Annotated in this window: 58 protein-coding genes (2 of these 58 cut by a window edge); 23 read left to right on the top strand and 35 right to left on the bottom strand. The window is 57.5% G+C overall.

The window, feature by feature from the left end; translation table 11 throughout:
* Window positions 1-290 carry the final stretch of an FAD:protein FMN transferase gene (locus ACKLKD_RS07760; protein ID WP_080897420.1) on the top strand. Its footprint begins 661 nt before the window's first position, so only the last 290 of its 951 coding nucleotides appear in the window; its start codon lies off the left edge, out of view; the stop codon is at window positions 288-290.
* Here ACKLKD_RS07760 and dcuR read toward each other — a convergent pair.
* Both dcuR and ACKLKD_RS07750 read right to left on the bottom strand, forming a co-directional pair.
* Window positions 271-990 carry a two-component system response regulator DcuR gene (gene dcuR / locus ACKLKD_RS07755; RefSeq protein ID WP_004176303.1) on the bottom strand — a complete coding sequence of 240 codons (720 nt, stop codon included), beginning with the start codon at window positions 988-990 and terminating at the stop codon, window positions 271-273. The genes ACKLKD_RS07760 and dcuR overlap by 20 nt on opposite strands.
* Window positions 987-2,603 (bottom strand): sensor histidine kinase, encoded by a 1,617-nt coding sequence (locus ACKLKD_RS07750; RefSeq protein WP_080897419.1) that lies wholly within the window; start codon window positions 2,601-2,603, stop codon window positions 987-989. The genes dcuR and ACKLKD_RS07750 overlap by 4 nt, the downstream gene beginning before the upstream one ends.
* A 372-nt stretch (window positions 2,604-2,975) precedes the next feature.
* On the opposite strand from ACKLKD_RS07750, the gene ACKLKD_RS07745 reads away from it, so the two are divergent.
* The 4 genes from ACKLKD_RS07745 (at window position 2,976) to ACKLKD_RS07730 (ending at window position 8,287) form a co-directional block, all read left to right on the top strand.
* Window positions 2,976-3,896: an N-acetylmuramic acid 6-phosphate etherase gene (locus ACKLKD_RS07745; protein WP_087805585.1), complete on the top strand. Its 921-nt coding sequence runs from the start codon at window positions 2,976-2,978 to the stop codon at window positions 3,894-3,896.
* A 308-nt stretch (window positions 3,897-4,204) separates the two neighbouring features.
* Window positions 4,205-5,815 (top strand): malate dehydrogenase (quinone), encoded by a 1,611-nt coding sequence (gene mqo / locus ACKLKD_RS07740; RefSeq protein ID WP_250099020.1) that lies wholly within the window; start codon window positions 4,205-4,207, stop codon window positions 5,813-5,815.
* Window positions 5,816-6,079: 264 nt separating this feature from the next.
* Window positions 6,080-7,273, top strand: a complete 1,194-nt coding sequence (locus tag ACKLKD_RS07735; RefSeq protein WP_087805587.1) for a multidrug effflux MFS transporter — start codon at window positions 6,080-6,082, stop codon at window positions 7,271-7,273.
* An 87-nt stretch (window positions 7,274-7,360) separates the two neighbouring features.
* Window positions 7,361-8,287: a LysR substrate-binding domain-containing protein gene (locus tag ACKLKD_RS07730; protein ID WP_025712894.1), complete on the top strand. Its 927-nt coding sequence runs from the start codon at window positions 7,361-7,363 to the stop codon at window positions 8,285-8,287.
* Here ACKLKD_RS07730 and mdcH read toward each other — a convergent pair.
* The 9 genes from mdcH to ACKLKD_RS07685 form a co-directional block, all read right to left on the bottom strand.
* Window positions 8,277-9,179, bottom strand: coding sequence for a malonate decarboxylase subunit epsilon (gene mdcH, locus ACKLKD_RS07725; RefSeq protein ID WP_080897416.1), 903 nt, complete (start codon window positions 9,177-9,179; stop codon window positions 8,277-8,279). The genes ACKLKD_RS07730 and mdcH overlap by 11 nt on opposite strands.
* Window positions 9,179-9,796: a malonate decarboxylase holo-ACP synthase gene (locus tag ACKLKD_RS07720; protein ID WP_080897415.1), complete on the bottom strand. Its 618-nt coding sequence runs from the start codon at window positions 9,794-9,796 to the stop codon at window positions 9,179-9,181. Before ACKLKD_RS07720 ends, mdcH begins: the two co-directional genes overlap by 1 nt.
* Before the next feature lie 3 nt (window positions 9,797-9,799).
* Window positions 9,800-10,759 (bottom strand): AEC family transporter, encoded by a 960-nt coding sequence (locus ACKLKD_RS07715; RefSeq protein ID WP_080897414.1) that lies wholly within the window; start codon window positions 10,757-10,759, stop codon window positions 9,800-9,802.
* 136 nt (window positions 10,760-10,895) lie between these two features.
* Window positions 10,896-11,696: a biotin-independent malonate decarboxylase subunit gamma gene (gene mdcE, locus ACKLKD_RS07710; protein ID WP_012968318.1), complete on the bottom strand. Its 801-nt coding sequence runs from the start codon at window positions 11,694-11,696 to the stop codon at window positions 10,896-10,898.
* A complete protein-coding gene (locus ACKLKD_RS07705) occupies window positions 11,696-12,529 on the bottom strand; it encodes a biotin-independent malonate decarboxylase subunit beta (protein ID WP_087805589.1) in 834 nt (277 codons plus the stop codon). Before ACKLKD_RS07705 ends, mdcE begins: the two co-directional genes overlap by 1 nt.
* A complete protein-coding gene (gene mdcC, locus ACKLKD_RS07700; protein WP_012541865.1) occupies window positions 12,522-12,821 on the bottom strand; it encodes a malonate decarboxylase acyl carrier protein in 300 nt (99 codons plus the stop codon). Before mdcC ends, ACKLKD_RS07705 begins: the two co-directional genes overlap by 8 nt.
* A gap of 17 nt (window positions 12,822-12,838) precedes the next feature.
* Window positions 12,839-13,681 carry a triphosphoribosyl-dephospho-CoA synthase gene (locus ACKLKD_RS07695; RefSeq protein WP_087805591.1) on the bottom strand — a complete coding sequence of 281 codons (843 nt, stop codon included), beginning with the start codon at window positions 13,679-13,681 and terminating at the stop codon, window positions 12,839-12,841.
* Window positions 13,681-15,336: a malonate decarboxylase subunit alpha gene (gene mdcA / locus ACKLKD_RS07690; RefSeq protein ID WP_087805593.1), complete on the bottom strand. Its 1,656-nt coding sequence runs from the start codon at window positions 15,334-15,336 to the stop codon at window positions 13,681-13,683. Before mdcA ends, ACKLKD_RS07695 begins: the two co-directional genes overlap by 1 nt.
* 225 nt (window positions 15,337-15,561) lie before the next feature.
* On the bottom strand, window positions 15,562-16,596 hold the full coding sequence (locus tag ACKLKD_RS07685; protein WP_087805595.1) for an AI-2E family transporter: 1,035 nt from the start codon (window positions 16,594-16,596) through the stop codon (window positions 15,562-15,564).
* 443 nt (window positions 16,597-17,039) lie between these two features.
* On the opposite strand from ACKLKD_RS07685, the gene kpnE reads away from it, so the two are divergent.
* Window positions 17,040-17,402 carry a multidrug efflux SMR transporter subunit KpnE gene (kpnE, locus tag ACKLKD_RS07680; protein WP_087805597.1) on the top strand — a complete coding sequence of 121 codons (363 nt, stop codon included), beginning with the start codon at window positions 17,040-17,042 and terminating at the stop codon, window positions 17,400-17,402.
* The gene (kpnF, locus tag ACKLKD_RS07675) at window positions 17,389-17,718 is read left to right on the top strand and encodes a multidrug efflux SMR transporter subunit KpnF (protein WP_025712278.1); all 330 of its coding nucleotides are present in this window, start codon (window positions 17,389-17,391) and stop codon (window positions 17,716-17,718) included. The genes kpnE and kpnF overlap by 14 nt, the downstream gene beginning before the upstream one ends.
* A 62-nt stretch (window positions 17,719-17,780) precedes the next feature.
* Here kpnF and ACKLKD_RS07670 read toward each other — a convergent pair whose 3' ends face one another.
* From ACKLKD_RS07670 to ACKLKD_RS07655, 4 genes are all read right to left on the bottom strand, one after another.
* Window positions 17,781-17,867 carry a hypothetical protein gene (locus ACKLKD_RS07670; RefSeq protein ID WP_370511765.1) on the bottom strand — a complete coding sequence of 29 codons (87 nt, stop codon included), beginning with the start codon at window positions 17,865-17,867 and terminating at the stop codon, window positions 17,781-17,783.
* Between the two features lie 21 nt (window positions 17,868-17,888).
* On the bottom strand, window positions 17,889-18,701 hold the full coding sequence (locus ACKLKD_RS07665) for a trypsin-like serine peptidase (protein ID WP_165931800.1): 813 nt from the start codon (window positions 18,699-18,701) through the stop codon (window positions 17,889-17,891).
* Window positions 18,702-19,639: 938 nt separating this feature from the next.
* Window positions 19,640-20,002 (bottom strand): acid resistance repetitive basic protein Asr, encoded by a 363-nt coding sequence (gene asr, locus ACKLKD_RS07660; RefSeq protein WP_087805599.1) that lies wholly within the window; start codon window positions 20,000-20,002, stop codon window positions 19,640-19,642.
* A 163-nt stretch (window positions 20,003-20,165) separates the two neighbouring features.
* Window positions 20,166-21,653, bottom strand: a complete 1,488-nt coding sequence (locus ACKLKD_RS07655; RefSeq protein ID WP_087805600.1) for a carboxypeptidase M32 — start codon at window positions 21,651-21,653, stop codon at window positions 20,166-20,168.
* 216 nt (window positions 21,654-21,869) lie between these two features.
* Between ACKLKD_RS07655 and ACKLKD_RS07650 the strand changes: the two genes are divergently transcribed.
* The gene (locus ACKLKD_RS07650) at window positions 21,870-21,962 is read left to right on the top strand and encodes a KPN_01571 family protein (RefSeq protein WP_210235180.1); all 93 of its coding nucleotides are present in this window, start codon (window positions 21,870-21,872) and stop codon (window positions 21,960-21,962) included.
* 30 nt (window positions 21,963-21,992) lie between these two features.
* On the opposite strand, the gene ACKLKD_RS07645 is transcribed toward ACKLKD_RS07650, so the two are convergent.
* Window positions 21,993-23,243, bottom strand: coding sequence for an MFS transporter (locus ACKLKD_RS07645; protein ID WP_087805602.1), 1,251 nt, complete (start codon window positions 23,241-23,243; stop codon window positions 21,993-21,995).
* 130 nt (window positions 23,244-23,373) lie between these two features.
* On the opposite strand from ACKLKD_RS07645, the gene ACKLKD_RS07640 reads away from it, so the two are divergent.
* The 3 genes from ACKLKD_RS07640 to bioD all read left to right on the top strand — a co-directional run bounded on the left by ACKLKD_RS07640 (window position 23,374) and on the right by bioD (window position 26,443).
* Window positions 23,374-24,276, top strand: a complete 903-nt coding sequence (locus ACKLKD_RS07640; RefSeq protein ID WP_080924577.1) for a LysR family transcriptional regulator — start codon at window positions 23,374-23,376, stop codon at window positions 24,274-24,276.
* A 123-nt stretch (window positions 24,277-24,399) separates the two neighbouring features.
* Window positions 24,400-25,620: a sugar metabolism global transcriptional regulator Mlc gene (mlc, locus tag ACKLKD_RS07635; RefSeq protein WP_025712270.1), complete on the top strand. Its 1,221-nt coding sequence runs from the start codon at window positions 24,400-24,402 to the stop codon at window positions 25,618-25,620.
* Window positions 25,621-25,747: 127 nt separating this feature from the next.
* On the top strand, window positions 25,748-26,443 hold the full coding sequence (gene bioD / locus ACKLKD_RS07630) for a dethiobiotin synthase (RefSeq protein WP_087805604.1): 696 nt from the start codon (window positions 25,748-25,750) through the stop codon (window positions 26,441-26,443).
* Here bioD and clcB read toward each other — a convergent pair.
* The 6 genes from clcB to ACKLKD_RS07600 all read right to left on the bottom strand — a co-directional run bounded on the left by clcB (window position 26,396) and on the right by ACKLKD_RS07600 (window position 32,818).
* Window positions 26,396-27,691 carry a voltage-gated ClC-type chloride channel ClcB gene (gene clcB / locus ACKLKD_RS07625; RefSeq protein WP_080897405.1) on the bottom strand — a complete coding sequence of 432 codons (1,296 nt, stop codon included), beginning with the start codon at window positions 27,689-27,691 and terminating at the stop codon, window positions 26,396-26,398. The two genes, bioD and clcB, sit on opposite strands and share 48 nt — an antisense overlap.
* A 134-nt stretch (window positions 27,692-27,825) precedes the next feature.
* Window positions 27,826-28,434, bottom strand: a complete 609-nt coding sequence (gene dmsD, locus ACKLKD_RS07620; protein ID WP_025712266.1) for a Tat proofreading chaperone DmsD — start codon at window positions 28,432-28,434, stop codon at window positions 27,826-27,828.
* Window positions 28,435-28,474: 40 nt separating this feature from the next.
* A complete protein-coding gene (locus tag ACKLKD_RS07615; RefSeq protein ID WP_025712265.1) occupies window positions 28,475-29,332 on the bottom strand; it encodes a DmsC/YnfH family molybdoenzyme membrane anchor subunit in 858 nt (285 codons plus the stop codon).
* Window position 29,333: 1 nt separating this feature from the next.
* Entirely contained in the window at window positions 29,334-29,951 is a 618-nt protein-coding gene (locus ACKLKD_RS07610; protein WP_080897404.1) for a DMSO/selenate family reductase complex B subunit, read from the bottom strand.
* Window positions 29,952-29,961: 10 nt separating this feature from the next.
* Entirely contained in the window at window positions 29,962-32,397 is a 2,436-nt protein-coding gene (gene ynfE, locus ACKLKD_RS07605; RefSeq protein ID WP_087805606.1) for a selenate/tellurate reductase subunit YnfE, read from the bottom strand.
* A 151-nt stretch (window positions 32,398-32,548) separates the two neighbouring features.
* On the bottom strand, window positions 32,549-32,818 hold the full coding sequence (locus ACKLKD_RS07600; protein WP_080924579.1) for a DUF1161 domain-containing protein: 270 nt from the start codon (window positions 32,816-32,818) through the stop codon (window positions 32,549-32,551).
* Between the two features lie 101 nt (window positions 32,819-32,919).
* Between ACKLKD_RS07600 and ACKLKD_RS07595 the strand changes: the two genes are divergently transcribed.
* Window positions 32,920-33,630 carry a YnfC family lipoprotein gene (locus tag ACKLKD_RS07595; protein WP_087805608.1) on the top strand — a complete coding sequence of 237 codons (711 nt, stop codon included), beginning with the start codon at window positions 32,920-32,922 and terminating at the stop codon, window positions 33,628-33,630.
* On the opposite strand, the gene speG is transcribed toward ACKLKD_RS07595, so the two are convergent.
* Window positions 33,624-34,184 carry a spermidine N1-acetyltransferase gene (gene speG / locus ACKLKD_RS07590; RefSeq protein WP_025712260.1) on the bottom strand — a complete coding sequence of 187 codons (561 nt, stop codon included), beginning with the start codon at window positions 34,182-34,184 and terminating at the stop codon, window positions 33,624-33,626. The two genes, ACKLKD_RS07595 and speG, sit on opposite strands and share 7 nt — an antisense overlap.
* A 78-nt stretch (window positions 34,185-34,262) precedes the next feature.
* Complete coding sequence (locus ACKLKD_RS07585) at window positions 34,263-34,604, bottom strand: DUF1283 family protein (protein WP_004206035.1); 342 nt, start codon at window positions 34,602-34,604, stop codon at window positions 34,263-34,265.
* Between the two features lie 108 nt (window positions 34,605-34,712).
* Between ACKLKD_RS07585 and ACKLKD_RS07580 the strand changes: the two genes are divergently transcribed.
* From ACKLKD_RS07580 to ACKLKD_RS07565, 4 genes are all read left to right on the top strand, one after another.
* Entirely contained in the window at window positions 34,713-35,075 is a 363-nt protein-coding gene (locus ACKLKD_RS07580; RefSeq protein ID WP_165931871.1) for a YnfA family protein, read from the top strand.
* Window positions 35,076-35,187: 112 nt separating this feature from the next.
* Complete coding sequence (locus ACKLKD_RS07575; RefSeq protein WP_080924580.1) at window positions 35,188-36,471, top strand: MFS transporter; 1,284 nt, start codon at window positions 35,188-35,190, stop codon at window positions 36,469-36,471.
* 267 nt (window positions 36,472-36,738) lie between these two features.
* The gene (locus ACKLKD_RS07570; RefSeq protein WP_087805612.1) at window positions 36,739-38,202 is read left to right on the top strand and encodes a mannitol dehydrogenase family protein; all 1,464 of its coding nucleotides are present in this window, start codon (window positions 36,739-36,741) and stop codon (window positions 38,200-38,202) included.
* 266 nt (window positions 38,203-38,468) lie between these two features.
* On the top strand, window positions 38,469-38,900 hold the full coding sequence (locus tag ACKLKD_RS07565) for a universal stress protein (RefSeq protein WP_008805007.1): 432 nt from the start codon (window positions 38,469-38,471) through the stop codon (window positions 38,898-38,900).
* Window positions 38,901-38,948: 48 nt separating this feature from the next.
* On the opposite strand, the gene ACKLKD_RS07560 is transcribed toward ACKLKD_RS07565, so the two are convergent.
* Window positions 38,949-39,635, bottom strand: a complete 687-nt coding sequence (locus ACKLKD_RS07560) for a GntR family transcriptional regulator (protein ID WP_025712255.1) — start codon at window positions 39,633-39,635, stop codon at window positions 38,949-38,951.
* Window positions 39,636-39,726: 91 nt separating this feature from the next.
* Window positions 39,727-40,476 (bottom strand): bifunctional NADP-dependent 3-hydroxy acid dehydrogenase/3-hydroxypropionate dehydrogenase YdfG, encoded by a 750-nt coding sequence (gene ydfG, locus ACKLKD_RS07555; protein WP_025712254.1) that lies wholly within the window; start codon window positions 40,474-40,476, stop codon window positions 39,727-39,729.
* Between the two features lie 130 nt (window positions 40,477-40,606).
* On the opposite strand from ydfG, the gene dcp reads away from it, so the two are divergent.
* Complete coding sequence (gene dcp / locus ACKLKD_RS07550) at window positions 40,607-42,652, top strand: peptidyl-dipeptidase Dcp (RefSeq protein ID WP_025712253.1); 2,046 nt, start codon at window positions 40,607-40,609, stop codon at window positions 42,650-42,652.
* A gap of 335 nt (window positions 42,653-42,987) precedes the next feature.
* Window positions 42,988-43,110 carry a small membrane protein gene (locus tag ACKLKD_RS07545; RefSeq protein WP_042929298.1) on the top strand — a complete coding sequence of 41 codons (123 nt, stop codon included), beginning with the start codon at window positions 42,988-42,990 and terminating at the stop codon, window positions 43,108-43,110.
* On the opposite strand, the gene ACKLKD_RS07540 is transcribed toward ACKLKD_RS07545, so the two are convergent.
* Together ACKLKD_RS07540 and ACKLKD_RS07535 are read right to left on the bottom strand one after the other, a co-directional pair.
* Window positions 43,107-43,736, bottom strand: a complete 630-nt coding sequence (locus ACKLKD_RS07540; protein WP_080897401.1) for a response regulator transcription factor — start codon at window positions 43,734-43,736, stop codon at window positions 43,107-43,109. The two genes, ACKLKD_RS07545 and ACKLKD_RS07540, sit on opposite strands and share 4 nt — an antisense overlap.
* 421 nt (window positions 43,737-44,157) lie before the next feature.
* Entirely contained in the window at window positions 44,158-44,262 is a 105-nt protein-coding gene (locus tag ACKLKD_RS07535) for a YnaM/YnfT family protein (RefSeq protein ID WP_275763443.1), read from the bottom strand.
* Between the two features lie 491 nt (window positions 44,263-44,753).
* On the opposite strand from ACKLKD_RS07535, the gene ACKLKD_RS07530 reads away from it, so the two are divergent.
* The gene (locus ACKLKD_RS07530; RefSeq protein ID WP_042929297.1) at window positions 44,754-45,227 is read left to right on the top strand and encodes an Hsp20 family protein; all 474 of its coding nucleotides are present in this window, start codon (window positions 44,754-44,756) and stop codon (window positions 45,225-45,227) included.
* Window positions 45,228-45,385: 158 nt separating this feature from the next.
* Window positions 45,386-45,898 carry a 2-oxo-tetronate isomerase gene (locus ACKLKD_RS07525; protein ID WP_025712250.1) on the top strand — a complete coding sequence of 171 codons (513 nt, stop codon included), beginning with the start codon at window positions 45,386-45,388 and terminating at the stop codon, window positions 45,896-45,898.
* A 20-nt stretch (window positions 45,899-45,918) separates the two neighbouring features.
* Here ACKLKD_RS07525 and ACKLKD_RS07520 read toward each other — a convergent pair whose 3' ends face one another.
* Complete coding sequence (locus ACKLKD_RS07520; protein WP_025712249.1) at window positions 45,919-47,136, bottom strand: diguanylate phosphodiesterase; 1,218 nt, start codon at window positions 47,134-47,136, stop codon at window positions 45,919-45,921.
* A gap of 350 nt (window positions 47,137-47,486) precedes the next feature.
* On the opposite strand from ACKLKD_RS07520, the gene ACKLKD_RS07515 reads away from it, so the two are divergent.
* Window positions 47,487-47,654, top strand: a complete 168-nt coding sequence (locus ACKLKD_RS07515) for a small membrane protein (protein WP_201758064.1) — start codon at window positions 47,487-47,489, stop codon at window positions 47,652-47,654.
* 30 nt (window positions 47,655-47,684) lie between these two features.
* Here ACKLKD_RS07515 and kbvR read toward each other — a convergent pair whose 3' ends face one another.
* Entirely contained in the window at window positions 47,685-48,296 is a 612-nt protein-coding gene (kbvR, locus tag ACKLKD_RS07510) for a LuxR family transcriptional regulator KbvR (protein ID WP_025712248.1), read from the bottom strand.
* A 310-nt stretch (window positions 48,297-48,606) separates the two neighbouring features.
* Between kbvR and ACKLKD_RS07505 the strand changes: the two genes are divergently transcribed.
* Window positions 48,607-49,509 (top strand): helix-turn-helix domain-containing protein, encoded by a 903-nt coding sequence (locus ACKLKD_RS07505; RefSeq protein WP_080897399.1) that lies wholly within the window; start codon window positions 48,607-48,609, stop codon window positions 49,507-49,509.
* A 43-nt stretch (window positions 49,510-49,552) separates the two neighbouring features.
* Here the strand turns inward: ACKLKD_RS07505 and ACKLKD_RS07500 are convergent, their stop codons facing one another.
* Genes ACKLKD_RS07500 through ltnD form a run of 5 tightly spaced genes read right to left on the bottom strand, consistent with a single transcriptional unit; the run spans window position 49,553 to window position 54,552 of the window.
* On the bottom strand, window positions 49,553-50,917 hold the full coding sequence (locus tag ACKLKD_RS07500) for a GntP family transporter (protein ID WP_080897398.1): 1,365 nt from the start codon (window positions 50,915-50,917) through the stop codon (window positions 49,553-49,555).
* Window positions 50,918-50,972: 55 nt separating this feature from the next.
* Window positions 50,973-51,755 (bottom strand): HPr family phosphocarrier protein, encoded by a 783-nt coding sequence (locus tag ACKLKD_RS07495; RefSeq protein WP_025712245.1) that lies wholly within the window; start codon window positions 51,753-51,755, stop codon window positions 50,973-50,975.
* A 4-nt stretch (window positions 51,756-51,759) separates the two neighbouring features.
* Entirely contained in the window at window positions 51,760-52,380 is a 621-nt protein-coding gene (locus ACKLKD_RS07490) for an aldolase (protein ID WP_025712244.1), read from the bottom strand.
* On the bottom strand, window positions 52,373-53,638 hold the full coding sequence (gene otnK / locus ACKLKD_RS07485) for a 3-oxo-tetronate kinase (RefSeq protein WP_080897397.1): 1,266 nt from the start codon (window positions 53,636-53,638) through the stop codon (window positions 52,373-52,375). Before otnK ends, ACKLKD_RS07490 begins: the two co-directional genes overlap by 8 nt.
* Before the next feature lie 11 nt (window positions 53,639-53,649).
* Complete coding sequence (gene ltnD / locus ACKLKD_RS07480) at window positions 53,650-54,552, bottom strand: L-threonate dehydrogenase (protein WP_080897396.1); 903 nt, start codon at window positions 54,550-54,552, stop codon at window positions 53,650-53,652.
* 260 nt (window positions 54,553-54,812) lie between these two features.
* On the opposite strand from ltnD, the gene ACKLKD_RS07475 reads away from it, so the two are divergent.
* A protein-coding gene (locus tag ACKLKD_RS07475) for a DeoR/GlpR family DNA-binding transcription regulator (RefSeq protein ID WP_025712240.1) crosses the window boundary here: on the top strand, window positions 54,813-55,394 show its 5' portion. Its footprint extends 180 nt past the window's final position; 582 of the gene's 762 nt are visible here — the first part of the coding sequence; the start codon lies at window positions 54,813-54,815; its stop codon lies off the right edge, out of view.

Here is a 55,394-nt window from a genome sequence, read left to right as displayed (position 1 = left end):
AGCAGGACGGTAAACGCTGGCACCATATTCTCGACCCGCGCAGCGGTTATCCGCTGGATAACGAGCTCGACAGCGTGACGGTGATTTCCGCGGATTCCTTAGACGGCGATATCTGGACCACGCTGCTGTTCGGCCTCGGCGTGGAGAAGGGCTGCGCAGCGCTGCGTCAGCGGCAGGATATCGACGCGATTTTCGTCACCAAAAATCGCGACATTATTCTCTCATCGCCGCAGCGGCTGCGTTTTGCGCCGCTGGACAGCGGCTACCGCATTACTGACTGTACTGCTTAAGCAAACTGTACTGTTCGGCCACCAGGCGGTAGCGATAGACCGGCCGCCCGGTAGCGCCGTAGTGGATAGTGGTGTAGAGAATATTGATCTGCGCCAGCCAAATCAGATATTTGCGGCACGAGACGCGGGAGATATTGACCGCCGCCGCCAGCTCATCGGTAGAGAATTCGACGTCCGGATGGGCGTCAATCCACTGGCAGAGCGTGCGCAGCGTTTGCGCGGTTAATCCCTTGGGCAGTTTGCGTGCGTCGCTGGCCTCCGGCGCGCCGCCGTGCAGCAGGCGGTCAACGTCGGCCTGTTCGTAATAGGGCTGGCCGGTTATCAGCTTGCGCTTCTCCCGCCAGGTGGTGAGCGCCTCTTCAAAACGCGGAAACTGGAAGGGTTTGATCAGGTAATCGACCACCCCGTAATGCATGGCGGTCTGCACCGTGGCGGCATCCGCCGCTGAGGTGATCATGATGACATCGATAGCGCGCCCCGACTCGCGGATGGTCGGCAGCAGATCGAGCCCGCTGTCCTGCTGCATGTAGACATCCAGCAGCACCAGATCGATCTCCTGCTGCGGATCGTTAATCATCTCCTGGGCCTGACTGAGCGTCGAAGCGCTCCCGCTGCAACGAAAGCCGGGAACCCTTGCCACATACAGGCGATTGAGTTCGGCCACCATCGCATCATCGTCAACAATCAACACATTTATCACGCACGTTTCCTTTTACTATCCCAGGGGAGATGAACAAAAAATTGGGTAAATACGCCGGGTTCCGATTCGACGGCGAGGGTGCCGCCCAGCTCGCGCAGCTGCTGGTTGGCGAGAAACAGCCCGACGCCGCGATTCTCGCCTTTGGTGGAGAAGCCTTTGGTAAAGATAGCGTCGATGTTATTCTCCGGGATCCCCGGCCCGTCGTCGCTCACTTCACCGCTTAGCCAGCCGTCCTGATAGTGCAACAGCAGGCCGATCTCACCCTCCGCCTGGCCGCTCATGGCATCCAGCGCGTTCTCGATAAGGTTACCCAGCACCGTCACCAGCACGGTGACCTGCTTCTCATTCGGGCAATCCGGTACCAGGCTCTCTTCCGCCAGCGTCAGAGTAAAGCCGCACTCGGTGGCGCGCTGAATTTTACCGATCAGAAAGCCGGCCACCACCGGGGATTTAATGCGGTGCTGAATATCACCGATATCCGCCTGGTAGCGGTGGGCGGTCTGCAGCACATACTCCTCGAGTTTGCCATAGCTTTTCATATTCAGCAGGCCGAGGATCACGTGCAGTTTATTCATAAATTCATGGGAGGTGGTGCGCAGGGCATCCACATAGCTCATCATGCCGTCCAGCCGTTGCAGTAACTGGCTGACCTCGGTCTTGTCGCGGAAGGTACAAATGGCGCCGACCACCGCCTCCTGGCTGCGGATGGGCACTGTATTGCTAATCAGCAGCAGGCCATTGCATCCCAGCTCGCGGTCATACATTGGCTCGCCACTCTGCAAGACAGTTTGCAGGTCGGCGAGCAGGGGGCTTGAGGCGAGGGTCTTATCCGGGCCGGAAAAAAGGATCTCCTGCGCCGCGGGATTGATGAGATTTACCTCGCCATGGGCATCGACGGCCACCACCCCCTCCTTCAGGGCGTGAAGCATGGCCTGACGCTGCTGAAACTGGGTGGAGATTTCGTGCGGCTCCAGCCCCAGCAGGACGCGCTTGAGGCCGCGCACGAGGCTCCAGGTGCCCAGCGCGCAGACCAGGGCGCTGAACAGGATGGTCAGCAGGACATCCCAGCGGCTGTTGGCGATCTGTTGATCCACCTTACTCAGCGAAATGCCGACCACCACCACGCCAATCTGCCGATGCTGGTCGTTGAACACCGGGGTAAACACCCGCAGCGCCGGGGCCAGCACGCCGTGGTTGATAGCAACGTTCTCTTTGCCCTGCAGCGTCGGCAGAATATCCTGGCCGATGAACGGCTTCCCGATGATCGAGCTATCCGGATGCGAATAGCGAATGCCTTGCATATCGGTGACGATCGCATACAGCAGGTCGTTGCGCCGGGTAATGGTCTGGGCCAGCGGCTGGATGATCTGCTGCTGCGGGGGCGCCTCCAGCCCGCGCTTCACCTGCGGCATATCGGCCATGGTGCGCGCCACCGCCAGCGCGGTCTCTTTCAGGCCATCGCGCGTGGCATTGCTGATTTGCATATACCACAGGGCATACACCAGCAGCAGTACGGCGCCGATAACGCTGCCGATCATCAACGAGACGGCCGTGCTCAGTTTTAAGGATAAGGCGCGTTGACGAACGGGTGGCTGGTGAGCAGATGCCTTCATGACGATCCCGGATAGATTCAGTGAAGGCATATTATCGCTGATAGGGCGGTTTTCATAAAGCCGTGAAAGCAAAGTCGATCGAGGCGGTTCAGCCAATGCGTAAACCGTTTTATAACCTCTGCCAGCGATCCTTCTGGCTGACCATGTCGGCGGGCGGGGAAGATGAGGTCTAAGACACTATTGTTCAGATAACCGGCAATCGCCCGCGAACGGGTGCTCGGGACGATAAACTGTGACCCCGGCGGCGGTAAAGCGCAGAAGATTCACCTTATAGTGGCGACAAAGGTTAAATAGGCCTGATGAATATAAGGACATACATCAGGCCGCTGATCCCGCCGCGATGCGCTTTTTCTGTTGTAAATGGAGGTTTTTATGAGCAGTTCGCTAACCGCTTCAATGCAGGCACGCCGTCACCCCGATACCACCCACATTGATCGTCTCGCCACGGCCGACATGCTGGCGATACTGCACCAGGATGATAAGCAGATATCGGAGGCGGTCGGCGCCTGCCTGCCGGATATTGCCCGGTTAATTGATATCGCCACCGCAACGATGAGCCGGGGAGGGCGTCTGATCGTTATCGGCGCGGGCGCCTCGGGCCGTACCGCCGTCCAGGCGGTCAGCGACTATTCGCCGGAAGGCAAACACGCGCTGGTAGGGCTTATTGCCGGTGGCCCGACAGCGGCGATGGCTGAGATGGAAAACGCGGCGAATAATTACGACCTTGGCGCTTTTGAGCTGCAGTCGCTGGACTTTACCAGCAACGACATGCTGCTGGCGCTCACTGTTAGCGGCAAAACGCCGTGGGTGTGGGGGGCGATGCGCCACGCCTGGTCTTTGGGGGCGCCCATTGCGGTCATCACGCAGCAGGCGGCCAGCGAGGCGGCGCAACTGGCGGATATCATCATTGCTCCGCAAACCGGACCCGAAGCGGTGGCGGGCTTAACCAATCCGAAGGCCCAGCAGGCCCAGCGGCAGATTATCAACATGGTGTCGACCGGTCTTGCTATCCGTGATGGTCGGGTGTTCAGCAACCTGCGGGTGGATCTGCAGGCTGACGGTCCGCACTGGGCAGAGCGGCAGATAGCGATTGTGATGGCCGCCACCGACTGCACCCGCAGCGAAGCCAAAGCGGCGCTGGCCAGTTGCCATCACCACTGCCGCACCGCGATCCTGATGCTGCTCAGCGGGCTGGATGCCTGGCGCGCGCGCGCGCTGCTGACTGAGCACCACGATCATCTGCGTCTCGCTCTGCGCGAAGCCCAGCGCAGCGCTGTCACTCCCGCCCAGTAATCCCTCCTCTGCCAGGCGCGCGCGATGAGCATGCGCGCCTGGACTTTAGTAATTAAAGAAATGCTTATCTTTTATTTCATCCAGCAATGGCGCTGAATTTTCAGCGCTATTTTTTTGTGGCGTGGTTTTATTTTAAAATTCACTTTTTTAAGTTAAATAACTGTTTGATTAAAAATGCGAGAGTGTAAATGATATTTTAAAATAAAGTAAAAGTGCGTTAATATGCTGCCTCTTATTACCGTGTGCTACGTGATAATTCTATTATGCCTGCAATGAAAAAAACGATGATTTCCTTTACCGCCTTAGCCATGTTCGTCAGCGCGGCGACGCATGCTGAAGCGGATACCTCTAAAAAAACTGACTTCCTGCTGATTGGCGGCGGGATCATGAGCGCCTCGCTCGGCACCTGGCTGCAGGCGCTGCAGCCGGACTGGAACCTGACCATGGTGGAGAAACTGGACGGCGTAGCCCTGGAATCTTCCAATGGCTGGAATAACGCCGGTACCGGTCATTCGGCGAATATGGAGCTGAACTATACGCCGCAGCGGGCCGATGGTTCGATTGACGTCAGCAAAGCGCTGGATATTAACGAACAGTTTATGATTTCCCGTCAGTTCTGGTCGGCCCAGGTGAAGCGCGGTATTTTGCACGATCCGCACTCCTTTATTAATTCCACGCCGCATATGAGTTTTGTGTGGGGTGATAATGTCGACTATCTGCAGAAACGTTATAACGCGCTGCAGCAGACCACCTTATTCCAGGGAATGAAATTCTCCACCGATCATGCGCAAATTAAACAGTGGGCGCCGCTGGTGATGGAAGGGCGCGATCCGCAGCAGAAAGTGGCCGCTACCTGGACGCCGGTGGGCACCGATGTTAACTACGGCGAAATCACCCGCCAGCTGATCGGCAGCCTGAAGAAAAACAGCCATTTCAGCCTGCAAACCTCCTCTGAGGTAACGGATTTCAAACGCAATGCCGATAACTCCTGGCACGTGACGATTAAGAACGTGCAGAGCGGGGAAGCGCAGACTATTGACGCCAAATACGTCTTTATCGGCGCCGGCGGCGGCGCACTGAAGCTGCTGCAAAAAACCGGTATTCCGGAAGCGGATAACTATGCCGGCTTCCCGGTGGGCGGCTCGTTCCTGATGACCGAGAACCCGGCGGTCACCGCGCAACATCTCGAGAAGGTATATGGCCAGGCTTCGGTCGGCGCACCGCCGATGTCGGTGCCGCACCTTGACGCCCGTTATCTCGACGGTAAGCGCGTGGTGCTGTTCGGGCCATTCGCCACCTTCTCGACCAAGTTCCTGAAAAATGGCTCGTTCTTTGATCTGTTGAGCACCACCACCACCGATAACGTGCTGCCGATGACCCACGTCGGTCTCGACAATTTCGATCTGGTGAAATATCTCGTCAGCCAGGTGATGCTCAGCGATGACGACCGCTTTGCGGCGCTGAAAGAGTACTACCCGGACGCGCGTAAAGAAGATTGGAAACTGATCCAGGCCGGCCAGCGCGTACAGATCATCAAGAAAGACGCGGAGAAGGGCGGCGTACTGAAGCTCGGTACCGAAGTGGTGGTCGATCAGCAGAAAACCATTTCCGCGCTGCTCGGCGCATCGCCGGGGGCTTCCACTGCCGCGCCGATCACCCTGAACGTGCTCAAACAGATGTTCCCGACGCAGTTTAACTCGCCGGAATGGCAGAGCCGCATCCATGAGATCGTGCCGAGCTACGGCCAGAAGCTGAACGGCAACGTGGCGCTGACCCAGCAGGTATGGGATGACACCGCCGCGGCGCTGCAGCTGACGAAGCCGCCGGTGATCCAGATGCCAGCGGCGGCGCCCACCGCGACCGCCAAACCGGCTGAGCCGCAGCGCGAGGCCTCGCCGCAGCACGATATGGCGCTGTAACGCCACATTCGTGCGGTGAACATCAGGGGAAGACTACGGTCTTCCCCTGATGATTAAAAACAGTGCCTGATGACGTTTCGCTTATCAGACCTGATGGATGGCCTCACAGCCTGATGATTTTGCATGTTGTGTCTCCGATGTATCGAACCCATTTATGAATTTTATTCATAGCCTTGTTTTGCCTGGCGGGGATTGTCCGTGTCCCTGAAACGGCTACCATTGCGGGCCGTTTTTCCGCCTTTCTCTCCTTAACGGATAGCCTAAATGACGTCATCGCATCAGCGCGCCACCAATGGGGCGCTTTTTATTTTGATTCTGAGCGGCCTGATGGCCTTCACTTCACTCTCCACCGACATTTACCTGCCGGCCATGCCAGTGATGGCCGCGCAGTTGCAGGGCGACGCGGAGCTGACCATCACTGGCTTTCTGATTGGCTTTGCGCTGGCGCAACTGGTATGGGGACCGATAAGCGATCGACTCGGGCGTCGCATACCGCTGTTTATCGGCATGGTGCTGTTTATTATCGGTTCCGCGGGCTGTGCGCTATCGACCACTATCGATCAGATTGTTTTCTGGCGCGTATTTCAGGCCCTGGGCGCCTGTACCGGGCCGATGCTGGCGCGGGCGATGGTCCGCGATCTCTTTGCCCGTACCCGCGCGGCGCAGATGCTTTCGACGCTGACTATCGTGATGGCGATTGCGCCGATTGCCGGTCCGCTCATTGGCGGGCAGCTGATTAAATTCACCAGCTGGCACGCCATTTTTTGGTTGCTGGTGGCGATTGGCGGGCTGATGCTGGTTGCGCTGTGCTGGCTACCGGAAACCCTGCCGCCGGCGCGTCGACAGCCAGGGTCGCCGCTGGGCGCTTTTCGCAACTACGCCGCGCTGGTGAGAAACCGCACGTTCATGCGCTATACCCTCAGTCTGACCTGTTTTTACGTGGCCGCTTACGCGTTTATTACCGGTTCGCCGGATGTCTATATTCGCTATTTTGGCGTCGCCCCGCAGCATTACGGCTGGCTGTTTGCGGTCAATATTGTCGGCGTCATGCTGATGAGCGTGGCGAACCGCCGGCTGGTTCAGCGGCATGCGCTGGGCACCTTGCTGAAAGCGGCGCTGGCGGTATCGGCAATCGCCGTTAGCGTACTGGCTGCCGGCGTGCGTTTACAGGTCGGCGGCCTGCCGCTGATCGTGGTGAGCATTTTCCTCTATTTCTCAATGAATGGGGTGATTGCCGCCACCTCCACCGCCGCAGCACTGGATGAGGCCGGGGAATATGCCGGTTCTGCTTCGGCGCTAATTGGCTCGCTGCAGTACGGCAGCGGTATTGTCTCCTCGCTGCTGCTGGCATGGCTGCACGACGGTACACCCTGGACCATGGCATGGATTATGGCGGCGTTTACTCTCGCCAGCCTGTTCCTGGCATGGACTCATCGCCATAGCGGCGGCAGACAATAGTGGTCGCCAGCAACACAGTTTTAGTGGTTATTGTTATACTGGCCTGAATTTGTATAAGAAAACGCTAACCAGGAGTGTGGAAGGGCCATGCAAGACGATATTAACCAGGAGATCACCTTCCGCAAGCTGTCGGTCTTTATGATGTTTATGGCGAAGGGCAATATCGCCAGAACCGCCGAAGCGATGAAGCTCAGCAGCGTCAGCGTCCACCGCGCGCTGCATACGCTTGAAGAGGGCGTCGGCTGCCCACTGTTCGTCCACAAAGGGCGCAATCTGCTGCCGCTGCAGGCGGCATGGACGCTACTGGAATACTGTCAGGATGTGATGAGCCTGATGAGTCGCGGCCTTGAGGCGACGCGCAAGGTCGCTGGCGTCGGTCAGGGAAGACTACGTATCGGTACGCTCTACTCCCTGACGCTGGAAACCGTCCCGCGCATTATCATGGGAATGAAGCTGCGCCGCCCGGAGCTGGAGCTGGATCTGACCATGGGTTCCAACCAGATGCTGCTCGATATGCTGGAAGATGATGCGCTGGACGCTATCTTAATCGCCACCAACGAAGGGGAGTTCAGCCAGACTGCTTTCGACGTGGTGCCGTTGTTTGAAGATGATATCTTTCTCGCCGCGCCGGCGACGGAGCGGCTGGATGCCACTCAGCTCGCCGACCTGCGCGATTTCGCCGACCGGAAATTTGTCTCGCTGGCGGAAGGGTTTGCCACCTATGCCGGGTTTCGGGAAGCGTTCCATATTGCCGGTTTTGAGCCAGAAATTGTCACCCGGGTAAATGATATTTTTTCGATGATTAGCCTGGTGCAGGCGGGCGTCGGTTTTGCGCTACTGCCGGGGCGGATGAAGAAAGTCTATGAGAAGGATGTCCAGCTGTTGAAGCTGGCGGAGCCCTACCAGATGCGCCAGCTGATCTCGATTGTTTATTCGCACCACCGTGAACGCGACGCCGATCTGCTGGCGCTGGCCGCGGAAGGGCGGATGTACGCCCGCAGCCTTAGTCGCTAAACCGCTGCGCCAGATGGCGGGCGACGTCCACACCGCTGCGTTCCAGCGAAAGCGTTTCTCCGCGCCAGCCCGCCTGGCGGGTCAGGCAGGTGAGCACGCCGCCGGGGGGCATCTCAATGGCCAGGCGCGCGTCGCGCTCATCGGCGGCAATCATCGCTTCCTGCCAGTGGACCGGGCGCGCCATATTCATCGCCAGGTCGTCGGCGATCCGCTGCGGGTCCCACAGCACGCGCGCGGTTGAGCCGCTTAAATAAGCGCATTGCGGACGCGTTAAGGTGATGCCGGCAAAGGCGTTTGCCAGTTCAGCGGCGGGTTTATCCAGCAGCGCGCAGTGCGACGGAACGCTCACCGCCAGCCGCCGGGCCTTACTGGCCCCCGCCTGCAGCGCCCGCTGCGCCACCTCGGCCATGGCCTCATCACGACCGGCGATCACGAACTGCGTTTCGGCGTTCAGGTTGGCGAGATAAACCTCATGGCCCTGGATCAGGGCTTCCACCCGAGAACGGGTCAGACCCATGATCGCCGTCAAACCGTAACCCTCGGGATAGGCTTGCTCCATTAAGTCGCCGCGCAGGGCCACCAGTCGTAGCGCGCGGGTGAAATCGAGCGCGCCGGCAATGACTGCGGCGGGAAACGCGCCGATCGACAGGCCGCTGACCATCTGCGGATTGACGCCCTGGCGCTGTAATTCTCGCGCCCAGGCGACACCGGCGATCAGCAGACAAAGCTGGACTGCACGGGTGTGTTGTAGCGCATCGGCGCTATCGAGAGTATCGACTTCCTCCCCCAGCACATTGCGCGCCTGGGTGAGGATCGCCTCACGATCGGGGATCGCCGCCAGCATGCCAGGATGCTGGCCGCCCTGGCCGGGAAAGGTAAATAAAATCTTCATCATTCCTCCCTGTGCCACGGCGTCGCGGTTAAGCGCGCGCCGCGGGATGTTTTCAACAGCGCGCGGCCATCGCGCAGCCATTCATTAAGGGCAAAGGCGCCGTACGGCGTTTCGACCTGGGTATCGGCGCGGCACGGGAGTTGGGCCACACGGGCCTGCCACTCGCGCAGCGCCTCGCGATCCAGCGGCTGCGGCGCGCGGATCAGCAGATCCAGATCGCTTGCCGCATGGAGTACCGGGATCTCAGTGGCCAGCGCGTAGCCGGTACTGCCGGTGACGCCCCAGCGCCAGGGCCAGGGGTGTAAGGTAAGGGCGATAGCCGCCTGAACCGGCGGCTGTGAAACAAAAGGGGAGCCCAGCAGACGCTCGCGCTCCACCAGCATTTCCGGCGTCACGCAGCGCACGATATTGTGCGCCTGGACCCAGCCGGCGGCACGCTGCTCGCGCTTCATGCCCCGCACCCCCACCGGGATGCGGGCCTGGTCGTCAACGTCGCGCCTCACCACCACCGGCAGCGCAGCTCGCCACTGCTGAGCCACCCACGGCTCGGCAATAGCTTCCAGGGCGCTGGCGTGGTTTAACCAGATTAAGTCGTGGGGACGCGGCGTTGCTGACATGGTTTACAGTCCTGAAGTCAAAGAGATAAACAGCGGTAGCGACAGGATACACAGAACCGAGCTTAACAGCAGCACGGCTTCAGCATCCGGGGACTGTACGCCAAAGCGGTTGCCGAAGACCACGCCGAAGAAACCGGCGGCCAGGGCAATCATCAGGATCGCGGTAATGGCGATGGAGCCGTGCAGACCCAGCACCATCACCAGACCCCAGGCAATAAACGGCTGCACCAGCAGTTTGACGATGGTGGAAGTGGCGATCAGCGCATTGAGCTGCAGTTTACGCGCCGACAGGATCACCCCGGTGAGGAACAGCGCGGCGGCGGTGGCGGCCAGGCCCAGCGGTTTGATGGAAGCCAGCAGCAGATCCGGCATTTTAATGCCGATAGCGGAAAGCACCACCCCGAGCAGCGGACCCCAGACGATCGGCTTTTTCACCGAACGCCACATCAGCACCGGCAGCATCGCCAGCGTGGAACCGGTGTTTTCACCTGCGGCGCGGGCTTTTTCACGTTCCAGAATCAGCAGGCAGAACGGGGTCATCAGCACCGAGCCGCAAGCGATAGAAACCGCCACCGACAGCGAGGTTGACGCGCCTTCACCCAGCACGCTGCCGAGGATCGGCAGACCCAGCGCGGCATAGTTCGGCAGGGCGACGGTGAGGGTCAGCACCGCGGCATCCTGCGGGGTGCGTTTGAACACGCTGGTGGCGAGGAAGTAGATGGCGGCATAAGTTATCCACATCGCGCCGGTCAGCACCAGCACCAGCGGCGACTGGGCGACAATACCGGCCCATGGGGTTTGTACCGTGGCGCTGAACAGCGTGGCGGGTAAGGCAAAATCCATTACAAAGATATTGAGCAGGGAGACATTTTTATTATCTACCATCCCGGCCTTACCGGCCCAGAAGCCCAGCAGCATAATGACGAAAATCGGGGCAAGAGCATGAATAATCACATAAGTCATAAATCACCTGTAAATAAAATAGAGTACTGGCGCGATTGTTATTTTTTCTAAAAGCCGTCCCTTCCCGGAGCGTGTATTCCGCGCTCCGGGGGACCGCTTCCGGCAGGTTTTCTTCTACTACTTACGTACGAACGTCTTACCAGCTGGCGCGCATGCGATCGCGAACCAGTTGTGAGCTGCGGCGGTTTTCCGCGCCCAGGCGGCACTTCAGTGAGGTATCTTTGCGCGCGTCAGCGATGGCGTCGCGCAGGGTACGGCTGACCAGCGACAGATCGCCTTCGTCTGGCGCATCCGGATTATTAATATCCAGAAGGGCGGAGAGCAGGCCGAGCGTCGCATAGTTGCTGACGTCGTAGGCCATCGGCGGGATTGTCGCCGCCAGTTTCTCCAGCGCCTCCACGGTACGCAGCGTAATGCGCGCTGCCGATTCTTTCCCCATCGCGTGGACCAGCACACCGCTATCGTTAAAGGCGATCAGGCGGTTGGCCTGATAGCCGTGGGCCAGAAACGCCCCGGACATCGCTTTTCCGACAATCAGGCCAATCACCGGGTGGCCGGCAAGACGGGCTTTGGCGTAGGCGCCTGCCGCCCCGGCTAGCGCCTGGTGGATGCCGAAAGCTTCTTCGCGGCGGCCATAGGCCTGGCTTGGGACATCAATTACCGCGACGATCGGCCGTTTGACAGGCTGGTCAGCGTCAGCGGCGATGGTTTCATTGACCACTTTCGCCAGCGTCCAGCCTTCCAGCAAGCCGACTTCGCCGCCGGCGGCGCGCGGGTAGTGGTTGTTGGCGTCTGGCACCACGGCGATAAAGCGGACGCTTTCGCCATCAATCTGGCCATCTGCGACCTGCACCGAAGGGCACAGACCACTCATCAGCGGCGCGTCGGGCGCCAGTTTATTCAGCCACAGCGCGGCGCGGTTTGGGAACTGACTCATTATTTATCCTCCCGGGCAAAAAGCTGTTTAATCTGCGCGGTATCCGCCTGCTGGCGGGTATCGAACTGGCTCAAGCGACGCAGATAATCGTCATAGTTGTCGCTACGGTGCTGTACCGGTACGCCTTTGGCGATCGCCTCGTTCATTGCGGTTTTAACGGCGTTAACGCCATCGTTAACCAGCGCGTCGATCAGGCCGCTGGCGGCGCGAATTTCACCCCCGGTCATGCTCCAGATAAACGGCCGGTTGCGGGAGTCGTACTCTTCAATGCCGGCTTCCTGCTCGATAACCTGCGGGCCGTTGAGGCCAAGACGGGCTTCACGAGTGACGATAAGGTAGCTGCACAGCGCCGCGGCGATGGACATGCCGCCGAAGCAGCCGACGGTACCGGTAATAATGCCGACGACCGGGGTGTAGCGGCGCAGGTCGACAATCGCGGCATGAATATCGGCGATGGCGGCCAGACCAAGGTTGGCCTCCTGCAGACGTACGCCGCCGGTTTCGAGGCACAGCACCGCCTGGGTCGGGATACCGTTGCGGTTATCTTCCGCCGCCAGCTCCAGCGCGGCGGCCATTTTGGCGCCGGAGACTTCGCCCATACTGCCGCCCTGGAAGGTGCCTTCGATGGCAATCACCACCGCAGGTTGGCCGTTGATCGTGCCTTTGGCGACCACCATACCGTCGTCGGACTGTGGGACGATGCCCTGCGCGCCGAGCCACGGCGACATAATGCCTTCAAACGGATCCAGCAGTTCGCGGTAGCTGCCGTCGTCCAGCAGGGCGTGGGCGCGTTCGCGAGCGCACAGTTCGATAAAGCTGCGATCGTTACGCATGAGCGGCCTCCTCAAAGACTTGTTCAATACGAATACGGGCGACGCCCGGCGTGGCGCCGAAGTCGTGGATAATCAGTTGCCCGGCAGGCAGGCCGTTGATCAGGTTCAGCCTGTCGAACAGCGCCTGCCAGCGCGCCTGGCTGTTATCCACGGAGGTGGTGATCTGTACGTTGAGCGTGGCGCTCTGTGCGGCGGTATAAAGCACTTCCATATCGCCTGAACCTACGACCCCTGCCAATGCTTTGCCGCTGAGGGCGCGGTTGGCAGGAAATGACAATGTAATCTGTTCCATAACATCCTCTGAATGCGTTAGCCGGCAACCCGGTCGAGAAACAGGGTGGCGGCAAGGAGATCGGCCGCGCCACCCGGCGAGGCGTTGTGCGCCAGCATTTGCGTATCAAGACGCGCCAGGGCGGCGCGACCCGCGGCACTGGCGCAACCGCCGGCGGCCAGCACCTCGCGGGCGCCTTGCTGCATGGTGTGCAGGCCGGTCATGCCGGCGCGCGACAGCACGCAGGTATCGCTCAGCGAGGTCATGATGGCCATCAGCGCATCAAGGCGCGCCTGCGGCTCGCTGGCGCCTCGCGCCCGGCTTTGCTGCAGTTGCGGCAGCGCCAGGGTGGTAACATGCGGAAATCCGCGCTGCGCTTCCTCGCGTGCGCCCGGCACCTGCCAGCGGCGGCTGGCGCGCAGACCCTTACTAAAGCTTTTCGGCGCGAAACCGTCCGGCAGGCGGGCAAGGGCGGCTGCGGCGGCGGCGATCGCCTGTGATTGACCCTCTCCACCCAACATCGCCACCGCGCTGACCAGCAGGCCCAGCGCCCAAATGGCGCCGCGGTGGGTGTTAACTCCACCTGTCGCCATCATCATCTGCGCTTCACCTTCGCGACCGAGGCGGCCGACGGTTTCGCGCAGGGCGATATCCGCCGGACGCTGCCAGCTTTGCTGCGCCAGCGCGTGAAAGGTCGGCTGCAGGCTGCGGGCGGAGCGTTCCATCAGGTCCAGATTGAGATCCTGATGCGCGCCGTTGCCGCGACTATCGACCAGGCCCGGTTTCGGACTCAGACGGGCTTCGTCAATCAGACACGCGCTGGCGGTATGCGCCAGCCAGCTGACGCGGCTTTCTGCGTGCAGGGGGGAGAGATTTTTCATTACCAGCTCCGGAATTTTGCCGGTGGGTTGTACAGTCCGTCGGACCACTCCACCAGGTCGGCGACGCTGCCGGCCGCCAGTAGCGAGCGGGTGGCATCGCTACGGCGAATGCCGATATCTTCCGGGTACACCACTTTGCCACTCTGGCGCAGCGCGGCGACGCGTTTGGCGTCCACCCCAAGACCGATATCAGTGATCCCGGCCACCGCGGCGACCATTGCCCGGCGCTCTTCAAGGCTTTCCGCGCGGTACAGGTAGGCGATACCTTCTTCGGTCAGCACATGGGTCACGTCGTCGCCGTAAATCATCACCGGCGCCAGCGGCATGCCGGAAGTTTTGGCGACGTCGACGGCGTCGAGCGTTTCAACGAAGGTCGGTTTCACCCCGGCCTGGAAGGTTTCCACCATCTGCACCACCAGTTTTTTCCCGCGCTGCATCGGGTCTGGCTCGGTGATCATATTGAGCCAGGCCGGGGTGGCGTGGCGGCGACCGTGCGGGTCGTGGCCCATGTTCGGCGCGCCGCCGAAGCCGGATAGGCGGCCGCGGGTGACGGTGGAGGAGTTAGCCAGGCCATCAACCTGCAGGGTCGAACCGATAAACATATCTACCGCGTACTGACCTGCCAGCTGGCAGAAGGCGCGGTTAGAGCGCATTGAGCCATCCGGGCCGGTAAAGAAGATATCCGGGCGGGCGCGGATGTACTCTTCCATCCCCAGTTCGCCGCCGAAACAGTGCACGCTCTCCACCCAGCCGCTCTCGATGGCCGGGATTAAGGTCGGATGCGGATTCAGCGTCCAGTGTTTACAGATTTTGCCTTTCAGGCCGAGCTGTTCGCCGTAGGTGGGCAGCAGCAGTTCAATAGCAGCGGTATTAAAGCCGATACCGTGGTTAAGCGACTGCACCTGATGCTCCGCGTAGATGCCTTTGATCGCCATCATCGCCATCAGAATGTGTTCTTGCTTAATCAGGCGCGGGTCGCGGGTGAACAGCGGTTCAATGAAGAACGGTTTGTCGGCGACCACCACGTAATCAATCCACGAGCCGGGAATATCGACGCGCGGCAGATCGCATTCGTCGTCCACCAGTTCGTTGACCTGGGCTATCACAATGCCATCGTGGAAGGCGGCGGCTTCGACCAGCGCCGGGGTATCTTCAGTACTTGGCCCGGTGTACAGGTTGCCTTTGCGGTCGGCTTTATAGCCCGCGATCAGCGCGACGTTTGGCGACAGATCAACGTACAGGCGGGAGTAGAGTTCGATATAGGTGTGGATGGCGCCGATTTCGAGCAGGCCATCTTCCAGCAGCTGCGAAATGCGCAGGCTCTGGGTGCCGGAGAAAGAGAAATCCAGTTTACGGGCAATGCCTTTTTCAAACAGGTCCAGATGCTCGCTGCGCCCGACGCTGGGCATAACCATATGCAGGTCGTGAATTTTTTGCGGATTGACCTCGGCGAGCATGCGGGAGAGGAAATCAGCCTGTTTCTGGTTGTTGCCTTCCAGCACCACCCGATCGCCCGGGGCGAGCAGATTTTCCAGTACGCTGACCAGCTGGTCAGTGGGGATGACTTTGCCGGCGATCTTCGCTTCGGCCAGCCGCCGCTGTTTTTCCGTCCGGCGACGGTTCCAGACCCGCGCCGTCGTTTGTTCAGCATTCATTGTTAACCTCCTGATTCGACAAATCGTTTTGTTTGTCCTGGTGGAAGTTAGTGTGCGATGCGCGGCGCTGCGCATCAATTAAGCACGGCGGCTAATTGTTAGCTTTAGAGTAACGATTGGGTCTTACCGTTTGTGATAGGGATCAATAATACGAAAGGCGTAGTGGTCTAAGGGAAGAGCGCAGGTGAGGAAGCCGGCCGATACACGGCCGGCCGTGGGAAGGGGTTATTCTTTACTGACATCACTTAATAAGAAAGCAATACTCTGACCGCCGCTGGTCTGCTCGAGGGCAATTTTGGCGATAATCGTCAGTGGCACCGACAGCAGCATGCCGACCGGGCCCAATAGCCAGCCCCAGAAGATCAAGGACAGAAACACTACCAGCGTGGAGAGCCCCAGGCCACGTCCCATCACCCGTGGCTCCAGAATGTTGCCGAACACCAGGTTGACGATCAAGTAGCCGGCCAGGACCACCAGCGCCTCGTACAGCCCGCCAAACACCAGTACCTGCAGGATCGGCGGGATGGCCGCCAGCACGGAGCCAATATTGGGAATATAGTTGAGCGCGAAGGCCAACAGTCCCCACATGAAGGCGAAGCGCACGTCCAGCAGCACTAGCATGCCCCAGACCACCAGGCCGGTCACCAGGCTAATCGCGGTTTTCAGCACCAGATAATGCGACACGCTGTCGATGGCCCGCTGAATGGCGCCCATCCCTTCAACCGGACGGGACATCAGCTGTTGCAGCTTGGCGGGAAGCTGGGGGACCTCCAGCAGCATAAATACCACCGTCAGCAGCAGCAGAAAAATCGAGGACATCGCGTTCGACAGCTGAGTGAGCAGGCTGGTGACCAGCGTCATCACCGCGTTAGGGTCGATGTATTTATTCAGCTCCACCACCGAGACGGTGAACCCCATGCGCTGCAGCCAGGGGGCGATGGTCTGCATCGGCTCATACAGATAGTTGCGATACTGCGGCAGGGTACGCGCCAGCTCGTTCAGCGAGGTCCCCAGCGAAGCCAGCAGCACCACGGCCAGCATGACAATGAGGCCAATCAGCAGCGAAATCGCCAGTACGCGCGGTACCCGGCAGCGGACCAGCAGTTGTACCAGCGGATTGATGATCACCGCCAGAAAGAGGGCGAGAATAAAAGGGACAATAATGTCCGCCGCAAAGCGAATGCCGGTAAGGATGATCACCAGCATGCCCAGCATGATGACCATCTTTAATCCGTTAAGTGTAATAATGGGTTTAGCCATAGGGTCCCGACCTCGATCTTCCTTGCCTATTAACAGGTTGCGTTACATTAGCATAATGACGTTTTTTTGCAGAAAAAACGCATTGAAGCAAAACAGCGGCGTAAAGAATTGCAAAGTCTTTGAATTAAATGTAGCACTATGCTACAAATTTAGCTGTGTATAACTACTGAGGACAATTTTCATCCGCACCGGACGAGAAGCAACACCGCGGATAATTGTAATTTTATGGACAATCAGTTCAGGATGTATATTTTAAATCACCCCGCAGTATCCCTTTCTTTTTCCCGTTTTGCCGGCGAACAGCACTGGCATTCGGCGCTATAGTCACCTTTCTTACTGCCTGAGCTGGCGCCAAGCGCACAGCGAAATCTACGTCAGAAATTTTCCGGTTTACGTTTCGCGTAAACGGTAATGGATTATATTCTCAAGCAGGAGAAAGGATCATGTTTTATTGGATTTTATTGGCTTTAGCGATTGTCGCTGAAATTACCGGCACCTTGTCTATGAAATGGGCAAGCGTGAGTGGTGGGCTCACCGGCTTTATTTTAATGCTGGCCATGATTGCCCTCTCATATATTTTTCTCGCCTTTGCAGTTAAAAAAATAGCCCTCGGCGTGGCTTATGCATTGTGGGAAGGAATTGGCATTTTGCTGATTACTCTGTTTAGCGTTCTGTTGTTTGATGAAAGCCTGTCGCTGTTGAAGATAGCCGGCCTGACGACCCTGGTGGCGGGGATTGTCTTAATTAAGTCCGGGACTCAGAAAAAAACGTCGAAGCCGCAGGAGGTGAGCCATGCAGCAGTTTGAGTGGGTACACGCCGCCTGGCTGGCTATCGCCATCGTGCTTGAAATCATCGCCAACGTCTTTTTGAAGTTTTCCGACGGCTTCCGCCGCAAAATCTACGGTATCCTGTCCCTGGCGGCGGTGTTGGGGGCATTCAGCGCCCTGTCACAGGCGGTCAAAGGGATCGATCTCTCAGTCGCCTATGCGCTGTGGGGCGGCTTCGGTATCGCGGCGACCATTGCCGCCGGTTGGGTGCTGTTTGGTCAGCGCCTGAATAACAAAGGCTGGGCGGGGCTCATCCTGCTGGTGGCCGGCATGGTGCTCATTAAGCTCGCCTGACGTCTTGCCGCCTGCGAAGGCAGGCGGCAAACAGGCCCACTGTGGTGATGGCCAGCTTGTAATTATGCCCGGTGATGATGAGGACTGCGCAGGTTCACGGCTTTCGGCTGGCGAAAAATTTCTTCCGCCACGAGGGGGCAAAAATACATTCTCTCGCCGATCACGGTCTATTACTCTCCGGCCAGCGTTTCGAGCTTATCACGAAAGCCGGTGACGGAAATGGCGCGGTTGTCGGCCCGCCAGCGATCCTGCGGACCAGGAGCGGAGCTTTGCACGGCGATCACCTGCCAGCCATCCTCGGTCTTCAGCAGCAGCGGCGAGCCGCTGTCCCCTGGCAGGGTGTCGCACTGGTGCGACAGCACGCTGCTTTGCGCCCAGCCGGTCACAATGCAATCCTGGTGACTGTACAGATTATCCAGATGATCTTCAGGATAACCTGACTGGGTCACTTTCCGGTCCGCTGCCTTCAGCGCGGCGGTTAAATCGGCCTTACTGCCGGGGAAAAGCGGGATCGGCGTGATGCCCGACGGGGCGTAACGCAGGACGATCAAGCCAAAATCTGACGGCGCAGCGGCGGAGGGGACGATCCAGCCATCGCCATCAGCCTTCAGGCGCTTACCTAAACCTGGCTCCACCCGCCCATCAATACCGTGAATCTCATACACCCAGTTGCCGTTGCGGGAAATAAAGCGCAGGGCGACCGCTTTGTCCGGCTTGCCGCGCGGGGGGGTTAACAGACAGTGTCCCGCGGTTAGCGCCAGATGCGGAGAGATGAGCGTGGCCGTACACAAATTGCCGCTGGCGGTTTCCAGCTGGCCAATCGCATCCCACGGGCTCTCTTCAGGGTGGCTGACGGCTTTACGATCATCGTGGCCGAAAAAGAGCGTTTTAATGTCTTTGGCGCTCAGACCGCTCTCATCGGCATGGGCGCCCAGAGGCAACAGATAAAATGAACACAGTAATAACAGAACGTCTCTACGCATATCACTCTCTGGGGAGGCTATGATGTCTATTGACAGTAGCAGGAGATTTAAGTTTTTGAAAGTAAACACTAATTCCAGTCAGCCCAAACGGCAATTTTTACCGAAGCGCGGCTGGAAAGACTGCCGGCTAAACCGTCTGATTTCAAACAGTTAATGCCAACAGTCTTCAGTGATTATTTCCGCAGAAAGCGGCGTGCGGCGCAACTCAATTCGTGTATCAGAACGTACTGAATCTGATTAATATTGCATCAATTCGCTCTTGGGACTATTCCTGGTTTGTCAGGGATGGGCGCAAAAATAATACGTTTACCCAGCAGAACTTCACCAGAATTCGCACTTCTTTACGCCCCTCGTAATTATTTTCAATGCGAAACATTTTCTCACTGAAAACGTTGTTACGGTCAACCAGCCGTTGAGTAAATAGAGAGGTAATACCGGCGATGATACCTCAATTCTATTTCCCCGTGGTTCGGAGGGTATATGTCTAAAAAAGGTATTCGCGCACTGGTTTATGTTTCCCTGGTCTCGGTCGCTATCTGGGGTGCGACCGGTTATCTGGTGATGGAAGCGGTACGCGTACTGTGAAGAGTCTGGTCACTGCGAGGTGGCCGGCGCGCAATAGTTTATGACTTAAGTGTCTGGCGTCTTCGGGCGCCGGACATTTTTGTGCTGCTGGAATTTTCAGGTAAAAGAGATGCAGGAAGGTGTGGTCAGCGATAGCCGCACGATAGTGAGTTAACTGAAAAGCCAGCAGGAGCAACAAAATCAGAGCGGGGTGGACAGGATTAATAGAGGAAAAAGCGGGTAGCAACCACTGCGCAAATGATTAACAGGATCAGGATGAGCTCAAAACGATAGCGCCGCAGCATAGTGCTCTCCAGAAAAAACGGCGCTGAAACAGCGCCGATTATTTAAGAAGGTTGGTTCACCGGTAGGAATTATGCTGCCGGCTGTGCAGCCGGTTTAGCGGCCTGGTGTTTAGTGGTTTTGTGGTGTTTTTTTGCTGCCTGGGCTTTCTGGGCTACCGGTTTAGCCGCAGTTTTGTGGTGCTTTTTCGCTGCCTGGGCTTTCTGCGGAGCGGCTGGTTTAGCGTCTGCTTTTTTGTGTTTTTTGGCAGCCTGCGCTTTCTGCTCTGCAGCCGGTTTTGCCGCAGCTTTGTGCTGTTTTTTGTGATGAGTGGTCTTGGCAGCCGTGCTGTGGGTAGCAGCTGGCGCCTGAGTGGTGCTTGCTGCATCAGCAGCGAAAGCGGCAGAAGAGAGACCCATAGCAGCGGCAACGACCAGAGCTAATACTTTTTTCATTCTGATATCCTCGAAAAGTTTTCTTAATTTCAACCCCACTGCGGGGCCGGTGAAATCACTATATGCTTGTCTTTTCGGGCTTTCCGTGAGTGTTTGGTATCGGCGTGTAACCGAATGTACAAGCCAGGGGGGAAGGACGCGCCGGGTAGCCCGGCGCGCACGATCACAGGTAACGGGCGGTAAGATGGTCGCGGAAATAGCGGCTGCTTAGTTCTTCGCCGGTGGCCTGCTGGATCAACTGCGAGGTGGTGAAGCGGCTGCCATGCTGCCAGATATTTTGTCGCAGCCAGTCGAACAGGGCGCTGAAATCCCCTTCGGCGATATCGCGGTCTAAGGTCGGCAGCGCACGGCGAGCGGCGGCCATCAGCTGCGCGGCATACATTGCGCCCAGGGTGTAGGAAGGGAAGTAACCAAAGCCGCCGTCGGTCCAGTGAATATCCTGCATGCAGCCATCCCGATAGTTGCCGGTGGTCGACAGCCCCAGCCAGTGCTGCATTTTCTCGTCCCAGAGCGATGGAATATCTTCCACCTCAATCTCGCCGTCGATCAGCGCGCGTTCAATTTCATAGCGCAGGATCACATGCGCCGGGTAACTGACCTCGTCGGCATCGACGCGAATAAAGCCCGGTTTCACTCGCTGATTCCAGGCGACAAAATTGTCCTGGCTGAAGGCCGGCTGGTCGCCAAAGCGCTCGCGCACCGCCGGCAACAGGCGGTTGAGGAAGCGCTCGCTGCGCCCCAGCTGCATCTCAAAGAACAGGCTCTGCGATTCGTGAATGGCGGTGGAGCGGGCGAGCCCAACCGGCTGGTCGATCCACGGTCGGGGCAGGTTCTGTTCATAGCGGGCGTGGCCGGTTTCGTGGATCACGCCGAACAGGGCGCTGAGCAGATCGTTTTCATTGTAGCGAGTGGTTATGCGCACGTCCTGGGGGACGCCGCCGCAGAACGGGTGGGCGCTGATATCGAGGCGCCCGCCGTCGAAGTCAAAGCCGAGGATGCGCATCGCCTGCAGGCCCAGTTCCCGTTGTTCAGCAATGGGGAAAGGCCCCTGCGGGGCGATTAACGTCTGCTTCGCCTGCTTCTCCACCGCCTGGCTAAGCAGGGAGGGTAGCCACGATTTGAGATCGGCGAACAGGCTGTCCAGCCGCGCGCTGGTCATATCCGGTTCGAAAATATCCAGCAGCGCGTCGTAGCGTGAACCGCCTCTGGCATCGGCGCGGATCTGCGCTTCCTGACGGCTCAGTTTGACCACCTCGCGAAGATTGTCGGCAAAGCCCGTCCAGTCGTTGGCGGGACGCTGGCTGCGCCAGGCATGCTCGCAGCGGCTACCGGCCAGCGATTTGGCCTCCACCAGGCTCTCCGGCAGCAGCGCCGCCTGATCGTACTGACGCTGCATTTCGCGCAGGTTGGCCTGTTCGACATCATTGAGATCCTGCTGGCGGGCCTCCTGAAGCCATTGCCCCACTTTTTTATCGGTCAGGATCTGATGCTGCAGCACGCCGAGCTCGGCCAGCGCTTCGCTGCGGGCGACGCTCCCGCCCGGGGGCATCATCGCGAACATATCCCAGCCGGCGATGGCGGAGAGATGCGAAAAGCGCGACAGGCGCTGAAAGGTGCGGGTAAGCTGCTGATAAGGCGTATTTTCAGTCATAGTAGCGTGCGGTCCGTGACAGGTGAATAAAGAGATTATCGGTCTGCTTCTACACTATCCTGATACGCCCCGCGGGTCGAGCGTTGCGCACAGGGGAAGGGAAAGACACATGGTGGGAGAATAAGCTCACCTCTGTGATCGGTGTGACAGAAAACGGTAACATATCGGTACTAAACTGTGATCGATTACACAGGTCTGGAGGTTCGGGGGTGGTTTATGAATCCGTTCACCTGGCTGTTTATTGCTTTATTGTCCATTGATGCCTTGAGAGAGCTGATGGGTTTGTCATCCATCATGGGCATGTGGTGAAACGTGGCCCGCAGGCCACGTCACAAACGACTATTTCAGTCGCCGATGCAGGCACGTGCCGGTCAGTAGCGCGGCAAGGAGCAGTAGCGCGATAAAGCCTCCGACGCCGTTCCAACCGTAGTGGTGCCAGAACACTCCGCCTAATGTCCCCGCCAGACTGGAGCCTAAATAATAGCTGAACAAATACAGCGATGACGCCTGGCCGCGGGCGCGGCGAGCGCGGGGGCCAATCCAGCTGCTGGCAACCGAGTGCGCGGCGAAAAATCCCGCCGAAAACAATAGCATGCCGATGAAAATGAGCCACAGTGAAGAAAAGAGCGTCAGCAGCAGACCGCAGAGCATCACCGCCGTAAAGCCGAGCATCACCGGCCCGCGGCCATAGCGTACCGTCATGGCGCCCGCCTTCGGGGAACTCCAGGTGCCGGTGAGATAGGCCACCGACAGCAGACCCACCACTGTCTGGCTTAACGACCATGGCGACATCATCAGCCGGTAACCAATGTAGTTAAACAGGGTGACAAAGGCCCCCATCAGCAGGAAACCTTCGACGAACAGCAGCGGCAGGCCGCGGTCACGCCAGTGCAGGCGGAAGTTAATCAGTAATGTTTTTGGTCGCAGCGACGTTGGACGAAAATGGCGCGACTCGGGCAGGATGCGCCAGAACATAATGGCCGCAGCCAGCGCGAAGCCGCTGATTACCGCCAGCGCCACGCGCCAGCCGAAGAAATCGGTGAATACCCCGGTGAGCAAGCGGCCGCTCATACCGCCGATGGAGTTGCCGCTGATGTACAGCCCCATGGAAAAGGCCACAAAGCTGGGATGGATCTCCTCGCTCAGGTAGGTCATGCCAACCGCCGCCACGCCGCTTAGCGACAGGCCGATCAGCGCGCGCATAATGAGGATGCCGTGCCAGCTGGTCATCATGGTCGACAACAGCGAGCAGCAGGCGGCCAGCAGCAGAGCGGTGACCATCACCGGTTTGCGGCCAACGGCATCGGAGAGCGGGCCGGTAAACAGCAGGCCCACCGCCAGCATCGCTGTGGAAATGGAGAGTGAGATACTGCTGCTGGCCGGCGATACAGCGAACTCGTTCGACAGAACCGGCAGGATCGGCTGCACGCAGTAGAGCAGGGCGAAGGTGGCCAGCCCGGCGGAGAACAGTGCGAGGGTGACGCGCATAAACTGCGGGGTGCCGCGCTTAATAAACTGATCCGGGCGGGATGCACCAGCGACGCTGACCTCGCCCGCCGGCACGGTGTCAACGGTTGTTGTACGACTCACAGAGAATTCCTTGCGTAGAAGTTGCTGCTTACCAACAGAGTGTTGTGACCATTCAGCTCACATTTTTAGGGTATGAAAATGTAAATATTCTGTCTAATATATTAATAATCTCAAATAAGACGTTTTAAATATGAATATCGAGTTGCGTCATCTGCGCTACTTTATCGCTGTCGCCGAAGAGCTGCATTTTGGCCGCGCCGCGGCGCGACTGAACATCTCGCAACCGCCGTTAAGTCAGCAAATTCAGATCCTTGAGCAGCAGACCGGGGCGCGTCTGTTCGCCCGCACCAACCGCAGCGTTAGCCTGACGGCGGCCGGGAAACAGTTTCTCGCCGACAGCCGCCAAATCCTCGCCCAGGTCGATGACGCGGCCGCCCGCGCCGCGCGTCTGCATCATGGGGAAACTGGCGAGCTGCGTATCGGTTTTACTTCGTCGGCGCCTTTCATTAAGGCGGTGTCTGATACGCTGTCGATGTTTCGCCAGCGCTATCCGGATGTGCATATTCTGACCCGGGAGACCAACACTCGCGAACAGATCGTGCCGCTGAGCGAGGGAGCCCTCGACCTGGGACTGTTGCGCAATACTCAGTTACCGGACACCCTGGCATGGGAGCGGGTGCTGCGCGAACCGCTGCTGGCGATGGTGCCGGCCAACCATCCGCTGGCCGGTCTGCCCTCGGTCAGCCTGGCGGCGCTGGCGCGTGAACCCTTCGTCTTTTTCGACCCGCACGTCGGCACCGGCCTGTATGACGACATCCTCGGCTTGCTGCGCCGCTACGGGCATACGCCGGTGATTGCCCAGGAGGTGGGGGAGGCGATGACCATTATCGGCCTGGTGGCGGCCGGGCTGGGGGTGTCGATTCTGCCGGCCTCCTTTCAGCGCGTGCAGCTCAGTGAAATGCGCTGGCTGCCGATTGAGGAGCAGGATGCCGTATCGGAGATGTGGCTGGTGTGGTCGAAGCACCACGAACAGGGGGCGCTGGCAAAACGCTTTCGCGATGCGCTGCTGGCCTGGAAAACCGAGCAGAATTGAGGCGAAAACAGGCTGGAAATGTGCAGTAAATCACAAGGCTAAGTAAAAATTTGACGTTCACCATCGAAGTGCTTCACCATAGCCGAAAGTTTATTTCGAAGCGCGAAAATAAGGGAGTCAATGGTGGTAGCGGATAGTCAACCAGGCCATATCGATCAAATTAAGCAGACCAATGCGGGCGCTGTATATCGCCTGATTGATCAGCTCGGCCCGGTTTCGCGTATCGACCTCTCCCGATTTGCGCAACTGGCGCCCGCCAGTATCACCAAAATCGTCCGCGAAATGCTGGAAGCGCATCTGGTGCAGGAGACGGAGATCCAGGAGCCCGGTAGCCGTGGCCGTCCGGCGGTAGGACTGATGGTGGAAACCGAAGCCTGGCACTATCTGGCGGTGCGCATCAGCCGCGGCGAGATCCATCTTTCGCTGCGAGATTTAAGTAGCCAGCTGGTGGTGGAGGATCAGCTGGAACTGGCGCTCACCGACAGTACGCCGTTTCTCACCCGGGTTATCGACCACATTGATCGGTTCTTTATTCGCCATCAAAAGAAGCTGGAACGCCTTACTTCCATCGCCATGACGATGCCGGGAATTATTGATACCGAAAATGGCATTATCCATCGAATGCCGTTTTATGAGGATGTCAAAGATGTGCCGCTGGGCGAAGCGCTGGCTAATCATACCGGCGTGCCGGTCTATATTCAGCATGACATCAGCGCCTGGACCATGGCGGAATCGTTATTTGGCGCCTCGCGCGGCGCTCGTGACGTCATTCAGGTGGTGATCGACCATAACGTGGGCGCCGGCGTCATTACCGACGGTCGCCTGCTGCATGCCGGCAGCAGCAGCCTGGTGGAGATCGGCCATACTCAGGTCGATCCCTACGGCAAACGCTGCTACTGCGGCAACCATGGCTGTCTGGAAACCATTGCCAGCGTGGAGAGCGTGCTGGAGCTGGCGCAGATGCGCATGGCGCAGTCGATGAGCTCTCTGCTGCACCAGCGTCCGCTGAGCGTGGAGTGGTTGTGCCAGGCGGCGCTGCAGGGCGATCTGCTGGCCCGAGATATTATCAGCGGCGTAGGTAACCACGTTGGTCGTATTCTGGCGATCATGGTCAACCTGTTTAACCCGCAGAAAATCCTGATTGGCTCGCCGTTTAATCTGGCGGCAGAGATCCTTTTTCCGGCAATTTCCAGCTGCATTCGGCAACAATCGCTCCCCGCCTACAGTCAGCATATTGCTGTCGAAAGCACCCAGTTCTCCAACCGTGGAACGATGGCTGGCGCGGCGCTGGTCAAGGATGCGCTCTATAACGGATCCTTACTCATACGACTGTTACAGGGTTAACATTTTTTCATAGTCACACCAAAAATTGCGCTATCTCAAGCCGACCCCCAGCGGCTTCACGTAGACTTTGCCCACTGTTGATTATTTCTCTCCCGTATATTTCATCGACAAAACTGTGGGGTTAGTGATGTTTAAGCGTTTCTTTATTACAGGTACAGACACCTCTGTCGGGAAGACAGTGGTTACCCGTGCGCTGTTGCAGGCACTTGCTGCCAGAGGCAAAAGCGTGGCCGGGTACAAGCCTGTGGCGAAGGGCAGCAAAGAGACGCCGGACGGTTTGCGCAACAAAGACGCGCTGGTACTGCAGAGCGTCTCCACGCTGGCGTTACCCTATGAGGCGGTCAATCCTATCGCCCTGAGTGAAGACGAAAGCAGCGTGGCGCACAGCTGTCCGATTAACTATGGTCTGTTGTCAGATGGTTTGCAGCGGCTTAGCGGGCAGGTCGAGCATGTGGTGGTCGAAGGCACCGGCGGCTGGCGCAGCCTGATGAACGACCTGCGACCGCTCTCCGAGTGGGTGGTGCAGGAGCAGCTCCCGGTACTGATGGTGGTGGGGATCCAGGAAGGGTGCATTAATCATGCGCTGCTTACCGCCCAGGCGATCGCTAATGACGGGCTGCCGCTGATCGGCTGGGTGGCCAACCGGATCAACCCCGGTCTGGCGCACTATGCTGAAATCATCAATGTACTCAGCAAAAAGCTGCCGGCACCGCTGATTGGCGAACTGCCGTATTTGCCGCGCGCCGAACAGCGTGAGCTGAGCCGTTACGTCGATTTAGACATGCTCGGCAACGTGATGGCGATAGATCGAATCCCGGCGTAACGTCCGCGACAGCACTGACGCCACGACGCAGGTTATCAGCAGGCCGGGCAGCAGGACATACTGCCCGGTCATCTCACAAATCATCAATGTCGACATGATCGGCGCATGGGTGGTAGCGGCCAGAAACGCCGCCATACCCGTCAGCCCCATCAGGATGGCTATCTCCTCATTTCCCGCTAACCACAGCCCGCTGAGGTGGGCAAACAGCATGCCCATCGCCAGGCCGACAAACAGCGTGGGGGTAAAGACCCCGCCGGGCGCACCGGAACCGCTGCTGGCCAGCACCGCCAACAGTTTGCACAGGAACACGGCGAGCAATAGCGCGCCGGGCGGCGGTACCAGCAAATAGCTTTGCACTACGCTGTAGCCGTTGCCCCATACCGCCGGAGTGAGGAGCGATAAGCCACCGACAATCAGCCCGCCCAGCGCCAGCTGCCACGGCGGAGACAGTTTCAGTTTGACGAATCCGCGGTGGCTGTAGTCCATCAGCCAGATAAACAGTGGCCCACACACCCCGGCCAGCAGCCCGGTGGCCAGCATTAAGCCATAGTGCAGCGCATTGAGGTTCTGCTGCAGGACGACGTGATACAGCGGCGCGGCGCCGCCATTGAGAAACTGCGTCAACAGCAGGGCGACCACCGCCGAGATAACCACCGGCCCGAGCGAGGCCAGCATCAGCGTACCGAAGAGGATCTCGGCGATAAACAGGCTTCCGGCCAGCGGGGCATGATAGGCGCTGGCCATCCCGGCGGCGGCGCCGCAGGCGACCCATAGCTTCCATTCACTCTGCGACGTGAAGCGGCGGGCAAACAGCGAAGCCGCCAGCGCGGCCAGCAGGATCATGGCGCCTTCCCGGCCAATGGCGCTGCCGGTGACGACCACCAGCAGCGAGGCCAGCGATTTCACCAGGCTTGCCGGGGTATCGAAACAGCCATCGCCGGTTTCCAGCGCTTCCATGTAATCGGTGGCGGCATGAGGGCGCGTGACGCTGCGACGCTGCCAGAGCCAGAGTAAGGTTCCTGCCGCCAGGCCACCCAGCGCCGGGGTAATCAGCCGCCGCCACGCCGGCAGCGACTGTGCGGCGTTGACCAGGCTCCCGCTGTCATTGCCAAGAAACAGCGTTTCCAGCACCACCATGGCGTGGCGAAATAGCGCCACCGCCAGCGCGGCGAGAAGACCAATTAGGGTGGCGATCAGCAGGCGGCGAAACATCACCTGCACATCAGGATAGGGATGGAGACGGTGCATCACTCACGGCAAGGTTCGGAAAACATGGCCTTATTGTGATAGGGAATAACCTTAGATGCAAAAGCGATAAGTGCGGGGGAAGGGCTGAAAAGTGGCAAAATAATACCGCGCCGGATACCGGCGCGGTGAAAGGATTAACGATAGAGCGGTTTCTCCGCCACGGCGATCGGCAGATTCTCCTGCCATTGCGCCAGGGTCGTCTGCGCCAGCTGACCCAGCGTCTGGTAGAAGGGGTGGGCGGCGTGTTCGACAAAAACGCGCAGGAAGCGCCCGGACCACGGCAGCAGATGCCAGGCCAGCAGTTGAGCAAACAACGCATCCTGCTCGGTTTCGCACAGCCATGCCGCCAGGAGTAGCAAGGTGCCGAAATGATCTTCGGGTTCGTTGCCATCGCCCTGCAGCGCGATGCCGTTCTCGCGCATCCACTGGCGCAGGGCCAGCGTGGAATCGCCAAACAGCACCGACTCTTTATCCAGCCAAACCGAGCCCCAGGGCGGCGCCGGCAGGGCCCACGGCCCGATAAACAGGCGCTGCCAGGCTTCAGGCAACGTCTCTTCCGCCGATGCGGTAAACCCTGACGCCAGCGGGGCCGCTACCGGGAAGGGCCACTGCTGCTGCCAGCTCCCGTCCTGGAAGGCGGCGACCAGCGGCGCAATTTCCACGCTATTCGGCGCATAAGAGAACAGCGCGCCCAGGGTGCGGGCGCTTAACGCGACAGCGTCGCGATTTGGGAACGGCATCATGACATTATTCCTTACTGCGGCGCGCTCGAGCGCCGTCTCATTAACCGGCAACCGCCATACCGACGGTCATATGCAGACCATAAAACAGTCCGCGGCCTATACATTCAGCGATCAACACCAGCAGCAGACCAACCAGCAGCCCCACGGCGCGCGGCGGCTGGCGGCGGATCAGTGGACAGAGCCAGCAGCCAAGACCCAGGGCCAGCAGGATCAGGCGCAACGCCTGGAGTTTGCCGTAGTCTGGCAGCAGGGTGGCTGCCTGCTGGACTGGGCTGTGGATGGCGCCGAGCCCGGCGCTTTGCATAACGATCACCGCGGCGCTGATCGCCAGCGCGGCCACGCTCAGTCCGGCAAAAAACCAGCCGTTAAAGTCGACTTTCGCCAGCCGCAGCAGCAGGGCGGCAAACAGCGGCCCGCTGAGCAGCACCGTCAGAAAGAACGCGCTGGTGGTATAGCCATTGTACCATGTCGGCACGGTATCGATTTGATAGACCCGGGTCATCGCCAGCACAAACAGCAGGCCCAACAGCAGAGTGACGATCAGCCAGACTTTTCCCAGCGCTGCCGGCATTTTCCCCAGCACCGCCAGCAACCACCAGAATCCACCCACGGCGAAGAACAAGGCGCCGCTGGCGATTTCGTTGCTCAGCGCCGAAGCGCCGACGCGATTCAGCGAGTTAAACGCGCGCAGCGGTGAGCCGAGATGCATCACCGAAGCAAGAAAACCGATGCCCATCAGCAGCCAGATAAAAAACATGCAGCGCACCAGCCGCTGTCTTGCGGCGTGCTGGTCCGCGAGCGACAGCCAGCCGAGGCCGCTAACGATGATCGCGCCAACCACGCATTGCCCCAGCACCGTAAACAGCACCAGCGGCCATTCATGCCATCCGCTTCCCATCTCACACCTCCTTCGGATTCGCCAGGTAACCGGTGGTATCACCACACGGCCGGGCATTGGCGTTAGGTTTGATCACAATGCTCGGCCGGGTGAAGTGCGCCGACGGCAGCGGCGCCACCGCGGCCAGCTGGCCGTGCTTTGCGCGCAGCTCGGCAATCGGACCGAAATCAAGCGCCCGCAGCGGGCAGGACTCGACGCAGATCGGTTTTTTCCCCTCGGCGACGCGCTCATGGCAGCCATCGCACTTGGTCATATGGCCTTTGTCGGCGTTGTACTGCGGCGCGCCGTAGGGACAGGCCATATGGCAGTAGCGGCAGCCAATACAGACATCTTCGTTGACCACCACAAAACCGTCTTCGCGCTTGTGCATTGCGCCGCTCGGACAGACCTTGGTACAGGCCGGATCTTCGCAGTGGTTGCAGGCGATGGAGAGGTAATAAGCAAAAACGTTCTGTTGCCAGACGCCGTTGTCCTCCTGCCAGTCGCCGCCGGCATATTCGTAAATACGGCGGAAGCTGACCTCGGGTGTGAGATTCTTGTAGTCCTTACAGGCCAGCTCGCAGGTCTTGCACCCGGTACAGCGAGCGGAGTCGATAAAGAATCCATATTGCGTGCTCATGGTTTACTCCTTACACCTTCTCGATGTCGACCAGGTTGGTATGCTGCGGACTCCCCTTCGCCAGCGGCGACGGACGGTGGGTGGTCAGGGTATTCATGCAGGCGCCATGGTCGACCCGATCGCCGGCCATATTGGCGTCGTGCCAGGCGCCCTGGCCCATCGCTGAGACCCCCGGCATGATGCGCGGGGTCACTTTCGCCGGAAGACGGACTTCGCCGCGCGGGTTGAACACCCGCACCAGATCGCCGTTTTTAATCCCGCGTTTCTCGGCATCGAGCGGGTTGATCCACACTTCCTGACGGCAGGCGGCCTGCAGCACGTCCACATTGCCATAGCTGGAATGGGTGCGCGCTTTATAGTGAAAACCAAACAGCTGCAGCGGGTACTGACTGCGCAACGGATCGTCCCAGCCTTCAAATGTGGAGGCGTAGATCGGCAGTGGGCTGATGACTTCGTCTTTCTCCAGCTGCCAGCGCGCGGCAATCTCGGCGAGCCGACTGGAGTAGATTTCAATTTTGCCGGACGGCGTTTTGAGCGGATGCGCGTCGGGATCGCGGCGGAAATCCTGGTAAGCGACGAAGTGGCCGTTCGGATCTTTACGCTTGTAGATGCCCATCTGCTTCAGGTCGTCGTAGTCCGGCAGCGCCGGATCTTTCGCCACCATTTTGGCATACAGATATTGCAACCACTGTTCCTGGGTGCGCCCCTCGGTAAAGCGCTGGTATACGTCGTCGCCGAGTCGTTTCGCGACTTCACTTAAGATCCAGTAAATCGGTTTGCGTTCGAACTTCGCCGAGGTGGCGGGCTGGATAAAAATCAGATAGCCCATATTGCCCGCGTAATCATTAGGGATGATATCTTCCTGCTCGACGGTCATCAGGTCGGGCAGCAGCAGGTCGGCATATTTCGCCGAGGAGGTCATAAAGTTGTCGATAACCACGATGGTTTCGCATTTACTCTCATCCTGCAGAATATCGTGGGTCTTATTGATGTCGGAGTGCTGGTTAATGATGGTGTTGCCCGCATAGTTCCACAGGAACTTGATCGGCACATCCAGCTTCTCTTTGCCGCGCACGCCGTCGCGGGTGGCGGTCATCTCCGGGCCACGGGCAATGGCGTCGGTCCAGGTGAAGCAGGAGATGGCGGTCTTGACCGGGTTTTCCAGCACCGGCAGGCGCTCAATGGTGATGGTGTAGGTTGACTCGCGGGCGCCGCTGTTGCCGCCGTTAATGCCGACGTTGCCGGTTAAGATCGGCAGCATGGCGATCGCCCGGGCGGAAAGCTCACCGTTGGCCTGGCGCTGCGGTCCCCAGCCCTGGCAGATGTACGCCGGTTTGCTCATACCGATTTCGCGTGCCAGTTTGATGATGCGATCGGCAGGGATACCGGTAATGCGCGAGGCCCACTGCGGCGTTTTGGCGATCCCGTCATCGCCTTCGCCGAGAATATAGGCCTTATAATGGCCGTTGGCCGGGGCGCCTTCCGGCAGCGTTTTCTCGTCGTAGCCAACGCAGTATTTATCGAGAAAAGGCTGGTCCACCAGATTTTCGTTAATCAGCACCCAGGCGATACCGGCCACCAGTGCGGCGTCGGTGCCGGGGCGAATAGGGATCCACTCATCTTCCCGACCGGCGGCGGTATCGGTGTAGCGCGGATCGATAACGATCATCCGGGCGTTCGAGCGCTCGCGGGCCTGCTCCAGATACCAGGTTATACCGCCGCCGCTCATCCGGGTTTCCGCCGGGTTGTTGCCGAACATCACCACCAGCTTACTGTTTTCAATATCCGAGGTGCTGTTGCCGTCGTTACTGCCGTAGGTGTAGGGCATGGCGCAGGCAATCTGGGCGGTACTGTAGGTACCGTACTGATTGAGCGAGCCGCCGTAACAGTTCATCAGCCGCGTGACCGGCGAAGCGGAAGGCGACGAGCGGGTGATGTTGCCGCCGACAATTCCCGAAGAGTAGTTAATGTACACCGCTTCATTACCGTACTGCGCCACCACGCTTTTCAGGCGGTCGGCGAGGGTATCCAGCGCCTCCTGCCAGCTGATGCGGACAAATTTGCCTTCTCCGCGTTTACCAACGCGTTTCATCGGGTAGTTAAGGCGATCCGGGTGGTTAATGCGCCGGCGAATTGAACGCCCGCGCAGGCAGGCGCGCACCTGATGGTCGCCGTAGCGGTCGTCGCCGGTGTTATCTGTCTCAACGTAAATAACCTCGTCATCCCGCACGTGCAATCGCAACGCGCAGCGGCTGCCGCAGTTAACCGAACAGGCACCCCAGACGACGCGGGTCGTGTCGCCGGTAGCCTGCTGCACTGCCGCCGCGGCGCTGCGCAGCGTAAAGGGCAGGGTGAGGCCGCCGGCGGCCAGCGCCAGAGAACCGAGGGCTGTGGATTTGATGAGCGCGCGTCGGGTGACGCCGCCGGGAGATTCCTGATTCGACATTGCTCACTCCATGATAGTTATGCTGTGCGGAGAAGGGCCGCCCGCGTCATCAACAGACGCAGGGGTGAGCGATAATACGTTATGGGTAGCCAGCAGATCTTATCCCTGGTCAACCAGAGATAAGATCTTTCATTTGAAAGCCGGGAAAGGCTTACTGAGTGTCGCTTTCGACGGGGGTATCGCTGTTACGCGTATAGGTGATTTTAAAGGTGTCATTGGCGCAATGTCCCACTACCTGAACGCCGGCCTGATCTGCCTGATCGTTGGGCACAATGGCCAGGCTGAAGGCCGTTTCCGGTACGCCATTATTGATGATCTTTTGCTGTATTTCGGTCTTTACCCGTTCACAGGAATCGGGCGCGGCCAGCACGGTGGTGGAGCACAGCAGTAGTGCGGCGCCTGTCCACAGGGATAGTTTCATCTTACGCTCCTTATCGATGTTATCCAGAATTAAGCATAGCAGAACTGGTGTAAACAATTGTATTTGCTAATATGATCGGATGTACACAAAAGGAATCGCCTGTGAAAAGATTGTATTGGCTGATCCCGGCAGCGCTGCTGCTGACGGCGTGCGACCGCCAAAGCGCTCCGGAAGTCTTCACCCCGGAGATGGCGAGTTTTTCCAATGAATTTGAGTTCGATCCGCTGCGTGGGCCGGTGAAAGATTTCAGCCAGACGCTACTGGATGAACACGATGTGGTGGTAAAAAAGGTAAGCGCTCAGCTGTCAAAAGAGGGGTGTTTTGATCTCCTGACCCTGGAAGATAGGGAGAACAATACCGGCGCCACGCTGCTGCTGGACGCCAACTATTATGTCGATGGACGCACCCACGAGAAGCGGCTACGGTTGCAGGGCAAGTGTCAACTGGCAGAGATGCCCGCCGCCGGGGTGATCTGGGAGACGGATGAGAACGGTTTTATTATTAGCGCCCGCGGCAAAGAGACCACCGCCACCTATCGTTATGACAGCGATGGCTATCCGCTGGGAAAAACCACCACTGCCAAAGAAGAGCAATTTACCGTTGCCTCCACGCCGTCGAAGGACCCTCGCAAGAAAATGGACTATACCGCCATTAGCACCTTCAACGAACGCACGCTGGGCACGGTGCGCCAGACCTGCGACTACGATCGCCACGACAATCCGCTGAGCTGTGAACTGCAGGTTATCGATGAAAGCGTGCAGCCGCCGCTGACCCGCCACTACACGATTAAAAACCGCATCGACTATTACTGAGCCGTCGGCTTCAGCAGAGAGGGGCCGGGTGTTTTGTGCTCGGCCAGATACTGATGCTGGAACAGACACATGCGGATGGTGTTGCGGTACTCGCCGTTAATGAAAAACTCATGGATCAGTTCACCCTCGACCATAAAGCCGAGCTTGCGGTAAATATGGATCGCTTTTTCATTCTCTTTATCGACGATCAGATACAGCTTATACAGATTGAGCACGGTAAAGCCATAGTCCATGGCCAGCCGCGCGGCGCGTGTGGCGAGGCCTTTTCCCTGGAATTCAGGGGAGATGATGATCTGGAACTCGGCCCGGCGGTGCACATGGTTGATCTCAACCAGCTCGACCAGTCCGGCTTTATCGCCGTTGCATTCGATGACAAAGCGGCGCTCACTTTGATCGTGAATATGTTTGTCGTAGAGATCGGAAAGTTCAACGAAGGCCTCATATGGCTCTTCAAACCAGTAGCGCATTACGCTGGCGTTGTTATCGAGCTGGTGGACAAAGCGCAAATCTTCGCGCTCAAGGGGGCGGAGTCTGACGTGTAGCGCGTCGGTCATGGGTGATCCTGTGGTTAAAGCTGAACAGAACAATAGGAAAGGCGGCGCCCGCAGGCGCCAGCGTTGTCAGGTGGCAGATCAGGGATTGATAGCCCGACCGGTGCGACGGTCAAGGCAGCGCAGGGTGTTCGGCTCCCAGTAGGCGTTGACGTTGGCGCTTTTCTGGCAGTTATCCTGCGCGTCGAAAGCGACATCGGTTTTGTCCCACTCTTTTTCCGCCCGTTTATTTACTTTCTGGCGCAGGCTGCGGGTGTCGTTCCATTGCTCTTTTTCCATCGACGCCTGCTGCCGGCTTTGCGCGCTGTCGCCAGATTCAATCACCAGCCGGTCGGTAGCGGCAAACGAGCTGGAGGTGTAGACCACGGCGCTTAACGCCAGAATGGCGGTCAGGCACCAGCGTTTGTTCAGTGTCATGTTCATCACGATTTCCTTTAAGTGATGGGTTAACCCTCAGGTTAAGTTTACTACAGCTCTTTTACCGGGCATAGCCGACAAAACAGCGTGGGGCAGGCGCCATTATCGCGTAGAATAGTTCAACGGCTGGTCTCTTTTACGAATCTTTTAATGCTCAAAACAACGCTGCTGTTCTTCGCTACTGCCCTGTGTGAAATCATCGGCTGTTATCTGCCATGGTTATGGTTAAAACGCGGGGCCACGCCGCTCTTGCTGATCCCCACCGCTCTGGCCCTGGCGCTCTTCGTCTGGCTCCTGACGCTCCATCCTGCCGCCAGCGGACGGGTGTATGCCGCTTACGGTGGGGTCTACGTCTGTACCGCATTGCTCTGGCTGCGGGTGGTGGACGGGGTCAAACTGAGCTTTTACGACTGGGCGGGGGCGTCCATCGCCCTGTGTGGGATGCTGATTATCGTGGCGGGCTGGGGACGGGCGTGAATCACCTGTGTGATCCCGGCCACCTTTTTTAACCCTGATTCTTGTATGGTAGTCGACCTGTTGCCTTACTTATCAGACATCATATTTGGTTATGACTCTGTAAGGAACAATGATGGCCATCGATACACTTACCGCCCATCCGGGCGCGACGCCTGTGCGCATCCGCCGGGTGCAGAAGATCACGTTAACGCTGTTATTTATCGCCGGTATCGTTAACTTTCTTGATCGCTCTTCGCTCAGTGTCGCCGGGGAGGCGATACGCGCCGATCTGGGGCTGAGCGCCACCGAGTTCGGGGTACTGCTCTCCGCCTTCTCGCTCTCCTACGGCTTTGCGCAACTGCCGTCTGGTATTTTGCTCGATCGCGTCGGGCCGCGGATTGTGCTGGGCGCCGGACTGATTTTCTGGTCTGCGATGCAGGCCCTGACCGGAATGGTCAATTCGTTTTCACATTTTATTTTGCTGCGCATTGGGCTCGGGATCGGCGAAGCGCCGTTTATGCCTGCCGGCGTGAAATCGATCAACGACTGGTATGCGCAAAGAGAGCGCGGCACGGCGGTAGGGATTTTTAACTCCTCGACGGTGCTGGGTCAGGCCATCGCACCGCCGGCCCTGGTCATTATGCAGCTGGCCTGGGGCTGGCGGATGATGTTTGTGGTGATTGGCTTAGCCGGGATCTTGGTCGGTCTGTGCTGGTATGTCGGCTACCGAAACCGCCGGCACTTCTCCCTGCAGGAGGAGGAGCAGCGCTATCTGGCCAGCGAGGAGGTGGCCCGCCCGGCGCTGAAGTTCAGTGAGTGGCTGGCGCTGTTCAAACGGCGCACCACCTGGGGGATGATCCTGGGCTTCTCCGGTGTGAACTACACCGGCTGGTTATATATCGCCTGGCTGCCCGGCTATTTGCAGGCGCAGCAAGGGTTAAGCCTGGCGCGCACCGGCTGGGTGGCGGCGATCCCGTTCCTTGCCGCGGCGGTGGGCATGTGGGTCAACGGCCTGGTGGTTGATGCCCTGGCGCGCAGAGGCTACGATCTGGCGAAGACCCGCAAAACGGCGATCGTTATCGGTCTGGTGCTGTCGGCGCTGGGGACCCTGCTGGTGGTGCAATCGTCCACCCCGACCCAGGCGGTCGCTTTCATCTCCATGGCGTTATTCTGCGTTCATTTCGCCGGGACCTCGGCCTGGGGACTGGTGCAGGTGCTGGTGGCGGAACACAAAGTGGCCTCGGTGGCAGCTATTCAGAACTTTGGCAGTTTTGTGTTTGCCTCGTTCGCGCCGATCGTCACCGGATGGGTAGTGGATACCACCCATTCTTTCAATCTGGCGCTGGTCATCGCCGCCGGGGTGACCTTTGCCGGAGCGCTCTGCTACTTCTTTATCGTCAGAACCCGCATTGACTAACGACACTCGTTAAGCCGTTAACAGCAGGCCCGCAGGGACGCGGGGCCGCCATGTTCTTCCCTTTCCGTTGCCTTTTACTACCCCGTCCCTGCGGTGAGGGTAGCCAGCCATGCCCGAAACATTATCAGGTAAGATCTTCTTGTATGGTAGTTGACAGAAATCAAAGATGTTATACCAATTGCGTGAGAAGGTGGGTGGCACAAAGGCATTCTCCTCGAGAGTTCTCCCCGAGAATGGTTGATGAGACACATAACAATGAGAGTCATCATGGAAAACACCCTCTTAACCGCTCGCGCCACGCTGCCTGGCTACGATCGCAGCGCACTGATCCCCCGTATTGTCCACCTTGGCTTTGGCGCGTTTCACCGTGCCCATCAGGCGGTGTACGCCGATATGCTGGCCAGCGACCACGGTAGCGACTGGGGCTATACCGAAGTGAATTTGATTGGTGGCGAACAACAAATCGCCGATCTGAAACAGCAGGACCTGCTGTTTACCGTAGCCGAAATGTCCGCCGACGCGTGGACGGCGCGCGTGGTCGGCGTCGTGAAGCAGGCCCTGCATGCGCAGGTCGACGGACTCGAAACGGTGCTGGCGGCGATGTGTGAGCCGCAGGTGGCCATTGTCTCCCTGACCATTACTGAGAAAGGCTATTGCCACTCTCCGGCCAGCGGTGAGTTGCAGCTCGATCATCCGCTGATCGTCGCCGATCTGCAGAACCCGCATCAGCCGAAATCGGCGCCGGGCGTGGTGGTGGAGGCCTTAGCTCGCCGTAAAAAAGCGGGCCTGCCTGCTTTTACCGTGATGTCCTGCGATAACATGCCGGAAAATGGCCACGTCATGCGCAACGTCGTCTGCGCCTACGCCCGGGCATTAGACGAGGATCTTGCCGCGTGGATTGCACAGAACGTGACCTTCCCGTCGACGATGGTGGACCGGATTGTCCCGGCCGTTACGCCGGAAACCCTCGATAAAATTGCACAGCTGACCGGGGTACGCGACCCGGCCGGGGTGGCCTGCGAACCCTTCCGTCAGTGGGTCATTGAGGATAATTTTGTTGCCGGGCGTCCGCAGTGGGAAAAAGCGGGGGCGGAACTGGTCGCTGACGTGGTGCCTTTCGAAGAGATGAAGCTGAGAATGCTCAATGGCAGCCATTCGTTCCTCGCTTATCTCGGCTATCTGGCCGGTTATCAGCATATTAACGACTGCATGCAGGACGACAACTACCGTCGTGCGGCGCTGTCGCTGATGCTGGACGAACAGGCGCCAACGCTGAAGGTGAAGGGGGTGGATCTCTCACGCTATGCCAGTTTGCTGATCGACCGTTACAGTAATCCGGCGCTGAAGCACCGTACCTGGCAGATTGCCATGGACGGCAGCCAGAAACTGCCGCAGAGGATGCTGGACTCGGTGCGCTGGCATCTGCTGCACCAGCGTGATTTTACGCTGCTGGCGCTGGGTGTGGCAGGGTGGATGCGCTACGTCGGCGGTGTTGACGATGCGGGTCAGGCAATCGAAATATGCGACCCGTTGCTGCCGGTTATCCAGCAGGCGGTGGCCGCGAGCGCCGATGGCGAAGCGCGAGTCAAAGCGCTGCTGGGCATTGAGGCGATTTTCGGCGTGGAACTGCCACAGGAAGCACGCTTTGTCGCGGCGGTGACCCGTGCCTACTTAGCGCTACAGCGGCAGGGGGCCAAAGCCACCGTTGCCGCCTGGGCCGAGGCGCAATAAGTATTTTCCGGTGTCGGCCTGGGGCCGACACCGGCTGTTCTGCTATTACTAGCACGTTCCGCTGATATTTCCTTTTTTTTGCTGTCGATCGCTTTTGCTGGGCGGAAAATATGATCGAACGCAATGTCTATACATAACTCTATATTTCCCTGATTTACTAAAGATAATTTGGCCTTATTTTTCCGAATAATGGCTGGTATTTCAGCGCCAGAATGGCATAGTTAAGTCATTGAAAAAGAACTTTCTCTGGAAAAGGAGTACGGGCCATGTATAAAAAAATTTTATTGCCTGTTGATGTCTTTGAAATGGATTTAAGTGACAAAGCAGTGCGTCACGCGGAATTCCTCGCCACTGCGGAAAACGGTGAAATCACATTGCTCAACGTGCTGCCGAACAGCAGTCGTTCGCTATTACGCGGCTTTACGGCGGATATTCGTAAATTCGAAGCCTATATGAAAGAAGAGTCGGAGAAAAAGATGCGCGAGGTAGCGCGACTGTTCGACATCCCGATGTCGCGGATCCATACCCGGGTGGTGTTTGGTAACGTGCGTGATGAAATTCTGGCTATCAGCAACAACGAAGAGTTCGATGTGATCGTGGTGGGCTCGCGCAAACCGGGCATTTCTACCCATCTGCTGGGCTCCAACGCCGAGTCCATTCTGCGCTACGCCAAAACGCCGGTGCTGGTGGTCAGATAACCCCCTCAGTCTCGACGGCTGCGAGCATCTTTCGCAGCCGTCTGAACGTTACTCTTCGCTAAACCAGTCGCGATTTTCCTGGCGGATCAGCAGTACGGATTCGCTGATTTCATGCAAATGGACATTCATCGCCTGTTCAACGGCGACGGCGTCGCGTTTTTCCAGCGCGCTGAAAATCTCATGGTGCTGACGCAAAAGCATCTCCGGAGAGGTGATATGGTCCAGGCTCATGTAGCGCACACGGTCAATTGCCGCTTTAATATTTTCTACGGTATCCCACGCCAGCTGACAGTCGGCAATAACTGACAGTTTCTGGTGAAATTCATCATCGAGCAGGAAAAAATCGTTTAATTGCTGCCGGTCGACGGCAATACGCTGCTGATGGAGATTCTGTTCCAGCTGATAAATTTGCTCATCGTTAATCATGCCCGCGGCACGGCGGACCACCGCGCACTCAATCGCCTGACGGACAAAGCAACCATTGCGTACTTGCGACAACGAAATTTTATTAACGTAGCTGCCGCGCTGGGGACGTATCTGGATAAGCCCGTTTTCCGCCAGCTTGATGAAGGCCTCGCGCACCGGCTGACGCGACACATCAAAACGCACGGAGACTTCTTTCTCCGACAGCGGCGTGCCTGGCGGGATCAGGCAGTGAACGATATCCCGACGAAGGATGCGGTAAATTTGCTGATTGACGGGTTGTGTCGGATTCAGTTGCGTTTCTGCGGCCATTGATGGTTACTTTTTAAGGGATTATGCGCACTATTTTACGCGTTTTTTGCGGTTCCGCCCATACCCGGCCCGCAGGCCGGGTGGCTGGCGGTTAGCCCTGACGGTGGACGCTGAGTCCGGCAAAGCTCTGGCTGACCGGCATCATTTCCAGGGTGTTAATGTTGACGTGTTTTGGCAGGGTGGCGACCCACCAGACCGCTTCAGTCACATCTTCCGGAGTCAGCGCTTCGGTGTTCTCGTAAGTTTTGCCGGCTTTGGCATCATCACCTTTAAAACGAACATTCGAGAACTCGGTGCCACCGACCAGACCTGGCTCGATGTCGGTGACGCGAACCGCGGTGCCGTGCAGGTCGGTGCGCAGATTGAGACTGAACTGGCGGACGAAGGCTTTGGTCGCGCCATAGACGTTGCCGCCAGCGTAAGGCCAGCTGCCCGCCGTGGAGCCGATATTGATGATATGCCCGCGATTGCGTTCCACCATTCCCGGCAGGACGGCGCGGGTCATATACACCAGCCCTTTATTATTTGTGTCGATCATATCTTCCCAGTCTTCTACGCTGGCGCGATGCGCTGGCTCCAGACCGAGCGCCAGGCCGGCGTTGTTTACCAGCACGTCAATCGCCTGCCATTCGGCGGGCAGGTTAGCGATCAGCGTCTCGATGGCGGCGCGGTTGCGGACGTCCAGTTGCGCAATATAAAGGTTATCGCCCAGTTCGTCTTTCAGCGTCTTCAGGCGCTCTTCGCGACGTCCGGTAGCAATCACTTTATGACCGTTAGCGATAAAACGGCGAGTAATACTTTCACCAAAACCGGCGGTGGCGCCGGTGACCATGATAATCATCTTATTGTTCCTCAACGCTTTTTGTGTTTTCATACCATAGCACGCGCAGACGGCGACCGGTAACGGAAATCATTGCGACCCCTTAAGGAGAAGCCTAATCTTACAGAATTAGCCTGTGCAGGAGAAAAAGATGTCTGAGCGTAACCCCTTTCTGAGCGTCAGTTTATTGCCTTACCAGGCGCCGCCGTTTGATCTGATCCAGGACAGTCACTATCGTCCGGCATTTGATGAGGGCGTCCGCCAGCAGCGCGCCGAGATCCGCGCTATTATCGACAATCCACAGCCGGCAAATTTTGCCAATACGCTTGAGGCATTGGAGCAGAGCGGGCAATTGCTGGCGCGGGTTACGCGAGTGTTTTTCGCCATGGCCGGCGCCCATACCAATCCGTTTATTCAGTCTCTGGATGAACAATTTTCCGCCGAGCTTGCCGAGCTGGGAAACGACATCTGGCTTAACGAGGCCTTATTTCAACGAGTCAATACCGTCTACCAGCAGCGCGATGCGCTGACGCTGGATAGCGAATCCCACCGTCTTCTGACCCAGACATGGCACCGTTTTGTTCACGCCGGGGCGACGCTGACGCCCGGGCAAAAGGCGGTACTACGCACGCTGAATACCGAAGCGGCCACGCTGCAAAGCCAGTTCCAGCAGCGACTGCTGGGAGCGGCTAAAAGCGGCGGCTTGGTCGTTGATTACCGGCATCAACTGGATGGCCTGACCGAAGAGGAGATGGCGGCGGCGGCAGACGCAGCGCGGGAAAGAGGGCTCAGCGACCGCTGGTTGTTGACGCTGACCAATACCACCCAGCAGCCGCTACTGCTTTCGCTGCGCGACCGGCAAACGCGGGAGAACCTCTTTAACGCCGGCTGGACCCGCAATCAGCAGGGCGATGAGCATGATACCCGTGGCCTGGTGCTGCGACTGGCGGCGATCCGCGCGCAGCAGGCGGAGCTGCTGGGGGCGGCCGATTACGCCAGCTGGGCGCTGACCGATCAAATGGCGGCTTCCCCGGCAGAGGCATTGACCTTTATGCGCCGGATCGCGCCGGCGGCGCGGGCGAGGGCGGAACGCGAGCTGGCGGACATCCAGCAGGTTATCGACAACGAAGGTGGCGAGTTTGACGCACAGGCATGGGACTGGCTTTATTACAGCGAGCAGGTGCGTCGGGCCGCCTTCGCCATCGATGACGCGCAGCTAAAACCTTATTTCTCCCTCGAGCGCGTATTGCATGACGGGGTATTCTGGACGGCCTCCCGGCTCTTTGGTATCCGCTTTGTCGAGCGCTTCGATATCCCGGTTTATCACCCGGATGTGCGGGTCTGGGAGATCTTCGATTGTAACGGTGAAGGTATGGCGCTGTTTTACGGCGACTATTATGCGCGGGATTCAAAAAGCGGTGGCGCGTGGATGGATGTGTTTGTCGAGCAGTCGACCCTGCAAGAGCAGCGACCGGTTATCTACAATGTGTGCAATTACGCCCGGCCGCAGACCGGGCAGAGCGCGCTACTGTCCTGGGATGAGGTGATCACCCTGTTCCATGAATTTGGTCATACCCTGCACGGGCTGTTTGCCAGCCAGCGCTACGCCAGCCTTGCCGGAACCAATACCCCGCGGGATTTTGTCGAGTTTCCGTCACAGATCTTCGAACACTGGGCCAGCCAGCCGCAGGTGTTTGCTCATTATGCGAAGCACTATCAGTCCGGTGAACCGATGCCGGAGGCGCTGCGCGACAATATGCTGCGTACCGCCACTTTCAATAAAGGGTACGACATGAGCGAACTGTTGGCTGCCGCACTGCTTGATATGCGCTGGCATAGCCTGTCGACCTCGGCGTTACCGGAAGACGTCGACGCGTTTGAGCAGAAGATATTGCGGGATGAACAGCTGGATCTGGCGGCAGTACCCCCGCGCTATCGCAGCAGCTACTTCTCTCACATCTTCGGCGGCGGCTATGCGGCTGGCTATTACGCCTATCTGTGGACGCAGATGCTGGCCGACGATGGTTATCAGTGGTTCGTGGAGCAGGGGGGATTGACCCGCGAGAACGGCCAGCGTTTCCGCGACGCGATTTTGTCACGCGGAAACAGTACTGATTTAGCGGAACTTTATCGCCAGTGGCGCGGGCACGATCCGCAAATTGAACCGATGCTGAAAAACCGCGGGTTGAGCGCGTAGCGGGATTTACGCCTGAAATGTAATCTGCAGCAACACCGCTCGCCGACAGGTCTACCTTCGGCAGCGGTGTTTTCGCCAGAGTGGCGCTATCCGTCGTGTCACGGTGGCTTTATCGCTTAGCTTTTAGCGTTACGTCTGATTTAACGCATTTTACGATTAATTTTTAAGACCTCAAACAGCCGCCGAAAGCTAAAAATAATGTCAGTTATTTTATTAACATTCGGAATTATCCTACAAGGCTTTACCTTTATCTTAAAGGCATGGCGTCGGGTTGTTTTTGAAAACTTATACCCCTTATTATCTCTGCAGTATCTTTATCTTTGGAAAGGTCATGCATGAGTAATTTTCTGTTATTAGTTCTCACTGTGGTGCTGTTGTTAATATCATTATTTTTTGGCCTTTCATATGTTAAGGAGCGAAGAAAACTGAAGATGCGGTTTAACAAAACCCGTCGTTAGCGGTTTCTGCCCGAGGATAGCGCATGGGCGACGGATGAAAATATCGCAAGCTCTTGCCTGGTGTCGATTTGGAATTTTTTCATTATATTAATTTTATGTGAAAATACCGTTTTGTGGCTGATACCCAGCTCTTGCGCTATCTGCTGGTTGCTCATTCCCGTATTTATCGCGTCGATAATAAAAAGCTGTGACTTGGTCAATGTTAACCTCGGGCATTTAAGACAGCGGCGGCTGTCTGGTTCCGATTCGATAATTTTGGGCCTGATTAACTCCGCCAGACGATAAGCGATCAGCTTTTTAAGACTGTGTAGATCGGTATTTTTATTGATAAAAGTCGCATTCTGCAGACAAAGCGGTAGCCGGTCAGCGCGTACAAGTTCGGTTTTGGAAACAAAAATGAAAATACGGCTCTGACGAGGAGTTTTCTTGAATAATGGGTGGCATAGATAATGCTCGCCGCTTTCCATTTCAGTAAACAACATATCAACCAGATTAATGGTGTCAGGGCTGTAGGCGTGCAGTAAAAAGGGAGTGCAAATATTCTCTTCATTGGCGATTTCGAGAAGAAGTTCGCAAACCCCTCGTTTCAGGAAAATATTCTCAGTGTTAATTAAAAAATCAGGCATAGTGGTGGTAGACACAAAGTCAATAAATGTTGATGAGCTAATTTCCCAGCAGGCGTGCTTTATGGATATGGGATTAGGATATTTCTAATACACAGCAAAAGCAACAAGTCCAATTTTGGACCTGTTGTTCAATTATTATAATTATTCTTTTTGAATCATAGGGTTGTGAGTCATTGTTATGTTTAGGTTTTCAATAGTTTGGCACAAACTGCTTAAATTGCTTATTCAGCGCACATTAATTTTAGGTCCTGATAGATTAATTCAAGCAATACATTCACTATATGAATTGTTTTTTCAGAAAAAAAAGGTACAACCATGCTTCCTGAGTCAGCGTTGCCAGAATAAGGCGTGTGGTGGTTATTACGGGGAGAGAACATGTTTCGCCGCTGCAGAAGAGGGATGGCAACGGCGTGCCAAAGGATCAGTTATCCGGGTTGTTCGAGACGCTTTTCCACACCATTCCCAGGCCGAACAACATCGACGCGAGGAGGGCGAACAGACTGGTGGTGATAAAAATGCCGATCATAATGAGACCTCAATGAGTGCGTATGCATTCTGTTAGGCACGGGCTCACAAGAAAGGTTCCTTCCTGCTGCAGCTATATTTCCACCAGTGGTCCAGGCAGGCCGGGCACCCGGTCAATGGAGGCAATGCACCTTCGTTCGGCGATGTAAGTGGCCGACGTTTGTACGACGCTGCTCTGGTACTGGCACAGAGGCGCTGGGGGCCTGTAGCGTGTGGCGCTCGGGTTGTTGACAATACCCCCGACAGATTATATATACATGTCGCTTCTGTTTATTGAATGTTAAACAGCATCAGTTATGGGATGCAGAAGCGCTAACGCCCCCGCCGTCCGGCGGGGGTTATTTCAGGGCGTGGTGTATATAGCCACGTCGCTGGAAAGAAAAATTTTTATTTCCGCCCTTGAAAAATGCCCAATGGATATTATTTTATATAGCGGACAAGCAATGCTTGCCTTTATGTTGAGCTTTTGAATGGATATTCAGGAGGTTAATTATGGCACTCAAAACCTTGTCAGCACTCCCCGTTTTTGCTGATTCTCTTTTTGCCGATCGTTTTAACCGCATTGATCGCCTTTTCAGCCAGTTAACAGGCGACACGCCGGTGGGTACATTACCGGCTTATGATTTACAGAAAGTCGATGACAGCAATTTCCTGCTCAGCGTCAGCGTGCCTGGCTGGAAAGACGAGGAGCTGGAAATAGAAACCGTTGGGGGCAATCTGCATATTTCCGGCAAACGCCAGGAAACTGAACCCTCGACAGACAGCGGTGAACGCTGGATTTATAAAGGCATCCGCCGCGCTAATTTCCAGCTCAGTTTCTCTCTTCCTGAGCATGCCCAGATCAATCAGGCGCAGCTGGATAAGGGGATCTTAAAAATAGCCATTCACCAGGAGATCCCTGAGAGTGAAAAACCGCGCAAAATCGCCATCGAGAATCAGGGCCGGGTGATTGAACACAAGGTATGATTCGCTGTTTGCGTTGGGTAAATACTGTCAAGGCCCGCGGTGTTGCGGGCCTTTTTTATGGGGAGTGCGGCCTGCCAGGGGAGGAGAAACCCCGTATGCTATTCTGTTTACTGACGCTGTAAGGCTTTTATTCCTGTTACTGGCGGTGAGGACTCACAATGACTGACGAGAACGGAGACTATCTGAAAACCACCCAGGCGCTGACGGCAGAAGTGGCCCAGGCGCTGATCGCGCGCGGATGGCGACTGACGACAGCGGAATCCTGCACCGGGGGTAATCTGGCGGCCGCGCTCTGTGCGCAGGCGGATACTGCGGCCTTTTATGATACCGGCGTCGTGACCTTTAGCGATGAGGCCAAGCGTCATGTGCTGCAGGTTCGTGAGGAAACGCTGGCAGTCCACAGCGCCGTCAGCGAAGCCTGCGTCAAGGAGATGTCCGCCGGTATTCTGGAGATTGCCAGGGCCGATATTGCTATCGCCATTAGCGGCTATGCCGGCCCGGAAGGAGGAGAAGATGGTACTCCCGCTGGTACCGTATGGTTCGCGTGGAATTTTCGCGGCCAGACTGAAACCAAAAGGATGTGCTTTGCCGGCGACTGCGAGGCGGTGTTGGCGCAGGCAGTGCGTTACGCCCTGTCAGCGCTGGGTGAAAAGCTTCCCCACTGGCAGTGAAGCGCCCCGGCCCGTCGACCTTACAGGTCGGTGGTCTGGCGCGCCACCGGCCAGTGAATGTCTCCGATACCGTTAAGACACGGTCGCGAGAAGAGAAACCCCTGAAACAGGCGAATGCCGACCGACTGCAGCCAGCACCACTCTTCGAGGGTTTCGACGCCCTCGGCGACGACGGTAATACCCAGATCCTCGCAGCAACGGACCACCGAGGCGACGATCGCCTGTTTAGTGCCACTGATATGAATATTGCGCACCAGATCTGCATCTACTTTGATTTTATCAGGCTGAAAGCGGGTCAGTAGCGACAGCCCGGAATAGCCTGCGCCAAAGTCATCGATGGCCACTCTCATGCCAGCAACGCGCAGCGCTTTCAGCACCTTACGGAACTGATCGAAGCAGGAGATAACTTCTGTCTCGGTGACCTCAATCAGTACCTGATTCGGTCTGAGACCCGCAGCCTGCAGACTGTCCATAAGCCAGCCTACCGCGTCAGGATGGTTATACAGCGACCCGGGCAACAGGTTGATCGCCAGTTGCTGCTTGCCGAGCGGCAACTGGCCGGCGAGAGAAAAAGCAAAGGCCTTGCTCTCCAGATCAAACCGGTACCGATCCTCCGCAGGGACGGCGGCAAACATTTCCACCGGCGAACCCCCGGTTGGGCTGCGGATCAGCGCCTCATAGGAAGAGACCCTTTTTTTAGCCGGCTCAACAATCGCCTGCAGCGCAAACTGGCAGGGTTGACCGGGAAGATTGCGCGGCGGCACGGTGGTAGAGGAGGGCATCATCGTCCAGCGAGAGGGCTGCAAGGCGTCGGGCAGACAATAGCGTCCGCCATCGGCGATAAAGGCGCTTATCAGCCTGAACATACGGTCATTGACCGGTTCGGATTCGCCGAACGAGCTAAAGCGCAGGATTTCCTCCAGCGCGGCATCGTTTGCGTAATCGCGAAGATCCAGCTTGTGCATCCCAACGTTCAGGAAGCGGCGATAGGCCGAGTAGTCGCGCATGAGCTCCACCACGTCACGATGGCGCGAGTCGTGTTGTATTTCACTGAATAACGCCTCAAGGCTCTCCTCGTGCCCTTCCAGTACCTGGAAGAACTGCAGGCCATTAAAAAGTAAAATGCCGGTGATCCCCAGGGGTAAATTTTTGGCGCTGGCGTGAAGGATAAGGGCATCGAGATCGACGAGCGGGAGTGCAGGATCAACCTGGCTGCGGTAAATCAGGGTGGTTAGCATAGTTATTCCGGTCACTGTAGCAAGGTATAATGGCTTGTACAGCGCGTTAACAGGGAGGTATGGCCTGACCTCGGAGAGGGAAGCCTGCATTTTCCGACATTCAACCAACCGTGATGTCCGCTACGCGGAACGGGAGCTTCACTTTGTGATTCCCTTCACTCTACAGGGAATCATATATTTAGCTATCTTTTTCTCATCCTCAATGGAAAAAGGCCCTCACAGGCCTCTCATTCCCCTTCTGAAGTACTGGTGCAGCGTTTTAATTTGCTACTTAAAATCCGCCACTAGGAATTATCCTACCATAGTATTTCTCGCTCTCAAAAAGTGGTGTTGGTCTTGCCTGAATAAAATTGAGTGAATATTATCAGTCTAAATTAAATTATTTTATCAGGACTGACGGGAGCGATCTTTTTATTATTTTGCGCCTTGTTTTATGTCCCATTACTTCTTTATGTAAAGGTATTTCTTATATAAAGGAAAGACGTAAGAGACGATACGTCTTCCGTTCCAAACGATGACCTGTGAATGGGATAAACTAACGATTCGTATCAGCGTCTGGTGAGTAATTGCACAAGATTGTTAAATTGCTGGCGGCTATTCAAATTAAACTTACTCATAATATTCTTTTTATGCGAATGAATCGTTTTGTGACTAATTTTTAGCGCAGCGGCGACTTCATGCGGACTTAGGCCAATACTAAACGCGTAAATAACTTTGGTTTGCGCGTCGCTGACCGACTTACACGCGCAATTAATGCAACGCCGCAGGCGATTGAACGTCTGGTCTTGCCGCGATAGCAGAGGACGCTCAATTGCGTGAGCTATCTCATCTTTTAGACGCTGAACGCAAGCGTGAGGGGGCATAAACACCGCATGCCGTAGACAGTTGGGTAAACCCTCTTCGACGGTAATGTGTTCATTGTCCGGGAAAATAAAAAGCGAGTATTGTTCTGGGGCATGCTGAAAAAGATCATGACACAGGTACCATTCACCTGCGACCATTTCCGTGAATACCACATCAGCTTGCGCCATCGATCCTGCATCCCATTGTTGAGAAAACTGATAGTCTGGCCGCCCGGAGGCCTTCATCGCTTCATCAATTAGTTCCGCAATAGCGATCCGCAAATAGTGATTTTTTATATTGAACAAAAAATAAGTCATATAACTTCCCTGTGGGCATTAAATAACATGTCAGGATAAATTAAAGAATATAATGATGATGCAAAGACTATTTTTAGCCGAGGTAATCTAAGGGATGTTTTTCATTAATGCAATATCTGGCGAGGAAAGTAAGATAATGGTATATTGGCATGCGAAAATTCCTAATAAACAAAACGTTAAGCATATATATGCCGGTATTTTAAGTGGTTTCTTGTTTTTTTATTTTTGCGATGCATAAAAAGCTTAGTGCGGGCTACCACCTGTTGCTAAAATTAGCGGAGGACAAGAATACAGGAAGTATGCGGTACTTATGAAGCAGATGCTCTATTTAAAAATGCTGGCGTGGCTCGAGGATAATATCTACTGTAACCCGGCTATCGATGACCTGGCGCAGTATATGGGCTATTCGCGTCGGTTTGTCTATGAGGTGTTTTATCAGTATGGCCAGTTACCTATCGGACAGTATATCCGACTACGGCGGTTGACTATCGCGGCGGTAAGTTTGCGATTAACACGGCAGCCGATCGCCGCCATTGCCTGGCAGTTAAGCTATGACTCGCCGCAAACCTTTTCCCGGGAGTTTAAGAAGCGCTTCTCGCTCTCGCCTCGGGAATACCGATGCGCTGTGCATTGGGACACGGCTTTGCTGTTAAAGAAATTCGACCCCGAGGGAGAGAGCCTGCCTCTGGCCCGTTTCTGTTCGCTGCCTGAAAGGGTCTATCGTGGCTCTTCAATGACGTATGAACTGCGCCTGTCGGATATGGTATTGCAAAGCCCCTCGAAGACGGCTGTCAGACAAAAGATTGACCGCTTTTTTACCGCCGGCGGAGACAGCCTCTCTGTGTTATCCGATTATTATGCGGCGAGAAACAATGAGCTTAACGTCGAGGTTAACGCCTTTGTCGGTTGTCATCTGCAGCGAGAGGCGCTGCCTGCGCTGAAGATGAGCAGCACGCTGACGACAAGGTCCGGGCTGTATGTTGGCGTCGAATTTTACGGCAGTTGGGCGCGCTACGCCCGATTATCCAACGATCTGTATATGGAGTTGTTGCCAGCGCTGGGAGCAAGCCGACGAGAGGGGGTCGATATTGAATGTTTTGTGGAGCGCCATACGGAAGGTGGACCCGCGGCGGAAAGGCGCTATCGCGTACGCTATTTTATCCCGGTGACGCTGTCTGGTGAGGTGACAGCCTGCCAGCGTCCCGGTAACTGACAAATGACAAATAAAGGTGGCCTGGCGGCCACCTTCGCGAATATCACAGTACAAACCACAGCAGCCAGGTGATCAGAAAGCCCGTCACTCCCATGATGGTCGTCAACACGGTCCAGGTTTTGAGCCCGTCCGGAACGGAGAGGCCAAGATAGCGCGTGACCACCCAGAAACCAGCATCGTTAACGTGCGACAACCCGAGTGAGCCGAAGCAGGTCGCCAGCGTCACCAGCACCAGCTGAATCGGGGCCAGCCCGATAACCGCCTGCGATAGCAGACCGGAGGTGGTGAGGATCGCCACGGTGGCCGACCCCTGCGAGGCCCGAAGTACCAGCGAGAGCAGGAAAGCGGCGGGCATCAGCGGCAGATGAATGGTCTCCAGCGCCTCGGCTAAGGCATTGCCGATGCCGGAGGCGACCAGCACGCCGCCAAAGGCGCCGCCGGCCCCGGCAACAAGGATTACATCCGCCGAGGAGGGGATCGCGCTGCCGGTGACGTCGCCCAGCTTTTTCAGGCTCATCCGCCGACGAATGCCCAGCGTCCAGCTGGCCAGTCCCAGGGAGATCAGCAGAGCGACCGGCGGGGTTCCAATGACGGTCATCAGCTGGCGCACCGCGTTTTCCGGCAGCAACAGCGCCTGACACAACGTCCCGGAAACAATCAGCACGATAGGCACCACGATCAGGCCGCCGATAACCAGCGCATTCGGCGGTGGCAGACGGGTCTGTTGCGCGTTAACGGAGAGGTCGGGCACTTCAGCCGTTTGCTGCTGCTCCAGCACATTAATCGACAGATGATAATGGCGTCGATTGATAAACCGGGCGACAAAATAGCCCACGATACCGACGACTATCGATACACCAATCCCCGCCAGCATCAGCCAGCCGACATCGCTATGCAGAATGCCTGCCGCGGCCGCTGCGCCAGGGTGGGTGGGCAGCGCCACGTGGACGGTTAGCATCACGCCGGCCATCGGCAGACCAAACTTCAGCGGCGACAGATGGGCGACTTTGCTGAAGCCGTAAATTAACGGAATGATGATAATAAAACCGACTTCAAAAAAGACCGGGGTGCCGAGAATAAAAGCCACGATGGTTAAGGCGGCAATCGTCCGTTTAGAGCCCAGCACGCCGGTTAATGTTTTCGCCAGCGATTCGGCGCCGCCGGAAATTTCAATCAGCACCCCCAGCATTGATCCTAAAATAATAATGCTGGCAATGTGGCCGAGCAGGCCACCCATACCTTTTTCGATTGTCGTAATAATTTTATCCGCCGGAATGCCGGTGGCGAACGCCACCAGCAGGCTGACGATCAGGAGCGCCACAAAAGGATGCGCTTTCGCTTTAATCACCAGCAGGAGCAACAGCACTACGCTGGCTAACGCAATAAGTAACAGCGCCGATGTCGACATAGGTTTGCCTCGGGTATTAACAGGTGTACAGAGAGATATTTTTTATTAAACGGCTTTATTTTTTGCGGTAAGGCGAGAACCATCCCAGTCCGGAAAGCGTGTCCGCCCGGGGAATATATTCGCAGCCGATCCAGCCGTCATAACCAGTTTTATCCAGTAGTGCATAGATCCACGGATAATTAATTTCGCCCTCATCCGGTTCATGACGGTCCGGTAAAGAGGCAATCTGAATATGGCGATACTGGCCAGCATATTCGGTAATAAGATGGCTTAAATTGCCGTCCACTTTCTGCGCGTGAAACAGATCTAACTGCACCGCCAGGTTCGGCCTGTCGACCCGCTTCATCATCTCCAGCGTTTGATATTGGCTGTGATAGAGATAGCCCGGTTTGGTCTGGGGATTCAGCGCTTCGATAAGTATCCGCTTGTCGTGGCGGGCAAAGCACTCCGCCGCGTAGCGCAGATTATCGATCAGCACCGCCTCGCAGGCCGCGCGATCCATTCCCGGCGGTACCACGCCGGCCATGATATGCACCTGCGGGCAATCGAGCTCGCGGGCATACTCCAGCGCCAGCTCGATATCGCGCCGGGCCTCCGCGCTTCTTCCGGGGAGGGCGGCGAGACCCCATTCTCCGGCGTTGACGTCGCCGGGTGGGGTATTGAACAGTACCAGCTGCAGCTGGTTTTCCTGCAGGCGCTGTCTGATTTCCCCGGCGGCATACTCATAGGGAAACAGAAACTCGACGGCTTCAAAACCGGCGCCGGCAGCGGCGGCAAAGCGGTCCAGGAAGGGCAGTTCGGTAAACAGCATGGATAAATTTGCAGCGAATTTTGGCATAGTGTTATCTCAGTTCATTCACTTCGTCAGCGGTCAGGTAACGGATCTCGCGATTGCCGAGGGTAAACATCAGCCGCGCGGTCTCTTCCAGCTCTTCGGTATTGTTGGTGGCTTCGCGCAGCGATGAGCCGGTGACCACCGGACCGTGGTTAGCCAGTAAAAAGGCGTTATAGTGCGGCGCCAGCCCGGCCAGCGCCTGGGCAATACGCTCATCGCCCGGTCGGTAGTAGGGAACCACCGGGACGTCGCCGACGCGCATCACCACATAGGGGGTAAAGGGGCGAATACAGTTGTGCGGATCGAGCCCCTGCAGACAGGAGAGCGCGGTCAGGTAGTGGCTGTGCAAGTGGACGATCGCTTTGCAGGCCGGGTTATGCAAATAGACCGCCCGGTGAAACGTGACCTCTTTCGACGGTTTGTCGCCGGAGATCCATTCCCCCTGCAGCGTCACCACCGACAACCGCTGCGCCTGCAGTTCGCCCAGGCAGGAGCCGGTCGGCGTCGCCAGCAAATTGCCGTCCGGCAGCAGCAGCGACAGATTACCGGCGGAGCCGGTGGCATAGCCGCGGTTAAACAGTGAGGCGCCAATCTGCACCATTTCCTCTCGCAGTTGTTGCTCAGTCATGACGAAACTCCTGCTGGGCACGGGCAAAGAACTGGATATCGCCAAAATTACCTGACTTCAGCGCCAGGGAGAGCGGCTGGCGGGTGTCGCGGACCCAGGGAACGCCTGGGGAGATCGTCGGCCCGATATGAAACGCCTCGACGCCCAGCGTCTGCGCCACAATGCTCGAGGTTTCCCCGCCGGCGACAATAAAGCGGGTAAACCCTTTCGCCTTGAGGGCGGCAGCGAGGGCGGCAAACAGCTGTTCCACCCGTTCGCTGCTGGCCTTATCGCCATACTGCGCCTGGATCCGCTGCAGCGTTTGCGGCTCGGTGGTGGCATAGACCATCGGCGCCAGCGGCGCATCGCGGTTCGCCTCTACCCAGTCTGTCAGGGTCTCGACATAGCTTTCCAGATCGGTAAAGCAGGCGCTTAAGTCGACGGCGCGGGCGGGGGCCTGTTCACGGTAGGCCGCCACCTGGCTGTTGGTCATCACCGAGCAGGAGCCCGAGAGCACCACCGCCGGGCCGGCCAGCGGCATGCCCGCGTGAGCGCTCTCGCCGCGGGCGCCATGGCGTTGCGCCCAGTCGCGAGCGAGACCGATGGCGAGACCCGAGCCGCCGGAGACCAGCTTCACCTCCCGTAGCGCCACGCCCTGGGTGAGCAAATCCTGTTCACGGAGGGCGTCGAGTACCACATAGCGCACCGCCGGATCGCTGATTGCCGCCAGCTCGGCAGCGACCGCCTGCGGCCCCTGGTCGACGATCGGCCAGGCAATCAGCGCCGCTTTTCCACGCCCCTGGCGTTCAATTAAGCGCCCCAGGTGCGCATCCTCCATCGGCGTCACCGGATGGTGGCGCATCCCGGACTCATTCAGCAGTTGCTGACCGACAAACAGATATCCCTGATAGACCGTGCGGCCATTCACCGGCAGCGCCGGGGAAATCACCGTCCTGGTCTCACCCAGCTCGGCCAGCAGGGCATCCAGCACCGGGCCAATGTTGCCCTCCGCAGTGCTGTCGAACGTGGAACAGTACTTGAAATAAAACTGCTGACAGCCCTGCGCCTGCAGCCAGCGCAGGGCCGCCAGCGACTGGCTAACGGCGCTTTGCGCCGGGCATGAGCGGGTTTTCAGGCTGATGACCACCGCCTCGCTGGTCAGCGGAAGATCGCGGGTCGGCACGCCATTCAGTTGTACCGTCGGCATGCCGTTACGCACGAGGAAGCTGGCAATATCCGTGGCGCCGGTGAAGTCATCGGCAATGACACCAAGCTGCATCTTGTCTCTCCTTACTGTTTGTGGCCCGGCAGGGTGATGCCGTTGAAAATCTTGATCACCGCGCTGTCATCTTCCCGACCGAATCCGGCATTGCTGGCGGCGGTGAACATATTCAGCGCGGTGGTGGCGAGGGGCAGCGGGAAGGTCAGCGCCCGGGCGGTGTCATTTACCAGGCCGAGATCTTTGACAAAAATATCGACGGCGGATTTTGGCGAGTAATCGCCATCGAGGACGTGCGGCATGCGATTCTCAAACATCCAGGAATTACCCGCCGCATGGGTCACCACGTCGTACATCGTCTCCAGCGGGATCCCGGCACGGGCGGCCAGCGCCATCGCTTCGGCGGCAACGGCGATATGCACCCCGGCCAGCAGCTGATGAATAATTTTGACCGTCGATCCAAGGCCAATATCGCTCCCGATGCGATAGACTTTGCCGGCCACGGCGTCCAGCACCGGTGCGAGGCGGGCAAAGGCGGCATCGCTCCCGGAAGCCATCACCGTCATGTCGCCGGCGGCCGCTTTCACTGCGCCGCCTGATACCGGCGCGTCGAGCATCAGTAGCTGGTACTCCGCCAGCGCCGTGGCAATCGCCTGGGCATCGGCAGAGGCGATGGTGGACGACACCATGACGACGGTGCCCGGCTTCAGATGGGCGGCGAGGCCGTTCTCGCCGAACAGGATCCCTCGCACCTGGGCGGCATTGACCACCAGCAGGACGACCGCATCCAGTTCAGCGGCGAAAGGCACCGCGCTGGGACCCGTGTCTTTGGCGCCCGCTTCCAGCAGTGCGCGCCAGTTATCAGGGTTGATGTCAACGCCCCAGGTGTTCAGGCCCGCCTGCAGGCAGGCGCGGGCGGCGCCCATGCCCATCGAACCCAGTCCAATCACGCAGACGTTAGTGTGTACAGTCATGACGGTCTCCTTGTGAATATTCGTTAATTAATGTGATTTAATGATAGAATAAAGCGTTATCATGTGAAGTTATGTGAGGGTAATCACGAATAACCCACATGAATATAAAAAATTCACAGGTTGAAAGAGGCTGCACATTGCCGATTCTTGCCCTAAAATAGTGAAAAAACAGCGGTAAAGCGCGATAACGACACAGGGTGTCACCAGGTGCACAGCGCAGTTTGTGACGCCAGGTGTGAAAAAATGGTAAGGGGAGAGCGGTGATTCCAGTAGAACGTCATCAGCGTATTTTAGCCCTCGTGGAGCAGCGCGGGGCAGTAAGCATCAATGAGCTGACGGAGATCCTCGGCGTGTCCCATATGACCATCCGTCGGGACGTCAGTAAGCTGGAGGAACAGGGGCTGCTGGTCAGCGTCTCGGGCGGTGTACGCGCCGTCAGCCGGCTGGCCACGGAGCCCAGCCATCTGGTGAAGAGCACCCTGCAGAGTGAAGAGAAGCAGGCGATTGGCGCGCTGGCGGCGAGTCAAATCGCTAAAAACAGCTGTATCTATCTGGATGCCGGGACCACCACCCTGGCGCTGGCGCGGGCGATCCTCGACCGGGATGATCTTCAGGTGGTCACCAATGATTTTGAGATAACCCAGCTGTTGATCGATGCCAGCCAGTGCGGGGTGATCCACACCGGCGGCACGCTGTGCCGGGAGAACCGCTCCTGCGTGGGCGAATCGGCGGCGCGAACGTTACGCCATCTGGCTATTGATACGGCCTTTATCTCCGCCAGCGGGTGGGACAGCCGCGGTATTTTCACCCCTGATGAGAACAAGGTTACCGTCAAGGAGACC

Source organism: Klebsiella sp. 10982 (genome assembly GCF_048589245.1).
Classification (GTDB): domain Bacteria; phylum Pseudomonadota; class Gammaproteobacteria; order Enterobacterales; family Enterobacteriaceae; genus Klebsiella; species Klebsiella quasivariicola.
Note: the sequence above shows the minus strand (reverse complement) of the source record. Positions and strands in the feature narration are given on the sequence as shown.

Excerpts from the sequence above, each read along its gene's own strand:
- ACKLKD_RS07495 (WP_025712245.1), bottom strand. The coding sequence starts at position 51,755 with ATGCCAAAATTCGCTGCAAATTTATCCATGCTGTTTACCGAACTGCCC.
- ACKLKD_RS07695 (WP_087805591.1), bottom strand. The coding sequence starts at position 13,681 with ATGAAAAATCTCTCCCCCCTGCACGCAGAAAGCCGCGTCAGCTGGCTG.
- mdcA (WP_087805593.1), bottom strand. The coding sequence starts at position 15,336 with ATGAATGCTGAACAAACGACGGCGCGGGTCTGGAACCGTCGCCGGACG.
- otnK (WP_080897397.1), bottom strand. The coding sequence starts at position 53,638 with ATGCAGCTTGGTGTCATTGCCGATGACTTCACCGGCGCCACGGATATT.
- kpnF (WP_025712278.1), top strand. The coding sequence starts at position 17,389 with ATGCAGCAGTTTGAGTGGGTACACGCCGCCTGGCTGGCTATCGCCATC.
- ACKLKD_RS07500 (WP_080897398.1), bottom strand. The coding sequence starts at position 50,917 with ATGTCGACATCGGCGCTGTTACTTATTGCGTTAGCCAGCGTAGTGCTG.
- ACKLKD_RS07565 (WP_008805007.1), top strand. The coding sequence starts at position 38,469 with ATGTATAAAAAAATTTTATTGCCTGTTGATGTCTTTGAAATGGATTTA.
- ynfE (WP_087805606.1), bottom strand. The coding sequence starts at position 32,397 with ATGTCGAATCAGGAATCTCCCGGCGGCGTCACCCGACGCGCGCTCATC.
- ACKLKD_RS07735 (WP_087805587.1), top strand. The coding sequence starts at position 6,080 with ATGACGTCATCGCATCAGCGCGCCACCAATGGGGCGCTTTTTATTTTG.
- ACKLKD_RS07720 (WP_080897415.1), bottom strand. The coding sequence starts at position 9,796 with ATGTCAGCAACGCCGCGTCCCCACGACTTAATCTGGTTAAACCACGCC.
- ACKLKD_RS07600 (WP_080924579.1), bottom strand. The coding sequence starts at position 32,818 with ATGAAACTATCCCTGTGGACAGGCGCCGCACTACTGCTGTGCTCCACC.
- ACKLKD_RS07585 (WP_004206035.1), bottom strand. The coding sequence starts at position 34,604 with ATGAACATGACACTGAACAAACGCTGGTGCCTGACCGCCATTCTGGCG.
- ydfG (WP_025712254.1), bottom strand. The coding sequence starts at position 40,476 with ATGATTATCATGGTCACCGGCGCCACCGCCGGTTTTGGTGAAAGTATT.
- mdcH (WP_080897416.1), bottom strand. The coding sequence starts at position 9,179 with ATGAAGATTTTATTTACCTTTCCCGGCCAGGGCGGCCAGCATCCTGGC.
- clcB (WP_080897405.1), bottom strand. The coding sequence starts at position 27,691 with ATGCACCGTCTCCATCCCTATCCTGATGTGCAGGTGATGTTTCGCCGC.
- ACKLKD_RS07535 (WP_275763443.1), bottom strand. The coding sequence starts at position 44,262 with ATGATCGGCATTTTTATCACCACCAGTCTGTTCGCCCTCCTCGCGTCG.
- mdcE (WP_012968318.1), bottom strand. The coding sequence starts at position 11,696 with ATGAGTCAGTTCCCAAACCGCGCCGCGCTGTGGCTGAATAAACTGGCG.
- dcp (WP_025712253.1), top strand. The coding sequence starts at position 40,607 with ATGTCTGAGCGTAACCCCTTTCTGAGCGTCAGTTTATTGCCTTACCAG.
- ACKLKD_RS07745 (WP_087805585.1), top strand. The coding sequence starts at position 2,976 with ATGAGCAGTTCGCTAACCGCTTCAATGCAGGCACGCCGTCACCCCGAT.
- ACKLKD_RS07490 (WP_025712244.1), bottom strand. The coding sequence starts at position 52,380 with ATGACTGAGCAACAACTGCGAGAGGAAATGGTGCAGATTGGCGCCTCA.
- ACKLKD_RS07665 (WP_165931800.1), bottom strand. The coding sequence starts at position 18,701 with ATGCGTAGAGACGTTCTGTTATTACTGTGTTCATTTTATCTGTTGCCT.
- ACKLKD_RS07570 (WP_087805612.1), top strand. The coding sequence starts at position 36,739 with ATGGAAAACACCCTCTTAACCGCTCGCGCCACGCTGCCTGGCTACGAT.
- ACKLKD_RS07525 (WP_025712250.1), top strand. The coding sequence starts at position 45,386 with ATGACTGACGAGAACGGAGACTATCTGAAAACCACCCAGGCGCTGACG.
- ACKLKD_RS07530 (WP_042929297.1), top strand. The coding sequence starts at position 44,754 with ATGGCACTCAAAACCTTGTCAGCACTCCCCGTTTTTGCTGATTCTCTT.
- ACKLKD_RS07685 (WP_087805595.1), bottom strand. The coding sequence starts at position 16,596 with ATGGCTAAACCCATTATTACACTTAACGGATTAAAGATGGTCATCATG.
- ACKLKD_RS07505 (WP_080897399.1), top strand. The coding sequence starts at position 48,607 with ATGAAGCAGATGCTCTATTTAAAAATGCTGGCGTGGCTCGAGGATAAT.
- ACKLKD_RS07640 (WP_080924577.1), top strand. The coding sequence starts at position 23,374 with ATGAATATCGAGTTGCGTCATCTGCGCTACTTTATCGCTGTCGCCGAA.
- ACKLKD_RS07575 (WP_080924580.1), top strand. The coding sequence starts at position 35,188 with ATGGCCATCGATACACTTACCGCCCATCCGGGCGCGACGCCTGTGCGC.
- dmsD (WP_025712266.1), bottom strand. The coding sequence starts at position 28,434 with ATGATGCCGTTCCCAAATCGCGACGCTGTCGCGTTAAGCGCCCGCACC.
- mdcC (WP_012541865.1), bottom strand. The coding sequence starts at position 12,821 with ATGGAACAGATTACATTGTCATTTCCTGCCAACCGCGCCCTCAGCGGC.
- ACKLKD_RS07730 (WP_025712894.1), top strand. The coding sequence starts at position 7,361 with ATGCAAGACGATATTAACCAGGAGATCACCTTCCGCAAGCTGTCGGTC.
- ACKLKD_RS07750 (WP_080897419.1), bottom strand. The coding sequence starts at position 2,603 with ATGAAGGCATCTGCTCACCAGCCACCCGTTCGTCAACGCGCCTTATCC.
- ACKLKD_RS07560 (WP_025712255.1), bottom strand. The coding sequence starts at position 39,635 with ATGGCCGCAGAAACGCAACTGAATCCGACACAACCCGTCAATCAGCAA.
- ACKLKD_RS07610 (WP_080897404.1), bottom strand. The coding sequence starts at position 29,951 with ATGAGCACGCAATATGGATTCTTTATCGACTCCGCTCGCTGTACCGGG.
- ACKLKD_RS07520 (WP_025712249.1), bottom strand. The coding sequence starts at position 47,136 with ATGCTAACCACCCTGATTTACCGCAGCCAGGTTGATCCTGCACTCCCG.
- ACKLKD_RS07650 (WP_210235180.1), top strand. The coding sequence starts at position 21,870 with ATGAATCCGTTCACCTGGCTGTTTATTGCTTTATTGTCCATTGATGCC.
- asr (WP_087805599.1), bottom strand. The coding sequence starts at position 20,002 with ATGAAAAAAGTATTAGCTCTGGTCGTTGCCGCTGCTATGGGTCTCTCT.
- speG (WP_025712260.1), bottom strand. The coding sequence starts at position 34,184 with ATGACCGACGCGCTACACGTCAGACTCCGCCCCCTTGAGCGCGAAGAT.
- ltnD (WP_080897396.1), bottom strand. The coding sequence starts at position 54,552 with ATGACTGTACACACTAACGTCTGCGTGATTGGACTGGGTTCGATGGGC.
- mqo (WP_250099020.1), top strand. The coding sequence starts at position 4,205 with ATGTTCGTCAGCGCGGCGACGCATGCTGAAGCGGATACCTCTAAAAAA.
- ACKLKD_RS07540 (WP_080897401.1), bottom strand. The coding sequence starts at position 43,736 with ATGCCTGATTTTTTAATTAACACTGAGAATATTTTCCTGAAACGAGGG.
- ACKLKD_RS07715 (WP_080897414.1), bottom strand. The coding sequence starts at position 10,759 with ATGACTTATGTGATTATTCATGCTCTTGCCCCGATTTTCGTCATTATG.
- ACKLKD_RS07670 (WP_370511765.1), bottom strand. The coding sequence starts at position 17,867 with ATGTATTTTTGCCCCCTCGTGGCGGAAGAAATTTTTCGCCAGCCGAAA.
- bioD (WP_087805604.1), top strand. The coding sequence starts at position 25,748 with ATGTTTAAGCGTTTCTTTATTACAGGTACAGACACCTCTGTCGGGAAG.
- ACKLKD_RS07705 (WP_087805589.1), bottom strand. The coding sequence starts at position 12,529 with ATGCGTAACGATCGCAGCTTTATCGAACTGTGCGCTCGCGAACGCGCC.
- kbvR (WP_025712248.1), bottom strand. The coding sequence starts at position 48,296 with ATGACTTATTTTTTGTTCAATATAAAAAATCACTATTTGCGGATCGCT.
- ACKLKD_RS07545 (WP_042929298.1), top strand. The coding sequence starts at position 42,988 with ATGAGTAATTTTCTGTTATTAGTTCTCACTGTGGTGCTGTTGTTAATA.
- ACKLKD_RS07655 (WP_087805600.1), bottom strand. The coding sequence starts at position 21,653 with ATGACTGAAAATACGCCTTATCAGCAGCTTACCCGCACCTTTCAGCGC.
- kpnE (WP_087805597.1), top strand. The coding sequence starts at position 17,040 with ATGTTTTATTGGATTTTATTGGCTTTAGCGATTGTCGCTGAAATTACC.
- ACKLKD_RS07615 (WP_025712265.1), bottom strand. The coding sequence starts at position 29,332 with ATGGGAAGCGGATGGCATGAATGGCCGCTGGTGCTGTTTACGGTGCTG.